Origin of the sequence: Actinoplanes sp. NPDC049598 (genome assembly GCF_040675435.1) — a bacterium.
Classification (GTDB): Bacteria; Actinomycetota; Actinomycetes; order Mycobacteriales; family Micromonosporaceae; genus Actinoplanes.
On sequence record NZ_JBFAOX010000001.1, the window covers coordinates 1 to 54,386 of the forward strand.

At 72.1% G+C, this 54,386-nt stretch carries 62 protein-coding genes (1 of these 62 running past the window's edge); 37 read left to right on the forward strand and 25 right to left on the reverse strand.

The annotated features are described in order from the left end of the window. Positions 1-231: 231 nt before the first annotated feature. Positions 232-1,083: an RNA polymerase sigma factor SigJ gene (gene sigJ, locus AB0J66_RS00005; RefSeq protein WP_364654258.1), complete on the reverse strand. Its 852-nt coding sequence runs from the start codon at positions 1,081-1,083 to the stop codon at positions 232-234. A 99-nt stretch (positions 1,084-1,182) separates the two neighbouring features. Here sigJ and AB0J66_RS00010 point away from each other — a divergent pair, with 99 nt between their 5' ends. From AB0J66_RS00010 to AB0J66_RS00020, 3 genes are read left to right on the forward strand one after another with little or no spacing between them, the layout of a single operon-like run. Next, positions 1,183-1,641 (forward strand): carboxymuconolactone decarboxylase family protein, encoded by a 459-nt coding sequence (locus AB0J66_RS00010; RefSeq protein WP_364654259.1) that lies wholly within the window; start codon positions 1,183-1,185, stop codon positions 1,639-1,641. Then, complete coding sequence (locus AB0J66_RS00015) at positions 1,634-1,993, forward strand: DUF6220 domain-containing protein (RefSeq protein ID WP_364654261.1); 360 nt, start codon at positions 1,634-1,636, stop codon at positions 1,991-1,993. Before AB0J66_RS00010 ends, AB0J66_RS00015 begins: the two co-directional genes overlap by 8 nt. 12 nt (positions 1,994-2,005) lie before the next feature. Next, positions 2,006-2,536 (forward strand): carboxymuconolactone decarboxylase family protein, encoded by a 531-nt coding sequence (locus tag AB0J66_RS00020; RefSeq protein ID WP_364654262.1) that lies wholly within the window; start codon positions 2,006-2,008, stop codon positions 2,534-2,536. Here the strand turns inward: AB0J66_RS00020 and AB0J66_RS00025 are convergent. The 6 genes from AB0J66_RS00025 to AB0J66_RS00050 form a co-directional block, all read right to left on the reverse strand. Further along, a complete protein-coding gene (locus tag AB0J66_RS00025) occupies positions 2,484-2,846 on the reverse strand; it encodes a VOC family protein (protein ID WP_364654263.1) in 363 nt (120 codons plus the stop codon). The two genes, AB0J66_RS00020 and AB0J66_RS00025, sit on opposite strands and share 53 nt — an antisense overlap. A 33-nt stretch (positions 2,847-2,879) precedes the next feature. Next, positions 2,880-4,343 carry a GGDEF domain-containing protein gene (locus AB0J66_RS00030; protein ID WP_364654264.1) on the reverse strand — a complete coding sequence of 488 codons (1,464 nt, stop codon included), beginning with the start codon at positions 4,341-4,343 and terminating at the stop codon, positions 2,880-2,882. A gap of 69 nt (positions 4,344-4,412) precedes the next feature. Further along, positions 4,413-5,579, reverse strand: a complete 1,167-nt coding sequence (locus AB0J66_RS00035) for a phosphodiester glycosidase family protein (protein WP_364654265.1) — start codon at positions 5,577-5,579, stop codon at positions 4,413-4,415. A 499-nt stretch (positions 5,580-6,078) separates the two neighbouring features. Further along, a complete protein-coding gene (locus AB0J66_RS00040) occupies positions 6,079-7,515 on the reverse strand; it encodes a SagB/ThcOx family dehydrogenase (protein ID WP_364654267.1) in 1,437 nt (478 codons plus the stop codon). 15 nt (positions 7,516-7,530) lie between these two features. Then, positions 7,531-8,001: a flavin reductase family protein gene (locus AB0J66_RS00045; protein WP_364654268.1), complete on the reverse strand. Its 471-nt coding sequence runs from the start codon at positions 7,999-8,001 to the stop codon at positions 7,531-7,533. A 67-nt stretch (positions 8,002-8,068) separates the two neighbouring features. Continuing rightward, positions 8,069-8,899, reverse strand: a complete 831-nt coding sequence (locus AB0J66_RS00050; protein ID WP_364654269.1) for a LysR family transcriptional regulator — start codon at positions 8,897-8,899, stop codon at positions 8,069-8,071. 80 nt (positions 8,900-8,979) lie between these two features. Here AB0J66_RS00050 and AB0J66_RS00055 point away from each other — a divergent pair, with 80 nt between their 5' ends. The 5 genes from AB0J66_RS00055 (at position 8,980) to AB0J66_RS00075 (ending at position 12,623) form a co-directional block, all read left to right on the forward strand. Beyond that, positions 8,980-9,705, forward strand: a complete 726-nt coding sequence (locus AB0J66_RS00055; protein WP_364654271.1) for an SDR family oxidoreductase — start codon at positions 8,980-8,982, stop codon at positions 9,703-9,705. 23 nt (positions 9,706-9,728) lie between these two features. After that, positions 9,729-10,874 carry an alcohol dehydrogenase catalytic domain-containing protein gene (locus tag AB0J66_RS00060; protein ID WP_364654273.1) on the forward strand — a complete coding sequence of 382 codons (1,146 nt, stop codon included), beginning with the start codon at positions 9,729-9,731 and terminating at the stop codon, positions 10,872-10,874. 9 nt (positions 10,875-10,883) lie between these two features. Continuing rightward, positions 10,884-11,291 (forward strand): RpiB/LacA/LacB family sugar-phosphate isomerase, encoded by a 408-nt coding sequence (locus AB0J66_RS00065; protein WP_364654274.1) that lies wholly within the window; start codon positions 10,884-10,886, stop codon positions 11,289-11,291. Between the two features lie 82 nt (positions 11,292-11,373). Beyond that, positions 11,374-12,114 carry a hypothetical protein gene (locus AB0J66_RS00070; protein WP_364654275.1) on the forward strand — a complete coding sequence of 247 codons (741 nt, stop codon included), beginning with the start codon at positions 11,374-11,376 and terminating at the stop codon, positions 12,112-12,114. Next, a complete protein-coding gene (locus AB0J66_RS00075) occupies positions 12,111-12,623 on the forward strand; it encodes a SigE family RNA polymerase sigma factor (protein ID WP_364654276.1) in 513 nt (170 codons plus the stop codon). Before AB0J66_RS00070 ends, AB0J66_RS00075 begins: the two co-directional genes overlap by 4 nt. A gap of 69 nt (positions 12,624-12,692) precedes the next feature. On the opposite strand, the gene AB0J66_RS00080 is transcribed toward AB0J66_RS00075, so the two are convergent. Beyond that, a complete protein-coding gene (locus AB0J66_RS00080; RefSeq protein ID WP_364654278.1) occupies positions 12,693-12,902 on the reverse strand; it encodes a Scr1 family TA system antitoxin-like transcriptional regulator in 210 nt (69 codons plus the stop codon). Between the two features lie 243 nt (positions 12,903-13,145). Next, entirely contained in the window at positions 13,146-13,907 is a 762-nt protein-coding gene (locus tag AB0J66_RS00085; RefSeq protein WP_364654280.1) for an alpha/beta hydrolase, read from the reverse strand. An 89-nt stretch (positions 13,908-13,996) separates the two neighbouring features. Between AB0J66_RS00085 and AB0J66_RS00090 the strand changes: the two genes are divergently transcribed. From AB0J66_RS00090 to AB0J66_RS00105, 4 genes are read left to right on the forward strand one after another with little or no spacing between them, the layout of a single operon-like run. Further along, positions 13,997-14,842 carry an acyl-CoA dehydrogenase gene (locus AB0J66_RS00090; RefSeq protein ID WP_364654281.1) on the forward strand — a complete coding sequence of 282 codons (846 nt, stop codon included), beginning with the start codon at positions 13,997-13,999 and terminating at the stop codon, positions 14,840-14,842. After that, positions 14,836-15,561 (forward strand): PIG-L family deacetylase, encoded by a 726-nt coding sequence (locus AB0J66_RS00095; RefSeq protein ID WP_364654282.1) that lies wholly within the window; start codon positions 14,836-14,838, stop codon positions 15,559-15,561. Before AB0J66_RS00090 ends, AB0J66_RS00095 begins: the two co-directional genes overlap by 7 nt. Continuing rightward, the gene (locus AB0J66_RS00100) at positions 15,558-16,163 is read left to right on the forward strand and encodes a class I SAM-dependent methyltransferase (protein ID WP_364654283.1); all 606 of its coding nucleotides are present in this window, start codon (positions 15,558-15,560) and stop codon (positions 16,161-16,163) included. The genes AB0J66_RS00095 and AB0J66_RS00100 overlap by 4 nt, the downstream gene beginning before the upstream one ends. Beyond that, the gene (locus AB0J66_RS00105; protein WP_364654284.1) at positions 16,160-16,855 is read left to right on the forward strand and encodes a glycosyltransferase; all 696 of its coding nucleotides are present in this window, start codon (positions 16,160-16,162) and stop codon (positions 16,853-16,855) included. The genes AB0J66_RS00100 and AB0J66_RS00105 overlap by 4 nt, the downstream gene beginning before the upstream one ends. Here AB0J66_RS00105 and AB0J66_RS00110 read toward each other — a convergent pair. Further along, positions 16,830-17,690: a hypothetical protein gene (locus AB0J66_RS00110; protein WP_364654286.1), complete on the reverse strand. Its 861-nt coding sequence runs from the start codon at positions 17,688-17,690 to the stop codon at positions 16,830-16,832. The genes AB0J66_RS00105 and AB0J66_RS00110 overlap by 26 nt on opposite strands. A gap of 95 nt (positions 17,691-17,785) precedes the next feature. On the opposite strand from AB0J66_RS00110, the gene AB0J66_RS00115 reads away from it, so the two are divergent. Continuing rightward, the gene (locus AB0J66_RS00115; protein ID WP_364654288.1) at positions 17,786-18,898 is read left to right on the forward strand and encodes an NAD(P)/FAD-dependent oxidoreductase; all 1,113 of its coding nucleotides are present in this window, start codon (positions 17,786-17,788) and stop codon (positions 18,896-18,898) included. Here AB0J66_RS00115 and AB0J66_RS00120 read toward each other — a convergent pair. After that, on the reverse strand, positions 18,888-19,364 hold the full coding sequence (locus AB0J66_RS00120) for a YfbM family protein (RefSeq protein ID WP_364656010.1): 477 nt from the start codon (positions 19,362-19,364) through the stop codon (positions 18,888-18,890). The two genes, AB0J66_RS00115 and AB0J66_RS00120, sit on opposite strands and share 11 nt — an antisense overlap. 59 nt (positions 19,365-19,423) lie before the next feature. Between AB0J66_RS00120 and AB0J66_RS00125 the strand changes: the two genes are divergently transcribed. Beyond that, positions 19,424-19,843 (forward strand): hypothetical protein, encoded by a 420-nt coding sequence (locus tag AB0J66_RS00125; protein ID WP_364654290.1) that lies wholly within the window; start codon positions 19,424-19,426, stop codon positions 19,841-19,843. Between the two features lie 5 nt (positions 19,844-19,848). Further along, the gene (locus AB0J66_RS00130) at positions 19,849-20,967 is read left to right on the forward strand and encodes a hypothetical protein (protein ID WP_364654291.1); all 1,119 of its coding nucleotides are present in this window, start codon (positions 19,849-19,851) and stop codon (positions 20,965-20,967) included. Positions 20,968-21,111: 144 nt separating this feature from the next. On the opposite strand, the gene AB0J66_RS00135 is transcribed toward AB0J66_RS00130, so the two are convergent. The 4 genes from AB0J66_RS00135 to AB0J66_RS00150 form a co-directional block, all read right to left on the reverse strand. Beyond that, positions 21,112-21,264 carry a hypothetical protein gene (locus AB0J66_RS00135; RefSeq protein WP_364654292.1) on the reverse strand — a complete coding sequence of 51 codons (153 nt, stop codon included), beginning with the start codon at positions 21,262-21,264 and terminating at the stop codon, positions 21,112-21,114. An 80-nt stretch (positions 21,265-21,344) separates the two neighbouring features. Beyond that, complete coding sequence (locus tag AB0J66_RS00140; protein ID WP_364654294.1) at positions 21,345-22,070, reverse strand: ABC transporter ATP-binding protein; 726 nt, start codon at positions 22,068-22,070, stop codon at positions 21,345-21,347. 55 nt (positions 22,071-22,125) lie between these two features. Further along, a complete protein-coding gene (locus tag AB0J66_RS00145) occupies positions 22,126-22,857 on the reverse strand; it encodes an ABC transporter permease (RefSeq protein WP_364654295.1) in 732 nt (243 codons plus the stop codon). Continuing rightward, positions 22,854-23,849, reverse strand: coding sequence for an ABC transporter substrate-binding protein (locus tag AB0J66_RS00150; protein WP_364654296.1), 996 nt, complete (start codon positions 23,847-23,849; stop codon positions 22,854-22,856). The genes AB0J66_RS00145 and AB0J66_RS00150 overlap by 4 nt, the downstream gene beginning before the upstream one ends. Positions 23,850-23,928: 79 nt before the next feature. On the opposite strand from AB0J66_RS00150, the gene AB0J66_RS00155 reads away from it, so the two are divergent. Both AB0J66_RS00155 and AB0J66_RS00160 read left to right on the forward strand, forming a co-directional pair. Continuing rightward, positions 23,929-24,837, forward strand: a complete 909-nt coding sequence (locus AB0J66_RS00155) for a DUF6282 family protein (RefSeq protein WP_364654298.1) — start codon at positions 23,929-23,931, stop codon at positions 24,835-24,837. A 2-nt stretch (positions 24,838-24,839) separates the two neighbouring features. Next, positions 24,840-25,412: a DinB family protein gene (locus AB0J66_RS00160; protein WP_364654299.1), complete on the forward strand. Its 573-nt coding sequence runs from the start codon at positions 24,840-24,842 to the stop codon at positions 25,410-25,412. On the opposite strand, the gene AB0J66_RS00165 is transcribed toward AB0J66_RS00160, so the two are convergent. Further along, positions 25,405-25,638: a hypothetical protein gene (locus tag AB0J66_RS00165; protein WP_364654300.1), complete on the reverse strand. Its 234-nt coding sequence runs from the start codon at positions 25,636-25,638 to the stop codon at positions 25,405-25,407. The two genes, AB0J66_RS00160 and AB0J66_RS00165, sit on opposite strands and share 8 nt — an antisense overlap. A 378-nt stretch (positions 25,639-26,016) precedes the next feature. Here AB0J66_RS00165 and AB0J66_RS00170 point away from each other — a divergent pair, with 378 nt between their 5' ends. Next, positions 26,017-27,255, forward strand: coding sequence for a hypothetical protein (locus tag AB0J66_RS00170; protein ID WP_364654302.1), 1,239 nt, complete (start codon positions 26,017-26,019; stop codon positions 27,253-27,255). Between the two features lie 30 nt (positions 27,256-27,285). Continuing rightward, entirely contained in the window at positions 27,286-27,903 is a 618-nt protein-coding gene (locus AB0J66_RS00175) for a dihydrofolate reductase family protein (protein ID WP_364654304.1), read from the forward strand. Here AB0J66_RS00175 and egtD read toward each other — a convergent pair. From egtD to AB0J66_RS00195, 4 genes are read right to left on the reverse strand one after another with little or no spacing between them, the layout of a single operon-like run. Continuing rightward, positions 27,892-28,836: an L-histidine N(alpha)-methyltransferase gene (egtD, locus tag AB0J66_RS00180; protein WP_364654306.1), complete on the reverse strand. Its 945-nt coding sequence runs from the start codon at positions 28,834-28,836 to the stop codon at positions 27,892-27,894. The genes AB0J66_RS00175 and egtD overlap by 12 nt on opposite strands. Continuing rightward, positions 28,833-29,687, reverse strand: coding sequence for an ergothioneine biosynthesis protein EgtC (locus AB0J66_RS00185; protein ID WP_364654308.1), 855 nt, complete (start codon positions 29,685-29,687; stop codon positions 28,833-28,835). The genes egtD and AB0J66_RS00185 overlap by 4 nt, the downstream gene beginning before the upstream one ends. Then, the gene (gene egtB / locus AB0J66_RS00190; protein WP_364654310.1) at positions 29,687-30,997 is read right to left on the reverse strand and encodes an ergothioneine biosynthesis protein EgtB; all 1,311 of its coding nucleotides are present in this window, start codon (positions 30,995-30,997) and stop codon (positions 29,687-29,689) included. The genes AB0J66_RS00185 and egtB overlap by 1 nt, the downstream gene beginning before the upstream one ends. Beyond that, positions 30,994-32,175 (reverse strand): glutamate-cysteine ligase family protein, encoded by a 1,182-nt coding sequence (locus AB0J66_RS00195; protein WP_364654312.1) that lies wholly within the window; start codon positions 32,173-32,175, stop codon positions 30,994-30,996. Before AB0J66_RS00195 ends, egtB begins: the two co-directional genes overlap by 4 nt. A 221-nt stretch (positions 32,176-32,396) precedes the next feature. On the opposite strand from AB0J66_RS00195, the gene AB0J66_RS00200 reads away from it, so the two are divergent. From AB0J66_RS00200 to AB0J66_RS00225, 6 genes are all read left to right on the forward strand, one after another. Then, entirely contained in the window at positions 32,397-33,659 is a 1,263-nt protein-coding gene (locus AB0J66_RS00200) for a histidinol-phosphate transaminase (protein ID WP_364654314.1), read from the forward strand. Between the two features lie 112 nt (positions 33,660-33,771). After that, on the forward strand, positions 33,772-35,325 hold the full coding sequence (locus AB0J66_RS00205) for an alkaline phosphatase D family protein (protein WP_364654316.1): 1,554 nt from the start codon (positions 33,772-33,774) through the stop codon (positions 35,323-35,325). Between the two features lie 10 nt (positions 35,326-35,335). Then, positions 35,336-36,265, forward strand: a complete 930-nt coding sequence (locus tag AB0J66_RS00210; protein WP_364654317.1) for a diacylglycerol kinase family protein — start codon at positions 35,336-35,338, stop codon at positions 36,263-36,265. A gap of 55 nt (positions 36,266-36,320) precedes the next feature. Further along, positions 36,321-36,836 carry a SigE family RNA polymerase sigma factor gene (locus AB0J66_RS00215; RefSeq protein ID WP_364656011.1) on the forward strand — a complete coding sequence of 172 codons (516 nt, stop codon included), beginning with the start codon at positions 36,321-36,323 and terminating at the stop codon, positions 36,834-36,836. Further along, positions 36,833-37,657 carry a hypothetical protein gene (locus AB0J66_RS00220; RefSeq protein ID WP_364654319.1) on the forward strand — a complete coding sequence of 275 codons (825 nt, stop codon included), beginning with the start codon at positions 36,833-36,835 and terminating at the stop codon, positions 37,655-37,657. The genes AB0J66_RS00215 and AB0J66_RS00220 overlap by 4 nt, the downstream gene beginning before the upstream one ends. Next, positions 37,654-38,712, forward strand: a complete 1,059-nt coding sequence (locus AB0J66_RS00225; protein ID WP_364654320.1) for an amidoligase family protein — start codon at positions 37,654-37,656, stop codon at positions 38,710-38,712. The genes AB0J66_RS00220 and AB0J66_RS00225 overlap by 4 nt, the downstream gene beginning before the upstream one ends. 3 nt (positions 38,713-38,715) lie before the next feature. Here AB0J66_RS00225 and AB0J66_RS00230 read toward each other — a convergent pair whose 3' ends face one another. From AB0J66_RS00230 to AB0J66_RS00245, 4 genes are all read right to left on the reverse strand, one after another. Continuing rightward, positions 38,716-40,965: a bifunctional diguanylate cyclase/phosphodiesterase gene (locus AB0J66_RS00230; protein WP_364654322.1), complete on the reverse strand. Its 2,250-nt coding sequence runs from the start codon at positions 40,963-40,965 to the stop codon at positions 38,716-38,718. A 110-nt stretch (positions 40,966-41,075) separates the two neighbouring features. Further along, positions 41,076-41,930: an LLM class flavin-dependent oxidoreductase gene (locus tag AB0J66_RS00235; RefSeq protein ID WP_364654323.1), complete on the reverse strand. Its 855-nt coding sequence runs from the start codon at positions 41,928-41,930 to the stop codon at positions 41,076-41,078. A 79-nt stretch (positions 41,931-42,009) separates the two neighbouring features. Continuing rightward, positions 42,010-42,810, reverse strand: coding sequence for a hypothetical protein (locus AB0J66_RS00240; RefSeq protein WP_364654325.1), 801 nt, complete (start codon positions 42,808-42,810; stop codon positions 42,010-42,012). Continuing rightward, positions 42,807-43,322, reverse strand: a complete 516-nt coding sequence (locus AB0J66_RS00245) for a SigE family RNA polymerase sigma factor (protein ID WP_364654327.1) — start codon at positions 43,320-43,322, stop codon at positions 42,807-42,809. The genes AB0J66_RS00240 and AB0J66_RS00245 overlap by 4 nt, the downstream gene beginning before the upstream one ends. A gap of 98 nt (positions 43,323-43,420) precedes the next feature. Between AB0J66_RS00245 and AB0J66_RS00250 the strand changes: the two genes are divergently transcribed. The 9 genes from AB0J66_RS00250 to AB0J66_RS00290 all read left to right on the forward strand — a co-directional run bounded on the left by AB0J66_RS00250 (position 43,421) and on the right by AB0J66_RS00290 (position 52,541). Further along, positions 43,421-45,100: a type II secretion system protein gene (locus tag AB0J66_RS00250; protein WP_364654328.1), complete on the forward strand. Its 1,680-nt coding sequence runs from the start codon at positions 43,421-43,423 to the stop codon at positions 45,098-45,100. Further along, complete coding sequence (locus AB0J66_RS00255; protein ID WP_364654330.1) at positions 45,097-45,783, forward strand: prepilin-type N-terminal cleavage/methylation domain-containing protein; 687 nt, start codon at positions 45,097-45,099, stop codon at positions 45,781-45,783. The genes AB0J66_RS00250 and AB0J66_RS00255 overlap by 4 nt, the downstream gene beginning before the upstream one ends. Next, entirely contained in the window at positions 45,780-47,288 is a 1,509-nt protein-coding gene (locus AB0J66_RS00260; RefSeq protein WP_364654331.1) for a ricin-type beta-trefoil lectin domain protein, read from the forward strand. Before AB0J66_RS00255 ends, AB0J66_RS00260 begins: the two co-directional genes overlap by 4 nt. Before the next feature lie 72 nt (positions 47,289-47,360). Continuing rightward, positions 47,361-48,137 carry an ABC transporter ATP-binding protein gene (locus tag AB0J66_RS00265; protein ID WP_364654333.1) on the forward strand — a complete coding sequence of 259 codons (777 nt, stop codon included), beginning with the start codon at positions 47,361-47,363 and terminating at the stop codon, positions 48,135-48,137. A gap of 42 nt (positions 48,138-48,179) precedes the next feature. Then, on the forward strand, positions 48,180-49,193 hold the full coding sequence (locus AB0J66_RS00270; protein WP_364654335.1) for an aliphatic sulfonate ABC transporter substrate-binding protein: 1,014 nt from the start codon (positions 48,180-48,182) through the stop codon (positions 49,191-49,193). Beyond that, positions 49,190-50,005: an ABC transporter permease gene (locus AB0J66_RS00275; protein ID WP_364654337.1), complete on the forward strand. Its 816-nt coding sequence runs from the start codon at positions 49,190-49,192 to the stop codon at positions 50,003-50,005. Before AB0J66_RS00270 ends, AB0J66_RS00275 begins: the two co-directional genes overlap by 4 nt. After that, positions 49,986-50,594: a class I SAM-dependent methyltransferase gene (locus AB0J66_RS00280; RefSeq protein WP_364654338.1), complete on the forward strand. Its 609-nt coding sequence runs from the start codon at positions 49,986-49,988 to the stop codon at positions 50,592-50,594. Before AB0J66_RS00275 ends, AB0J66_RS00280 begins: the two co-directional genes overlap by 20 nt. A gap of 75 nt (positions 50,595-50,669) precedes the next feature. Beyond that, positions 50,670-51,656 carry an LLM class flavin-dependent oxidoreductase gene (locus AB0J66_RS00285; protein WP_364654340.1) on the forward strand — a complete coding sequence of 329 codons (987 nt, stop codon included), beginning with the start codon at positions 50,670-50,672 and terminating at the stop codon, positions 51,654-51,656. A 210-nt stretch (positions 51,657-51,866) separates the two neighbouring features. Then, a complete protein-coding gene (locus AB0J66_RS00290) occupies positions 51,867-52,541 on the forward strand; it encodes a YceI family protein (RefSeq protein ID WP_364654341.1) in 675 nt (224 codons plus the stop codon). Here AB0J66_RS00290 and AB0J66_RS00295 read toward each other — a convergent pair. Continuing rightward, positions 52,528-53,472 carry a helix-turn-helix domain-containing protein gene (locus AB0J66_RS00295; protein ID WP_364654343.1) on the reverse strand — a complete coding sequence of 315 codons (945 nt, stop codon included), beginning with the start codon at positions 53,470-53,472 and terminating at the stop codon, positions 52,528-52,530. The genes AB0J66_RS00290 and AB0J66_RS00295 overlap by 14 nt on opposite strands. Before the next feature lie 76 nt (positions 53,473-53,548). Here AB0J66_RS00295 and AB0J66_RS00300 point away from each other — a divergent pair, with 76 nt between their 5' ends. The 3 genes from AB0J66_RS00300 to AB0J66_RS00310 form a co-directional block, all read left to right on the forward strand. Further along, entirely contained in the window at positions 53,549-53,968 is a 420-nt protein-coding gene (locus AB0J66_RS00300) for a hypothetical protein (RefSeq protein ID WP_364654345.1), read from the forward strand. Between the two features lie 50 nt (positions 53,969-54,018). Beyond that, a complete protein-coding gene (locus AB0J66_RS00305) occupies positions 54,019-54,219 on the forward strand; it encodes a DUF3817 domain-containing protein (protein ID WP_364656013.1) in 201 nt (66 codons plus the stop codon). Between the two features lie 119 nt (positions 54,220-54,338). After that, positions 54,339-54,386: the start of a GGDEF domain-containing protein gene (locus AB0J66_RS00310; RefSeq protein ID WP_364654347.1), read on the forward strand. Its footprint extends 1,437 nt past the window's final position; the window shows 48 of its 1,485 coding nt (coding positions 1-48); the start codon lies at positions 54,339-54,341; its stop codon lies beyond the right edge, outside the window.

A 54,386-nucleotide genomic window follows, 5' to 3' on the forward strand; every position in this document is an offset into this window, starting at 1 on the left:
GGCCTCGGGGTAGATCACGTGGTGGGCGCCGACCGAGCGCAGGATCCGGCCGTGCTTGGCCGAGACCGCCTTGGCATGCGCGCCCACGCGGCCCCGTCGGCCCGCCCGTACACCCACGCGGCCCCGTCGGCCCGTCGGCCCGTCCGCGTGAGCCCGTCGGCCCGTCCGCTCGGCTGCTGGGGGTCGGCCGGCAGGGTCGCGGCGGGGATTGGGTTGGGCGGGGGAGGGAGGTCAAGCGGGTGGCCACGCCTGGAGCTTCTGGGGGTTGCGGATGGCCCAGATCTGTTTGATGTGGGTGGGGGTGGTGGCGAACGCCATAACGGTGACGGTGGTGTTGGACTGTTGGATCACCAGGCCGGGGTGGCCGTTCACGGGGCGCTCCAGGATGGTGGTTCGGGGCATGACGCGGAACAGCAGCGTGGCGTACTGGGCGATCTGGGTGTGGCCGTGCAGGGGGTGCTGGGTGGAGCTGGCCTGGCCGCCGCCGTCGGCGGTGATGGTGGCTTCGGGGTCTAGGAGGGCGATCAGGGCCTCGATGTCGTGGGATTCCCAGGCCTGTTTGAAACGGCGGACCAGGAGGGTCTGGGTGGAGAGGGGCGGGGTGGCGGGTGTGGAGTCCCGGACGCGGCGGCGGGCTGAGGAGGCCAGCTTGCGGCAGGCCAGGGGGGTGCGGCCGACTATGTCGGCGATCTCGGTGAAGGGGTAGCGGAAGACGTCGTGCAGGATGAAGGCGACGCGTTCGGCGGGGGTCATGGCGTCCAGGACGACCAGGAAGGCCATGCTGACCGACTCGTCCAAGGTCACGTGGTCGGCGGGGTCGGTGGGCGTGGCGGGAGTCGGGAGGGGCTCGGGGATCCAGGCGCCGACGTAGCGTTCGCGGCGGGCGCGGGCCGAGCCGAGCAGGTCCAGGCAGATGCGGCTGGCGACCGTGGTCAGCCAGGCGGCCGGGTTGGCGATGGCGTCCTGCTGGGAGCGCGACAGGGTGTACCAGCGGGCGTACGCCTCCTGGACCACGTCCTCGGCGTCGGCCAGGGAGCCGGTCAGCCGGTAGGCGAGGTTGAGCAAGTGGCGGCGTTCGCTCATGTCGGTCATGACTACCCGACGGGACAGCGGGGCGGAATGTGAGGGCGGCACATTCCGGCGGGCTGCGTCGTCGGGGAGGGCATGCAGACAAAATCGCGGATGCCTGATCCGATGCCGATGTTCCCCGAGATGGTGCCGCTGGCCGGTGGCCTGGCCAAGCTGGCCGACAACGGGCTGATCCCGCCGGCCACGGTGCACCTGGTGCAGCTGCGCGCGGGGCAGATCGTGGGCAGCACGTACCACACCGTCCGGCAGGCGGGCCTGCTGCGCAAGGCCGGCGTCAGTGAGGAGCGCATCACCGCGGTCGCCTCGTGGCCGGATGCGCCGTACTTCAGCGACGCCGAGCGGGTGGCGCTCGAGTTGGTCGAGGCGGTCCTCACCCCGAATCCGTTCGGGGAGCGGGTCTCCGACGAGTTGTACGCCCGGGCGGCGGCCCAGTACGACGACAAGGCGCTGTGGACGCTGACCCTCGTACTGGCCCAGATCTGTTTCTTCGTGCCGGTGGCGCTGATCGCGAAGCCGATCCCGGGGGCGCCGATCGGGAAGAACTATGCGTAGGGCGTTCGCCGGGCTGGCGGCGGCGCTGCTGCTGCTGCTCATCGTCGTCGCCCAGTTCGTCTTCGCCACCACCGGCGCCTTCCGGGCGAGCTCGTACCGGCTGCACCACGCGATGGGCTACGTGATCTTCTTCGTGCCGCTCGTGATGGCGATCGTGGCCGCGGCGGGTCATCTGCCGGCGCGGCTGATCTGGCTCTGCGTGCTCGTGGTGGCGCTCGACTCGCTGCAGGTGGTGATCGCCGAGGTGGGCGGGCTGTGGACGGCCCTGCACGCGCTGAACGGCATCGCGATCCTCGGGACGGCGGCGCTGATCGTGCGCCGATCGGCGGTGGACATCGGCCGGCCGGCGTGATCGTGTGGGGCCATGCCGCACATCGATCTGCCACCGCTGCCCGGGATCGCCGGGCTGCTGGCCGCCTACCCGGACACCGCCGGAGCGCTCAACGGCCTGGCCGAGACCCTGCTCCGGGGCCCGTCGCCGCTGTCGCCGGCGCAGCGCGAGAGCATCGCCGCCTACGTCTCCCTCCGCAACGACTGCACGTTCTGCTCCGAGACGCACGGGGCGGTGGCCCGCCGCCTGGCCCAGAAGGGCGACGACGCCGTGATGCCGGAGCTGCTGGCCATCGCGGACAAGGTGCGGCTCGGCGGCCACGAGGTGACCGCCGAGGATGTCGCGCGGGCCCGCCGGGCCGGCGCCGACGACCGCATGATCCACGACACCGTGCTGATCGCGGCGGCCTTCAGCATGTTCAACCGATACGTCGACGGCCTGGCCACCATCGCCCCGGCGGAGCCGGCGCACTACGAGCGGCACGCCGGCGTCCTGGCCGAACAGGGTTACCTCACCGCGCCGGCAGCTCCTGCAGCGACCAGCGGTTCCCATCAGGATCTTTGAAGTAGACGAACGTGCCCCAGGCCTGCGGATCCACCTCGCTGCACTCGACGCCCGCCTCCACCAGGTGCTTGCGGGCGTCGGCGGCGCTGGGCACGACGATCTGGATCTCCTGGGTGCCGGGGGTCATGGCGGTGATGCCCTCACCCAGGCAGATGGAGCAGGCCGAGCCCGGCGGGGTCAGCTGGACGAAGCGCAGGCTCTCGTTGACCCGCTGGTCATGGTCGGCGTTGAAGCCGACCCGCGTGTAGAACTCTTTGGCCCGGTCGACGTCGGTCACCGGTACGGGGACGAGCTCGATTTTCCAGTCCATGCCCGACACCGTAGGCCGGGGGTACGACAAGTTTCACGCCGCCGCGGACGAGGATTCGAAGTGTTCCTGCCACACGGCCCAGCGGGTCTGCGGCCCCTGCGCCTTGGCCCGGTACATGGCCAGGTCGGCCCGGTGCACGATCACGTCGTGGGTGAGCTCGCCCGGCGCCGACACCGCGATGCCGATGCTGGCCGCGAGCGGGATCAGCTTCCCGTCGATGATGATCGGGGCCAGCGTCGAGGCGATCCGCCCCGCCACGTCGTACGCCTGCTCGGGGAAGTCGAGGCCGGGCAGGACGACGGCGAACTCGTCCCCGCCCAGCCGGCACGGCAGGCCCCAGCCGGGCACGCACTCGCGCAGCACCCGGGCGAACTCGACCAGCACCAGATCGCCCGACTTGTGCCCGAGGGTGTCGTTGATGCCCTTGAAGCTGTTCAAGTCGATCACCATGACGGCCGTGTGCTTGCCGGCGCGGGCGTCACGGTCGAGGGCGCGGTTCGACGTGGCGCGGAACGGGACGCGGTTGGCCAGCCCGGTCAGCCCGTCCGTCACCGCCCGCTCGTCGCTCTCCTGCTGCACCAGCGTCTGCCGGGCCAGCACGATCGCGCTCATCACGGCGCCGCCGAGAGCCAGCCCGCCCCACGGCCAGAGCGAGCCCTGGCGTACGGCGGCGATCAGCATCATGCCGTTGGCGACCGCGATCGCCGCGAACGGCAGGTAGCGGGCCGTCCGGAGCCGGCGTCGCGACTCGCGGCGGGCGTCGGCGGAGCCGCACTGCGCGACCGCGGCCGCGGCCAGCAGCGCGTCGGCGGTCAGCCAGCAGATGAACTGCCACGGCGAGTTGGTGTCGATCTGCCCGTGGCTGCGCAGGTAGCCGTGCACCGCGTCGCCCGCGAAGAGCACGAGCGCGCCGGCCGTGAGCAGGCGCAGCGGCCGCTGGGCGGAGCCGTGCGTACCCCGCAGCAGCACCCGGGCCACGCTGAAGAGCAGGGCCAGGTCGGCGATCGGGTAGACCGCGGCCGGGACGATGACGCTGCCGGAGAAGCCGTGCGTCTGGATGTAGCCGCCGAACGAGAAGTACCAGAGCAGCATGCTGCCGCCGACCAGCACGATCGACGCGTCCAGGGCCGCCTTCGCGCGCTCGCGGCGCGTCGTGGCCGGCAGGACGAAGAACTGCAGCGCCACGATGAGGGAGACGACGAACGCCACGTGGGTGACGTCGTCCACCACCGTCGTGCCGGCGAGCGCCAGCACCGGCGACACCACCAGCACCAGGAAGCTCAGTGCGACCGCCCGCCAGGCGGGGCCGGAAGCGCGGGCGGCTTGGACGGCGGCGACGAGGCCGATCAGCCCGAACACGCTCCGGCCGGCCTCGGCCACCCCGTCGTAGTGCTCGAGCCCGCCGAACAGCGCCCGCACCGACAGGGCGAGCGCGACCGCGTACAGCAGGGCCAGGCACAGGTACGCGGCCGGCACAGGTCGCTTCCAGTTGCTCATGGTCCCCTCACGGATCCGCCGCCACCGACCTGCCCACGATCGGTAGCGGCGGATCCGACTTGAGGAAGCTCAGCGGTCCCAGACCAGCGCGTCCCCGACCGGCCGCTGCGCCCCGCCGCTCGGGCTGTTCACGACCGCGCCGCCGGCGACCATCGTGGTCGAGCCGCCGCCGTCCAGGTTGATCGCGTCGCGCAGGCCGAGCGCCCGGGCCACCGCGGCCGTCTCGTCCATCGTCGTGCCCACGCTCGTGGTCAGCCGCCCGTCGATGGTGGCGAGCACCAGATCGCCGTGGCGGTTCGTGCCGGCGATGGTCCGCGGGTTGCGGTCGAAGAAGCTGCCGGTACCGTCCGGGACGACGATCTCACCCCGCGCCAGGAGCCGGTAACGGCCGTTCACCGCGTACGTCCCCGGCTTGATCGGAACGCGCCGGCCGGACTCGTCGGTCACCGTGTGCGAGATCCGCAGGCAGCCGTGGGCGAGCGCGGTCAGGGCGGTGGCCTGGTCACCGGTCGCCTGCAGGGAGGTCTGCCCCGTGACGAGCGCGGTTCCGCGCGTGGCGGCGACCCGGACCACGCAGCCGCGCTTGTCGAGCACGACCTCGGCGCCGTCCCCGGCCGGCGTCCGCGCCCCGAACTCGGCCGTGAACTCGGCCACCGCGGCCGACGGGTCGTTGATCTGCGCGATCGGCAGCGCGGCCTTCGAGCGGGGGTTCACCACCGTACCCGTGAAGGACAGCTTCCCGACGGCCATCTTGTTGCGGTGCGAGTCGATGACCAGATCGGCCTCGGCCACGTCGGCCGTCGGCTCGCTGAGCAGCCGGCCCCGGTAGACCCCGAGCCCGACCGGCGTGCCCGGATAGAGCTGGCTCGCCGTGAAGGTGAAGAACGACGCGTTCACCCCGGCCACGGCATCCTCGGCCGCGACCAGGTCACTCACGGTCTCGGTGCGGGCCAGGTCGGCCCCGTACGTCGCCTTGAGGTGCCCCTTCGCCCGATCCGGGTCGATGGTCAGCACGGTGACCCGCCACGGGCCCTTGGTGGTGGTGTTGATCTCGCCGGCCGGCGCCGGCTCGGTGCCCCGCACGATCCGCGTCAGCGTCACACCGCGTTCGAGCGTCTGCACTGCCCGCGTCTCGGTCAGACCCGCGTCTCCCAGCGGCAGCTTGTCAGCCGAAGCCGGATTCCCGGCCGGCACCAGCGAAGCCAGCAGCACGCCGGCAACCACGTGATGAATCATGATCGATATCGTGCGCGCCCGATCCGACATCCACCTGTCCGTGCGTTTAAGGGCAAACCCCCTGGGAGGTACGCCTTAACCCCGAACCCGCAGACCCTGGCCGAACCCGCCCGGGCGATCAGCTGAGTGCAACTTCCTCTCCTCACCGGCTTCCGGCCGGTTCAGTGGTCACTCTTGGTTTCTTTGAATCCGCCCAGCCGCCTGGCCCGGCCTGTCACGTGGCGGCACGCGCGTGACGGCCTGTCGCGCGTGGCGGCAGGGCGGCGGCAAGCGCGTGGCGGCACGTGGGCGGTGAGACGCGGCCGGTGGCACGCGCGACCCGCAACGGTGGCCGCCCGAGCGCCTGGCCGCCGAGCGCACCACCGAACTGGCCACCTGCCGGCGTCACCGAGCATCACTGGGTGGGTTACGCGACGGCGGCTGCTCGGCCGCTCCTACGCCGGCCGGGCACGTTCCGTGCCCCGGTGCTGCTGGTGGGCGCGCGCTGGCAGTGCGCGGGCTATTCGACGAAGCGGGGCATGACGCTGCGGACCTCGACGGGGGCGCCGGGGGCGCCGCCGGGGCGGGACTTGTACTCGCCGATGCCGACGCAGGTGAACAGCAGGGTCACCAGGTCGTCGGGCTCGTGCAGGAAGGCGGCGATCTCCGAGTCCAGGAACGTCATGCCGGTGGCGGTCGCGCCGGTGGCGTACGCGGCCAGGTGCAGGCGGCCCTCGACGATGCCGGAGGCCAGCTGGGCCTCGCGGTAGGAGCGGTCGTCGAGGGAGCCGGCCGGCGTGGCGGCGATGACGACGTACGCGGCCTCGGCCGCCAGGGACTGGCCGAGGCAGATGCGTTCGAGCTCGCCCGGGAGGTCGCCCGTGGTGAGGGGCGTGTCGAGGTCGGGCCAGCGGTAGAGGCCCGGGGCGAGGTCGTCGACGCCGTGGGCGACCACCCAGTGTGGGACGTCGATGCCGCGGGTGGCGGCGGCCATGGCCCACTCCAGGTCGGCCCGCGGCACGGTTTTCGTGCGGTCCATGCGCCGCTGCGAGCCCCGCTTGTTGATGACCGCGTCGATCGACGGGCCGCCGGGCCCGGCGGGGGTCTCCGGTCCGGCCGGCCAGGCGTCGCCCAGGGTGTCGCGGTCGCCGGCGTGCTGGGCCGCGGTCACGAGCGGGAACTCGGTCGGCGGGAGGTCGCCGGATGTGGCCTTGCCGGTGGGGGTGATCGCCGGGGCGGCGTCGCCGAAGGTCAGCAGGGCCACCGGGAACTCGTGGGTGCCGTCGGCGCCGACCAGTTCGGCGATCCGGGTGTCCGGGAACAGGGTGCGCAGGCGGGGCGCGAGCCCGGCGGCCGAGGACGTGGCCTCGAGCTGGGCGATCAGGGTGCCGGCGTCCCAGTAGATGTGCCGGAAGCCGCGCTCGGCGTAGCGCCAGCCGGTACGCCAGGGCACGCCGGTGACGACGAGGGTGGTGGCGTCGCCGTCGGCGGGCGGGGCGATCTGCCGCAGGGCGTGCTCGAGGGGGTCGTACCAGTGCACGCCGTCCGGCACACCGGTCACGCCGCGGGCGGAGACGTAGACCTCCAGCGGGAAGCGGGCCCCGGCCGACCCGGCGGCGCGGAACATGGAGCGGCGGCCGTTACGCTCGGCGGTCCGTACGACACCGGCTCCGAGGAAGAGGATGCGGCCCAGCTGGGCCGCATCCAACGGCTGGGCCGGCGCGGGCGCGCCGGACAGGACCGCGGTGGCGGGCAGTCCGGGGTCCGGCAGCTCGCGGGGGAGGTCGACCGTGGACAGGCCGGCCGGGTAGTCCTTGTAGAACGGGGGCAAGGTCGAAGGGTCGTTCGGGGTGAGGTCGTGCCGCACCCGCGGGTCGTCGACCGGAACGTTCCATTCACGGTCGGTGCGGTAGGACGTGAGACGGTGCAGCAGGCCGGCGCCGGAGTCGAAATCCACCCGGACAGACTGCCATCAATCCCCGGCGTGGACGAACTTCCGGTCGTGGTAGACGAGCCGGCCGCCGGCCGGGCCGAGGAGAACCTCGTGGACCGCGGCGACGACGACGGTGGAATCGCCGACCGGCAGGCGGTGCAGGGGCGTGGCCCGCAGCGAGGCCAGCGCGTGGCGCAGCGCCGGCTCACCGGTGGGCAGGAAGGTCCAGCCCTGATCCTCGGTGAACCGCGGCCCGCCGGTGGCGGCGAAGTGCCGGGCCACGTCGGCGCTGGCCGGCCCGAGCAGGTTGACCACGAAGCTCTCGGCCCGCAGGAGGGCGTCGGCCGACCGGGTGCCCATGGCCGAGAACGACAGGGCCGGCGGGTTCACCGAGACCGAGGCCACGCTGGAGGCGGTCAGCCCGACCGGCCCGTCCGGGCCGACGGCGGAGATGACCGCGACCCCGGTCGGATAGCGCCGGAAGGCCGCCTTGAACTGCTCCGCGATCACAGGGTTCCCTTTGCCGTCGTACGTCCGCCGCGAAGACGGTAAAACCTGAAGTCCGCTTGAAGTCAAGCTAGAGGCGGATCGCGGTGCGGATCAGCGTGGCCAGGGCGCGCGAGCGGCTGTGCGGGGGCCAGGCGATGACCGTGGTGACCTGCGGGGCGTCGGGGACCGGGACGACGGTCAGATCGGGCGGGAGCAGGGACCGGCACGACTCGGGCAGGACGGCCACGGCCCGGCCGAGGGTGATCAGCTGGAGCAGTTGGGTGTTGTCGCGGACCTCGGGGCCGGAACCGCCGGCGAACGGGCCGCGGTGACCGGGCCAGCGCGGCAGGGGCTGATCGTCCAGCTCGGTCATGCTCAGCGACGAGCGCCGGGCCAGCGGGTGCCCGGACGGCAGGACCAGCACCTGGCCCTCGGTCGACAGCTCCTCGGTGTCGAAGCCGACCGTCGAGTCGAACGGCAGGTGCAGCAGGGCCACGTCGGCCCGGCCGTCGCGCAGGTAGGACTCCTGCTCGGCCACGCCGCACAGCACGACGTCGATCGGCACGGAGCCCGGCTCGGCCGCGTACGCGTCCAGCAGCTTGGGCAGCAGGTCGCTCGAGGCGCCGGCCTTGGTGACCAGCACCAGGCCGGGGGTGTCGGTGTCGGCGCGCCGGGTGCGGCGCTCGGCGGCCTCCATGGCGTCCAGGGCGGCACGGCCCTCGCGCAGCAGGACCGTCCCGGCCGGGGTGAGCGCGACGGCACGGCTCGTGCGGGTGAACAGGGTGACGCCGAGCCGGCGCTCGAGCAGGCCGATGGCGCGCGAGAGCGGCGGCTGGGCGATGCCGAGCCGGTCGGCGGCGCGGCCGAAATGCAGCTCCTCGGCCACCGCGACGAAGTAGCGCAGCTCGCGGGTCTCCATGCCGCGAACGATACCCGCCGGGTATCGACGGGTATCGGATCGGTGTTGGTCGCCGGAGCGCCGGGCGACACGATCGGTGCATGAGCGAAACGAAGATTGCCCTGGTCACGGGGGCCAACAAAGGCATCGGGTACGAGATCGCGGCCGGCCTGGCCGCCCGCGGTCACACCGTCGGCGTGGGCGCACGCGACGACCAGCGACGCGACGCCGCGGTGGCGAAGCTGCGGGCGGGCGGGGGCGACGCGTTCGGCGTACCGCTGAATGTCACCGACGACGCGAGCGTGACCGCCGCCGCGGCCTTGATCGAGGCCGAGGCCGGCCGTCTGGACGTGCTCGTCAACAACGCGGCCATCACCGGCGGCTGGCAGCAGGCGCCGACCGAGACCGACATCTCGACCGTGCGCGAGGTGATCGACACGAACGTGCTCGGCGTCATCCGGGTCACCGACGCCCTGCTGCCGCTGCTGCGCCGGTCGGCGTCCCCGCGGATCGTCAACATCTCCAGCAGCGTCGGCTCGCTGACCCGGCAGGCCGGGCCGGGCGACGAGACCGGGCCGCTGTCGATGGCGTACGCCCCGTCGAAGACGTTCCTGAACGCCGTCACCATCCAGTACGCCAAGGCGCTGAAGGACACGAACATCCTGATCAACCTGGCCTGCCCCGGCTTCGTGGCCACCGACCTCAACGGGTTCCGCGGCGTCCGTACGCCCGAGCAGGGCGCGGCCACGGCGATTCGGCTGGCCACCCTGCCTGACGGCGGGCCGACCGGCGGATTCTTCGAGGACGCGGGTCTGGTGCCCTGGTGAAGTGATGCTCGACGATGGAACGCATGAGAGCGGTGGTCGCCCACGAGGGCGTGCTCGGCGTTTCCGACGTTCCGCTGCCGTCGCCCGGGCCGGGCCAGGTGCGCCTGCGCGTCACCCGGGCCGGCATCTGCGGCTCCGACCTGCACGTGCGGGCCGACCCGGACCTCAGCGCGGACGTCGCGGCCGAGGTCGGCTACCCCGACTTCATGCGGGCCGGGCAGCGGGTGGTGATGGGCCACGAGTTCACCGGCGCCGTCGACGCGTACGGCCCGGGTTGCCGGCGGCGCTGGCGCCCCGGCCGCGCCGTCGTCGCGCTGCCGCTGATCCGGCACGGCGACGGCATCCACATGATCGGCCTGTCGGCCCGGGCCCCCGGCGCGTACGCGGAGTACATGCTGGCCGCCGAGGACGCCACCATGCCCGTCCCGCCCGGGCTGCCGCCGGACCTGGCCGCGCTCACCGAGCCGCTGGCCGTGGCCGCCCACGCGGTCGCCCGGGGCGAGGTCACCGCCCGCGACGTGGCGGTGGTCGTCGGCTGCGGCCCGATCGGGCTCGCGGTCATCCTGACGCTCAAAGCCCTGGGGGTACGCCACGTGGTGGCGGGCGACTACTCGGCGGGCCGGCGGGAGCTCGCGTGGGCGTGCGGCGCCGACGTCGTGGTCGACCCGGCCGTGGAGTCACCGTGGGGCCTGCTGGGCGACGGCCCCGTCATGTCGGCGCCCGCCCTCTACGGCACCGGGCTCGACGCGCTGCACAAACTGCGCAGCGTGCCCGGCCTGCCGTGGTGGACCGCGGTGAGCACGGCCCAGCGGCTCGGTGTGGGCCCGCGCGGCGCGGTGGTCTTCGAATGCGTCGGCGTGCCCGGTGTCATCGAGGACATCATCACCCACGCGCCGTTCCGCTCCCGCGTCGTGGTGGTCGGCGTGTGCACCCAGCCGGACACGTTCCGCCCCACCCTGGCCAGCAACAAGGAGATCGACCTGCGGTTCTCCTTCTGCTACGACCCGGCCGAGTTCCGCGCCACCCTGCACCGGCTCGCCCGCCGCAGACTCGACCCGCGCCCGTTGCTCACCGGCGTCGTCGGCCTCGACGGGGTGGCCGGCGCCTTCGAGGAGCTGGGCCGGGCCGGCCGCCACGCCAAAATCCTCGTCGACCCGTGGCTGAAATAGGCTGACGTCATGCGAGTGGCCTTCGGCAGCGACGACGAGAACGACACCACGCGCGCGGTGGCTAAGGCCATCACGGACGCCGGCCACGAGCTGATCCGCCCGGCCTTCGACGACTGGCCCTCGCTGGGCCGCGCCATCGGCGAGGCGGTGGTCGAGGGCCGAGCCGACTCCGGCGTGGTCATGTGCTGGACCGGCACCGGCACCGCCATCGCCGCCAACAAGGTCCCCGGCGTCCGCGCCGCCGTCGCCTGGGACCCCTGGATCGCCCGCGGCGCCCGCCTCTGGAACGACGCCAACGTCCTCGCCTTGAGCCTGAAGCGCCTGGCTCCCGACGTAGCGGTCGAGATCCTGCGGGCCTTCCTGGCCGAGCCGACCCCCGACCCGGACGAGGCGGAGAACATCAAAGCCCTGGGCTGAGACTTGGGTCACATATGAAACAGGGTGGTCGCCTCGACCCGTGGAGACACGGAAACTGCCGGCGATCCGAGGGATGACCACCATGCGCGAAGAATTTCGAACGATCGAGTGGGCCGAGCCGCCGATCGGCGATCTCGTTGAGGGGGCGGTGGCCCGGGGCCGCCGGATGCGGACCGCGAGGCGGATCCGGGTCGGCAGCGCCGGCGTGGCCGTTCTCGTCGTGGCCGGCCTGGCCGCGATTCCCCTTGTCCGCGGCACCGAGGGATCGGCGCCGGCCGCGCCCCCGGTCGTCGCCGCGGCAGCTCCGTCCGCGGCGGCGAGCAGCTCCACACCCACTGCCCCTCGGGTCAAGGCCACGCCGGCCGGCCTGCTCGAGCTGCTGCGGCAGAACCTGCCGGAGGGCAAGACCAGCCACTACGCCGGCATCACGGAGGGCAGCGACGTATCGGTGCAGACCTTCCTCGACCGCGGCACCGGGCCCGGCATGATCCGGCTGCACGTGATGACCCGCAAGGAGTCGGCCTTCTCCGACATCGGCACCTGGATCCCGCTCGGCAACGGGACGAAGTACATGACCCATTCGGTTCCCGGCAACTGCTTGCAGGGCACCATCGTCTACGTCCATCACCCCGACGACACCCTCCTGCAGTTCGACCTGGCCACCTGCCCGGCCATCGGCGGCACGAAGATCAAGCAGCCGCTGACCGCCCGCGAGGCCGCCGAGGTGGGCGCGGACCCGCGGTGGGGCCTCAAGATCGACCCGGAGCTGAACCGGAAGGGCGCGGCCGCCTTCCCGCACCTGTCCACGGTGTTCCCCAAGTGAGCAGCGCCGACGACGACTTCGTGGAGTACGCCAGGGCCTCCGCGAGCCAGTTGCGGCGCACCGCCTACCTGCTGTGCCGCGACTGGGACCTGGCCGACGATCTGACCCAGACGACGCTGGGCCGGATGTTCGTGCGGTGGCCGCGGATCTCCCGGCGCGACAACCCGCACGCCTACGCCCGGCAGGTGCTCTCCCGCGCCTTTTTGGACCACCACCGGATCAAACGCTCGCGGGAGGTGGTGACGGCCGAGTTCGGCGATGTGCCGGGAACGAGTCAGGACGCCGATTTGCGGCTCACCCTCATCGACGCGCTCGGCCGGCTGTCACCACGCGACCGGGCCATCGTGGTGCTGCGCTACTGGGAAGACCTCAGCGTCGAGACGGTCGCCGAGATCCTCCGCCTGCCGCCCGGCACAGTCACCTCCCGAAGCGCCCGCTCCCTGGCTCAGCTACGGCGCCTGCTCGGCCAACCGGCCGGGCCGACACCCGGGAACTCGCTGTTCGCCTGACCCCTCCGGACGAGTCGGCGTGGTTGCCACCACCTACGCCCACTCCCGACCCGGGCGAGGCCGAGAACGTCAAAGTCCTGGGGTGACGCTTCCCATGAGTTCGACCGATCGCCGCTGATCGAGACAACGCTCGGTCAGCTCGGCGAAGTGCCGCTGGAACTGCGCGACCTCGGCCGCCTGCTTCACGAGATGGTGGGTGCCGCGGTACTGCTCCAGGTAGACGATGTCCAGATCGTGCGCGCCGGGGAACTCCAGGATCGCCGCGGCGGTGCCCAGCAACGGGTGTTCGCCGGCGTCGTGCGGGAGGATGCGGAGGTCGATAGCGGGGCGTCACTTGGCGGCGTGCCACTCGAACTCGCGGGAGACCTGCTCCTGGGTGAATCCGGCGGCCTCCCGGCACGTTTCAGTTCCGCCCCCAGACGGCGGCGGCGAGTCGTCGGGCCTTCTTCGACAGACACCGGACATCCCCCCGGCGCCGATCCTGCCAGCGGGTAGGCATCGAGCACCACCGTTGGATACCAGTCAGGTCGCCAGGTAGGCGAGCAGGATGTCGAGCCAGGCGGCGGGCTGTTCCAGGTGGGCGTCGTGGGCGGCGTCGGCGATGACGCGGTGGGTGACGGCGGGGCGGGTGTCGAGCATGCGGGTGAGCTCGGCGGCCGCCAAGGTGCCGTTCTGGCCGGTGACGAGCAGGGTGGGGGCGGTGATGCGGCTCCACTCGGGCCAGCGGGCTTCGGCGGTCACGGCGTCGATGGCGGCCTGCATGATGTCGGGGTCGAAGCGGGGGTGGAAGCCGTCGGGGCGCTCCTCCAGGTCGCGGAGCCAGGCCTCGGTGATCGGAGCCGGGCCCAGGAAGGCGGCGGCCGCCTCCAGCGAGGGGAACGGGGTGGGCCAGGAGGCGAACCATTCGCCCAGTTCGGCGCGGGCGCCGCCGCCCACGCCGGCCTCCAGCATCACGAGGCGGCTGACCAGCTCGGGGTGCCAGGCGGCGGTCAGCATGGCGGTGTGGCCGCCCATCGACTGGCCGACCAGGGTGACCGGGGCGCCGGGGGAGACCTCGTTGATCAGGGCGACGACATCCGAGACGTACGCCTGGCGGGAGAGGTCGTCCGGGCGGCGGGTGGATCGGCCGTGGCCGCGCTGGTCGAGGGCGACCGCGAAGTAGCCGGCGCCGGCGAGAGCGTCGGCCGTGGGGAGCATCTCCCGGGCGCTGCCGGCCAGGCCGTGCAGCAGGACGACCACGGGGTCGCCGGGGCGGCCGCGGGACAACGAGGCGAGATTGAGCACTGATTGAGTTTCCCCGGCCCGGGTACAGCGGGCTAGTGATCAACTCGCTTGACTTGCCTCTGCCGGGGCGGGGCGCCACCGCTGAACGCTTGCGTATCCTGACCGCCCTCGGCCGCGACGACCTCGTCCGGGCGCGCCTCGGCGAGGGCCACGCCGACGCCGTCGCCATCCGGGTCGAGCTCGGCGACCTCAATGAGCCCACAACCCCGCCGGGGGAGAGGTGGGGTGTCTGGGCGGCGGCGCCTTCGTCCGTACGCGCGGAGCTGACCCCCGGCGGCTGGCGTCTCACCGGCGATCGCCCGTGGTCCTCCGGCGCCGCCTGGTGCACCGACGCGCTGGTGACGGCGGCGGCCGACGACGGCATCCGGCTCTTCGCGGTGCGCAACGCCGCCCCGCACGCGCAACCGCTCGACGGCACCTGGCCGGCGGTCGGCATGGCGGGCAGCGACAGCCGGACCGTCCACTTCGACGCCGCGCCGGCCCGGCCGGTGGGCGAGCCCGGCCAGTATGTCGACCGGCCGGGCTTCTGGCACGGCGGGATCGGCGTCGCCGCCTGCTGGTTCGGCGGCGCCCTGGGTGTGGCCGACCGCCTGCTCGGGGCCGACCTCGGCCCGCACGGCCTGGCCCACCTGGGCGCGGTCGGCGTGGCCCTGGGGGCGGCCCGCGCGGTGCTGGCCGAGGCCGCGGCCGAGATCGACGCCGACCCCGCGAAGAACCAGCAGCGGCTGGCGATGCGGGTGCGCGCGACCGTCGAGGCCACCGCGACCGAGGTGCTCGAACGGGTGGGCCGGGCGCTGGGCGCGGGGCCGTTGTGCCGCGACGAGGCGCATGCGCGCCGCGTGGCCGACCTGACCGTGTACCTGCGCCAGAGCCACGCCGAGAAGGACCTCGAACAGCTCGGCGTCCTGCTGCAGGAGGACGGCAAACCGTGGTGACCGAGATAGCCGGGACCGGCACGGCCGAGGCGACCTGGCTGGGCTGGGCGGCGATGACGCGGTGGCCGGTGCTGCCGCTCGAGCCCGGGCCGCGACCGCCGCTGGTCGTCGCCCCGCACCCGGACGACGAGATCCTCGGCGTGGCCGGGCTGATGGCCACGCTGGGCGCGGTCGAGCTGGTCGCCGTGACCGACGGCGAGGCGTCACACCCGGGATCGACCGTGTACACGCCGGAGCGGCTCGCGGCCGTCCGGCGCGAGGAGACCGCCGAGGCGATGGCGCGTCTTGGGCTCGGCCACTCGGCCGTGCACCGGCTCGCCCAGCCCGACGGCCACATCGACGAGGCGAGACTGGCCGACGAGCTGGCGACGCGGCTGACAGCGGGGCAGTGGTGCCTGGCCACCTGGCGCGGCGACGGTCACCCCGACCACGAGGCCGTCGGCCGGGCCGCGGCCGAGGCCTGCGCGCGAACGGGCGCGCGGCTGCTCGAATATCCGATCTGGACCTGGCACTGGGCCGAGCCGGACGACCCGCGGGTGCCGTGGGACCGCGCCCGGCGCATCCCGCTGACCCCGGAGGCCGTGGCGGCCAAGCAGGCGGCCATCGAGGCCTTCCCCAGCCAGATCCACCCGCTCGGCCCGGACCCGGCCGACGCGGCCATCCTGCCCCCGCACATCCTCGCCCGCTTCGCGCGCTCCTTCGAGGTGGTTCTGGCATGACGACCCCGATCGCTTACTTCCAGGAGATGTACGCGGCCAGCGCCGACCCGTGGAGTTTCGAGACCCGCTGGTACGACACCCGCAAACACGCGCTCACGGCCACCGTCCCACCGGCCCGGCGCTACCGGTCGGGGTTCGAGCCCGGCTGCTCGACCGGCCGGCTCACCGCCCTGCTGGCCCAGCGGTGCGACCGCCTGCTGGCCGTCGACGCCGTGCCGGAGGCGGTGGACACAGCTGCGGCCCGGCTGGCCGGCGTGCCCGGGGTGACCGTGCGCCGCGCCGAGATCCCGGCGGAGTGGCCGGACGGCCCGTTCGATCTGGTCGTGCTCTCCGAGCTCGGCTACTACTTCGACGACGCCGACCTGGCCACGCTGATCGAGCGGGCCGTGGACTCGCTGGAGCCCGGCGGCGACCTCGTCGCGGTGCACTGGCGCTGGCCGGTCGACGAGCACGCGCGCTCCGGCGACGACGTGCACCGGGCCCTGGCCGCCGCGCCCGGCCTGACCCGGCTCTCCCGGCTGGAGGAGGCCGACTTCCTGCTCGAGGTCTTCACCAAGTCGGATCAGGCCCGGTCGGTGGCCCAGCGGGAGGGGCTCGCGTGAACCGGCTGGCGGTGATCGTGCCCGCCCACAACGAGGAGCTGCTGCTGCCGGGCTGCCTGACCGCGCTGCGGGCGTGCGAGGCCGACGTCCCGGTCGAGGTCGTCGTGGTGGCCGACGCGTGCACCGACGGCACGGCGGCGGTGGCCGCGGCGGCCGGGGCGCACGTGGTGGCGGTCGAGGCCGGGAACGTCGGCCGGGCGCGGGCCGCCGGGGCCGCGTACGCCCTGAGAGCCGGCGCCGAAGGTCTCTGGCTGGCCACCACGGACGCCGACAGCCGGGTGCCGGCGGGCTGGCTGCGATGGCAGCTCGGGCACGCCCGGGCCGGGGCCGACCTGCTGATGGGCGCCGTACGGGTGGACGACTGGCTGCGCTGGCCGGACGCGCTGCGCGCCGTCTACGAGGCCACCTACCTCGGGGCGGCGCAGGCCCACGTGCACGGGGCCAATCTCGGGTTCGGGGCCGAGGCGTACGTCCGGGCCGGGGGTTTCCCGCCCCTGAGCCACGACGAGGACCACGGGCTGATCGCCCGGTTCCGCGCGACCGGGGCGACGATCGTGACCGACGCCGGCTGCCCGGTCAGCACCAGCTCCCGCCCCGTGGCCCGCGCCCCGCACGGCTTCTCGGCCCACCTGGCCACGCTGGCCGCCGGACTGCAGCCGACGGGTCTCAGCCGTTGCGGTGGTGCCGTTTGACGAACGTGTAGCCCGGGGCCAGCTCGCCCGCGCCGATCTGGGCGTTCTCGACCGCTTCCTCGTGGGCGCTCAGCTGCTTCTCCGACGGGTGGGCGCCGGGCGGCAGGCGGCGCACGAAACCTCGCACCCAGTGGTCGCGGCGGTCGGCGCCCTCGCCCTGATCGCCGTCCTCGCCGGGGAAGTCGACCTCCTCGACGAGCGGGGCGTAGAACAGCATGTCGGCCGTCTTCTCACCCTCGGCCGGCGGGTAGGAGGGGTAGCCGGACGAGTCGACGCTGCCCTCGACCCGCGTCAGGAAACCCTCGCGGATCAGCTGATCGACCGCGTTGCGGAGCAGGAACTCGGCCTTCGCGCCGCGGCCCAGGCTCACCTTCTCCTCGGGAATGACGGCGCTTCCGTCCTCGAAGACCCGCCCCTGACGGCGGACGGCATTGAGCACCTGACCCCGGTTGGACTTGCCCGGGTCGAACTCGCGGGTGACCACCTTCGGGTCGTACTCGTGGAAGTAGTCCACCCCGTCGACCCGGACCGGCTCGTCCAGGGCCGTGGTCCGCACCACGACGACCTCCCGGGCCGCGTGCCAGGTCACCGTGACCAGCACTCCGGGCCGCACGTCGGGCGGCCAGGAGACGCCGGTGAACTCCCACTCGACATCCTGGCGCAGCGTGGACGCGAACTCGGCCCGCACGGCCGCCACCCCGCGCTGCCTGTGCTCCATCACCACGGTGACGGTGTCGCGGTCCGCCAGCTCCCGCACGCACTCCTCGGGCGCCGCGCAGACGGACCCGTCGATGTCCGCCCGCCACAGCGCGAACCGCCGCGTCGCCGTCCTCATGCTCGCCCTCCGTACGCCCTGGCCGGGTCGAAGATACCTTGCGCCGGCGGCACCCCCGGTGACGTCACGGCCGGTGGTCGAGGACACTGCTGCGCATGGCAAAGGTGACTGTGCTCGGCGCCGGGGCGGCCGGGCTGGCGGTGGCGGCTCAGCTCAAGACCCGCGGGGTGGACAGCGTCGTGCTCGAGCGGGGGCCCGGGGTGGCCACGAGCTGGCGGGGACGGTACGACCGGCTGAAGCTGCACACCGTACGGCGGCTGTCCGGCCTGCCCGGCCTGGCCATCCCCCGGGAGTACGGGCGATGGGTGCGCCGCGACGACCTCGTGCGCTACCTGGAGGCGTACAGCCGGCACTTCGACCTCGACGTGCGAACCGGGACGACCGTCGAGCGGGTCAAGCCGGGCGGCGAACGATGGTCGCTTCAGCTCGCGGACGGCGGGGAGCTGACGGCCCGCACGGTCGTGGTGGCGACCGGCTACCTGCACACACCCGTCGTGCCGGAGTGGCCGGGGCTGAGCGACTGGCGGGGGACGCTGCTGCACTCGGCGGCCTACCGCAACGCCGAGCCGTTCCGGGGCAAGCACGTGCTCGTGGTCGGGCCGGGCAACAGCGGGGCCGAGATCGCCACCGACCTGGCCGAAGGCGGCGCGGCCTCGGTGCGCCTGGCCATCCGGACGCCCCCGCACATCGTGCGCCGCTCGACCGCGGGATGGCCGGCCCAGATGAACGGGCTCGTGCTCGGCGGCCTGCCGGAGCGGGTCTTCAACACGATGGCGGCCACCATGGCCAAGATGGAGATGCCGGACCTCAGGCCGTACGGAATCGAGCGCCCGGCCGAGGGCCTGAAGACGCGCCTGCGCAAGTACCGCTACGTGCCGCTGCAGGACGTCGGCATCGTCCGCGACGTGCGGGCGGGACGGGTCCAGCCGGTGGCGGCGGTGCGAGGCTTTACCAGCGACTCGGTGCAGCTGGCCGACGGGACGAGCGTGCAGCCGGACGTGGTGGTCGCGGCCACCGGCTACGGCACCGGGTTGCGCGAGCTGTTCGACGATCCGGCGCTGTTCGACAAGACCGGCGTGCCCTTCGTCCACGGCGGGCCGGCGGCGCGGCCGGGACTGTTCTTCATCGGCTACGACGTGACGCTGGGCGGCATGCTGCGCCAGGCCGCGATCGAGTCGCGCCGGGTGGCCCGCACCGTCAAGCGATGACGAGGACGACCGCTTGGTTCGCGGCGGCGGCGGAGAGGTAGAAGTCGCGCAGCACGGTGAAGTTGGGCGCCAGGTACGACTCGAAGTCGGTGTCGTCCCAGTACTGCGGGTAGACCTCGGCCTCGGTCAGGGCGGCCGGATCCCACCGGGCCCGCAGGGCGTCGGCGGTGATCGGGCTCAGGGCGGCGGCGACGGCCTGGACCTCGGCCGGCTGAAGCAGGCGGGGCGGGCCGTAGCCGTTGTCGTCGCCGATCTCGGCGCCGCCCAGGATGGCCGAGCCCGCGCCGTCGGCGATCTCCCAGGTGGTGCCGGTCAACAGGTAGTGCAGACCGTGCCAGGACTTGTCCAGGTCGATCTCGCTGTCCGCGTCGCCGGACTCGCCGTGGATCAGCGCGTCGATCGCCTCCGGATCGTCGATGACGCCCTGCAGTCTGCCGGCCGGCACCCGGCGCCCCACGAAGATCATTCCCACGCCCTGACGGTACAGGCGGCGGGCCGGTGGCGCGCGGGCCGGATAATGGCGCGGTGAAGCTGCTTTCGGGGGAGGGCGCGGGGATCGAGCTACGACCCGTCGCGTACCAGTTCGACCGGGCGCCCGGCGACGACGAGTGGGACCGCAACTGGCTCGTCATCCGCGGCGACGTGACGGCCGGCGGTGAGGGTGGCTGGACCTTCCGCGACCCGTGCCTGACCACGTGGGAGGCCCGTTCGCTGGGGGCGTGGCTCCGGGCCGGCGGCGCGGGCGACCCGCTCGAGTTCGTCGAGCCGTGCCTCGCTTTTGAGATCATCATGCGGTCGGGAGATCAAGTACACCTGGCCGTACGCCTGTCCGCGGAGGCGGCGCCAAGAGGTGACCGTGAATTCGTGGTGCCGCTCGACGCGGCCGGGATGACTCAGGCCGCCGATGAGTGGGAGACGGCGTGCGACGCCTTTCCGGAGCGGTAGCCGCCGTGGGGCTGGTGGTCGCGGTCGCTGCTGCTCCGGCACACGCCGCGCCGGTGGCTGCTGGCGCGGTCCACGCCGCGCCGGTGGTGGCTGCCCTGGACCGCGCGGCTTCGGCTCAGGCGGCGGCGGGCGGGCAGCGGGTGTGCCGGATCGGGGATACGCGGCTCAACGAGATCTCGGGGATGGCGGCGGTCGCGGGCGGCTATGTGGTGGTCAACGACGGGGCTGATGATCCGGCGGGGCGGCGGATCTTCTTTCTGGACGGGCGCTGCAAGGTGGTTCGGACGGTGGCCTATCCGTCGCGGCCGCGGGACACCGAGGATCTGGCCGTGGGGGCGGACGGCACGGTGTGGGTGGCCGACATCGGGGACAACTCGGCCACGCGGGAGACGGTCGGGTTGTGGCGGCTGGCGCCGGGCGCGCGGGCGCCGGAGTTGCTGCGGCTGAAGTATCCGGACGGCGCCCATGATGCCGAGGCGCTGCTGGTCGGCCCGGACGGCACACCGATCATCGTGACCAAGACGCCGCTCGCGGCGGGGGCCTATGTGCCGGCAGGGGCGTTGAAGAAGACCACAGCGCTGAAGCAGGCCGGCAACGTGCGGCTGCCTCTGAGCTCGACCAGCAATCCGTTCTCGCTCGGGGGTCGGCTGGTGATCACCGGGGGAGCGGTGAGCCCGGACGGCAAGCGGGCGGTCCTGCGGACGTACGCGGACGCCTTCGAATTCGACGTCCCGGACGGCGACGTCGTCGGGGCGATCACCGGCGGCGAGCCACGAAAGACGCCGCTGCCGGACGAGCCGCAGGGAGAGTCGATCACCTACAGCCGCGACGGCAGCGCCCTGCTGACGGTCTCCGAGGGGTTGAAACCGGAGATTCTCCGCTATCCCACCACCGATCCTGATAAATCCAGCGAACCCTCGCCCTCGACTGGTGCTTCGACGGCCCCGCCCGCGACGGCCCCGGCGCCAAGCCCGGCGAGCCCATCGGCTGCGCAACCCCAGGCGGCCACCCCCGCCTCTGCGGCAAAAGCATCCGACCGCGTCCCGCTAGGAATCGTGCTCACCGGGGCGGCCCTTGCCGCAGCCGCGATCGGCATCTTGATCGGGCGGCGACGACGCCGCTGAGAAGGCTCGCGGAACTGCCGTTACGCGTAGCCGGCAGCGACCGCGGTGGTTACCCCGCGTCGGCCGCCGGCGCGGCGGTGGTGGCGTTGGTGGTGTTGCTGGGGTGGGGCGCTGATGCTGGGGGCGCCGGTCGCCGCGGTGAGGTCAGCTGCCCAGGGCGGCCATGCAGCTCGCGGCCAGGATGAGCAGGACGGCGACGATCAGTCCGGCGCGCTGCCATGGGGTCAGGCGTTCCCACAGCCGGGGCCGGGGCCGGCCCGGCCACTCGTCGGAATGGCGCGGTGTCCGGTGTGGCACCGGGCAAGTCTCCGCGCCTCCGTGATCGGCTAAATCGGCATTTCGGATGATGTCCCCTCGTCGAAAGGACCATCGACGGTCTAGTGGAGCAGCTCGTGCAGGCGGGCTGAGGTGGTGGCGACCTGCTCGAGGTGGGCGTTGTAGCCGAACGAGCGCGGGCGGGGGATGTCGATGGGGACGATCTCGCGCAGGCGGCCGGGGCGTTCGCTGAGGACGGCCACGCGGTCGGCCAGCAGGACGGCCTCCTGGATCGAGTGGGTCACGAAGACGATGGTGGTGCCCAGCTCGAGGTGGATGCGCTGCAGTTCGACGGCCAGCTCCTCGCGGGTCAGGGCGTCCAGGGCCGAGAACGGCTCGTCCATGAGCAGGACCTTCGGCTTCTGGATGAGTGCCCGGCACAGGGCGACCCGCTGCTGCATGCCGCCGGAGAGCTCGTGCGGGCGCCTGGTGCGGAACTCCGCCAGACCGGTCATCTCGAGCAGCTGCGCGGCGTCCTTCTCGGCGTTCCAGCCGAAGATCTCGGCCGGCAGGAGCACGTTCGCCTCCACCGAGCGCCAGGGCAGCAGGGCCGGCTGCTGGAAGACCATCGCCACGTCCCGGCGGGGCTCGGTCACCGGTGTCCCGTCGATGGTGATCGTGCCGCGGGTCGGCGCCAGCAGTCCGGCGATCATGCTGAGCAGGGTGGACTTGCCGCACCCGGAGCGCCCGATCAGCGTCAGGAACTCCCCGTGCTCCACGGTGAGCGTGATGTCGGCGAGCGCCTCGAGCTCCTTGAACGACCGCCCCACACCGGAAATCGTGATCATGCGGCTGCATCCCGGGACGAGCTGATCAGGCCGCCGCGCGGCCGGGCCGGAGAGTTCACGGGGCGGCGCTCCAGGGGATGACGAGGCGCTCGACCGCGGCGACCAGATAGAACAGGATGACGCCGGCCAGGGCGAGCAGGACCAGGGCGGCGAAGGCCATCGGGGTGTCGGCCGAGGCGCCGGAGCCGGTGATGACCGAGCCCAGGCCGCGGTCGGGGCTGACCACCTCGCCGATCACGGCGCCGATGATGGCCAGCGGGGTGGCCACCTTGAGGCCGACGAAGATCTGGGGCAGGGCCCACGGCAGCCGCACCTTGACGAAGGTCTGCCACCAGGACGACTTCAGCACGCGGGCCAGCCGCTGCAGCTCGGCCGGGGTCGACGACAGGCCGGCCATGGTCGCCACCACGATCGGGAAGAAGCTCACCAGCACCACCATCACGATCTTCGGGGTGTTGCCGAAGCCCATCCACACCAGCAGCAGCGGAGCCAGGGCGACCTTCGGCACGGCGTTCACGGCGGCCAGCACGGGCATCGTCATCTGCTCCACCGTGCGCGAGGCGGCCAGCGCCACCGCCACGGCCAGCCCGCCGGCCACGGCGATGCCGAAGCCGATCAGCACCCGGCCCGCCGTCACCCAGGTCTCGCCGAGCAGGAAGCCGGGCGTGTTCCCGAACGTCTTGACGACGTCGCCGGGTGACGGCACGTAGAAGGGATCGATGTCGAAGACGATCGTCGCGGCCCACCACAGCCCGATCGCGATGGCGGCGCCGAGCACACCTTTCACTTGATGAAGCTCGCGTCGACGACCTTGTCGGCGGTCAGCCCGGCCGGCATGAGCCCGTTCCTGGTCAGCTCGGCGATGCCCGCGTCCACCCGCGCGGGGTCGAACGCGCCCAGGGGGCGGCCGGGCGGCGAGACGTACGGCTTCATGGCCTCGATCTCCCCGATGGCCGCCGCCGTGGTCGCGGTGGGCTCGGCCTTGTGCAGGATGTCGGCCGCCTCAGCGGGGTGGTCGATCGTGTACTGCAGGCCCTTCATGGCCGCGCCGACGAACCGCGCGACCAGATCGCGGTCACTCGTGATCAGGCCCTCCTGGGCGATCACGGCGTTGCCGAACAGATCGGTCAGATACTTGCTGTACGGGAGCACGACCACCTGCTTCTTGGACGCCGTCTCGAGCGCCTTCTGACTGAGCAGGAACGTGCTGAGCGCGTCGACCTTGCGCTGGGCCATCAGGCTGTTGAGCGCCGTCGTCTGCGCGCCCTGGATCTTCACCTTCGACGGGTCGAGGCCGGCCAGCTTGGCGTACGCCGGGAAGAGCAGCTCGCTGACGCTGCCGGTGGCCGTCGCGACCGTGCGCCCGGCCAGGTCGGTGGGCTGGGCGATGCCGGTGTCGGCGGTCGTCATGATCGAGACGAGGGTCTGCTGGTGGACGGCGGCCACGGCCCGCCAGTCGGTGAACTTGCCGAGCCCGGCCTGGATCTCGGCCCCGGTGAAGTCGAGCGCCCCGAACTGGGCCTGACCGGATTTGATCATCGTGAGGTTCTGGACGTTGCCGGCGCCCTTCTGGATGTCGACGTCGATGCCGGCGTCGGCGAACCAGCCCTTCTCCTTGGCCACCCAGATGAACGAGTCCCGGCCGACCGCGCCGAACGCCGTCACGTACGTGACCTTGTCCTTGTCGTTGCCCTTGGCCTGCTCGTCTCCGTTGCCGCCACAGCCGCTGACGGTGATCAATACCGCGGCCAGAGCCGTCATCGCGATCCGTCTGATCATCTCGCGCACCCCGCTATAGATCTGGATCTATCGAGATGGGATCGTAGACGCGATTGTCGACGATATCCATGGGGGTCTTATGCCCGATCCGTCATCCTCGGCGCGCGAGATCGTCGCCGGGGCCTACGACACCCACGTCCACGTCGCCCCCGACGTCATGGAACGCCGGATCGACGACCTCACCCTGGCCCGCCGGTGCGCGGAGGTCGGCCTCGCCGGTTTCGTGCTCAAGTCCCACTACGTGACCACCGCCGAGCGCGCCTCCGTCGTCCGCGCGGCCGTCCCCGGCGTCGACGCCCTCGGCGCGATCACCCTGAACGGCTCGATGGGCGGCATGAACCCGGCCGCGGTGGAGATCGCCGGCCGCCTCGGCGCCCGGATCGTCTGGATGCCCACCGTCGACTCGCGCAACCAGCGCACCAGCACCGCCGGCGACCTGCCCGGGGCCAAACCGGCGATGTGGGGCGCGCTGCAGGCCGACCTGCACGCCCAGGGCATCGTGCCCGACATCGTCGAGGTGGTGGCGCCCGACGGCACCGTCCTCGACTCGGTGCGGCAGGTGCTGCGGGTGGTCGCCCGGCACGACATGGTCCTGGCCACCGGCCACCTCGCGGCCGGCGAGATCGTCGCTGTGGTGGCGGCGGCGCGCTCCGAAGGCGTACGGCAAATCGTCGTCACCCACCCGGAGTTCACCTCCCAGCGCTTGCCCGTCGAAGCCCAGATCGAGCTGGCCCGGATGGGCGCGCTGCTGGAGCGCTGCTTCACCACCCCGCACACGGGCAAGGTGGCCTGGGACGACCTGTTCGCGAACATCCGTGCCGTCGGCGTCGAGCACTCGGTGCTCTCCAGCGACCTCGGCCAGCCGTTCAACCCGCCGGTCGAGGACGGCCTCGCGCTGTTCGCCGACCGCCTGCTCGCCGCCGGTTTCACCGGCGACGAGGTACACACCATGGCCGTCACGAACTCGCGCCGCCTGGCATCCTCATGACCATGGATCCGCTGATCGCCACCCTCCACGAGTACCTGCAGACGGCCCGCGACGCGCTGCTGTGGAAACTCGACGGCCTGTCCGAGTACGACGCCCGCCGCCCGCTCGTGCCCACCGGCACCAACCTGCTCGGCCTGGTCAAGCACATGGCCGGCGTCGAGGCCGGCTACTTCGGCGAGACCTTCGGCCGCCCGTTCCCCGAGCCGCTGCCGTGGATGGACGACGACGCCGAGTGGAACGCCGACATGTGGGCCACACCCTCGGAGGCGCGCGAGGACATCATCGCCCTCTACCGCCGCGTCTGGGCCCACGGCGACGAGACCATCAAAACCCTGCCGGTCGACGCCCCCGGCCGCGTCCCGTGGTGGGGTGACGACCCCGTCACCCTGCACCAGATCCTGGTCCACGTCACCGCGGAGACCAACCGCCACGCCGGCCACGCCGACATCGTCCGCGAACTCATCGACGGCGAGGCCGGCGTCCGCCAGGGCCGCTCCAACCTCCCACCCGCCGACCGCGACTGGTGGCCGGGCTACCGGGACAGGCTGGAGAAGGCCGCCCAGACCTTCAAATAGCCGGCCGGTCCTCGGCGCCGGGCCAGACGAGCAGCACACCGGCGTGACCGGTGATGTCGATCCAGCGCTCCGCGTCGGCCGGTGGCCGCTCGACATACAGCACGGGCTGGCCGACGACCCCGCGGCCCCGCAGGACGCTTGCGTAGTCGAGGATCTGGCCGAGGGCCATGCGGAGCTGCCGGGTCTCGTTCAGCTCGGTCGCGCTCTTGACCTCGACGACGGTCATGCTCCCGGGGTCGGTGGCCCAAGCCAGGTCGTAGTTGGGTCAGCCGGTCCCGGCGAGCGTGGGTCGAGCCCTCTTCGAGTGACGAACCGGGCCAGCTGGTTCTGCAGCCGCCGATGCGCCCGCAGGCCGCGACCGAAACTGTCGGGATCCGCGGCCACGCCAGGCGCCGGCGGCGCCACGGTGATGTCCTCGTCCTGGTGGCGGTTCGGTGGCGTGGTTCAAGATCAATCGTCTGGCGGGTCGTGGGGTATGGCGGAGGTGCGCTGAATGACGCCGATTGGCGGATGGTGAACTCCTCGCGGGGAACTCACATGGGCGGGATGAGACTGGCCCGACATCGCGGGTCCATGGTGGAGCGCGATCGAGGGGGTGGTCGAGGTGCGTACGCGTGTGGTGGTGGCCGCGGCCCTGGCCGGGGTGCTGGTCGCGCCGGTGGGGGCGCAGGCGGCGGGTAAGAGGCCGAGTCTTGATACGTCGTTCAACGTGACCGGGGTCGTGATCGAGGATTTCGGGCCGGGGGACACGGTCGTCGACATGGCGGTGCAGGCGGACGGGAAGATCGTCGCGGTGGGGCCTGGTGACGGGAACTTCAACGTGCTCCGGCGGCTGGCCGACGGGTCGGGGGACGAGTCGTTCGGCAGCAGCTGGGGTGGGCGCGTGACGACCGATGTCGAGCCCAGCACGTATGGGGAGACGCCGAGGTCGCTCGCGTTGCTGCCGGATGGGCGGATCGCGGTCGGCGGAGAAGTGTCGCGCGATGGGCACAGTGTCGGGGTGGTGGTGTTCTACGCGGCGGACGGCAGTGTGCAGAGCATCATCTATCCGGATCTCGGTCCGCGGGTGGCCAGCTCGCGGGTGGTGGCGATGTCGGCCCGGCCAGGTGGCAAGCTGCTGCTCGCCCTCCATGCCGCCACCGGGGACGGCAGCGATCCGCCGGTGCTGGCCCGGCTGCTGGCCGACGGGACGCTCGACGCCACGTTCGGGGTCGGCGGGGTGGCCCGCGCCGACATCGGCGGCCGCGACTTCGATCAGCCGAGCGGGATGGCGGTCGCGCCGGACGGGCGCATTCTGGTCGGCGGTACGACCGGCTGGTGGAGCACGCTGCCCGAGCCGACGAGCGACGTCACGCTGGCCCGGTTCACGGCGAACGGGGCGCTCGACACGTCGTTCGGCACGGGTGGGCGGGTCAACCGCGACATCACCGGGCCGGACGCCATCGACGGTGGGGGAGTGCCGTCCGTGACGGCCGACGGCCGGATCCTGGTCACCGTCTGGACGCAGCAGGGCGACACCAGGCGTACGGGTCTGCTGCGCTACCTGCCGAACGGCCGGCCCGACCGCAGCTTCGACCGTGACGGCCTGACGATGACGTCGTTCGAGTCGCTCAACTCGCCGGTCACCGGTCCCGGCGGCCGCATCACGGTCACCGGGCGGTCGGGTGGGGATCTGCTGCTGGCCGAGTTCGGCGCCGACGGCCGGCTGCTCTGGACGAAGCCCACCGACGTCAACGGCGGCCTCGAGGACGGGCACGTCCTGCTGGCCCGGCCCGGCGGCAAGCTCCTGGTCGGCGGCCAGGCCGAGGGCGAGTCGTTCGCGATCTTCCGCTTCAACCGATGAGTTCCCGCCGCCGGGCGGGTCTTGAAGGGCATGCGGACGATCAAAGCAACGCTCTTCATCTCGCTCGACGGCGTCGTCGAGGCGCCCGACCAGTGGCACTTCCCGTACTTCGACGAGGCGATGGGGGCGGCGGTCGACGCCGTCGCCGGGCCCGGGAAGACGGACACGCTGCTGGTCGGGCGCGTGACGTACGACAGCTTCGCCGGCGCCTGGCCGGAGCGTGAACAGGCGGGCGGGGACGACGCGGCCTTCGCCAGGCACTTCGGCGACCTGCGCAAGATCGTCGTCTCCCGGCAGAAGCTCGAGCTGATCTGGCGCAACTCCGAGCAACTCGACGGCGACCTGGTCGAGGGCGTGACCCGGCTCAAGGAGGAGCCCGGCGGCCCCATCGCGATCAGCGGCTCGCCCAGCGTCGTCGTCCAGCTGCTCGAGGCCGGGCTGCTCGACGAGCTGCACCTGCTCGTCCACCCGATCGCGGTGCGTCACGGCGGGCGGTTGTTCCAGGAGGGCGAGCCGCGGCTGCCACTCACCCTCCTGCGGTCCGAGGTGTTCCCGACCGGCGTCCTCAACCTGGTGTACGCCCCGGCCGGCGCCCCCGCCGAGGCCGGCTACGACGACGCGAAGGCTTACCTGCCGTCAGACGGCTGACGCCAGGGACAGGCCGAACCGGCCCTCGGGGTCGGTCCACCACTGGTCGAGGCTGAAGCCGGCCTCGGCCAGCTCCTTCTCGACGCCCTCGCGGCGGAACTTGGCCGAGATCTCGGTGCGGATCTCCTCGCCGGTGCGCAGATCGACGGTGAGATCCACGGCCGGGATGGTGACCCGCATCGGCCAGCGGGCCCGCAGCCGCATCTCGATCCACTCGTCGTCGGCGTCCCACAGGGCCTGGTGGGAGAAGCCGTCGACGTCGAAGTCGGCCCCGAGCGACGCGTTGATCACCCGCAGGACGTTGCGGTTGAAGTCGGCGGTCACGCCCTGCGCGTCGTCGTAGGCGGGAACGAGCACGCGTGGGCTCTTCACCAGGTCGGTGCCGAGCAGCAGGTGCTCGCCGGGGCGGAGCACCTCGCGGATCGAGGCGAGGAACTCGGCCCGCTCGGCCGGCTCCAGGTTGCCGATCGTGCCGCCGAGGAACGCGACCAGGCGGTCCGGGCCGTCCGGCAGATGGCCGAGATGGCGGCCGAAGTCGCCGACGATGTTGTGCACGCGCAGGCCGGGGTAGTCCCGGCCGATCTGGGCGGCGGCGGCCTCGAGGGCCGAGGCGGAGATGTCCACCGGCACCAGGGTCTCCAGGTCGAGCGCGTCGATCAGGAGCCGCGTCTTGGTGGAGTAGCCCGAGCCCAGCTCGATCAAGGTCCGGGTGGCGGGCAGGTCGGCGGCGTGCGCGGCGAGGATGCTCCGCTCGGCCCGGTACGGGTAGTACTCCGGCAGTTCGGTGATCTGCTCGAAGAGTTCGCTGCCGCGCGCGTCGTAGAACCACTTCGGCGGCAGCCATTTCGCGTCGGCGGTCAGGCCGGCCACGACGTCGGCGCGCAGGGAACGCTCGATGTAGGCGTCGTCCAGGTACACGTCGGTGACGGTCACTGTTCTCCCAGCGGGGTGAGGGTGATCTCGCTCGCGGTGGCGACGAGCAGGTGACGGTCGGGCACGGGCTGCCATTCCGGGTCGTCGTCGAGCGGCTCCGAGCTGACGAGCACGGAGCCGCCGTCGTGACGTACCGCCAGGGAATGACCGACCGTGGTGGCCACGATCGTCGTGCCGTCGGTGAGCAGCAGGTTGAGCCGCGACCCGGGCGCCGCCGCCTCGACCTCGGCCACGGTGGCCATCACCGCCTCCGCCGGCCCGGTGGCCGTGCCCGGGCCGGTGGCCGTGCCCGGGCCGGTGGCCGTGCCCGGCCCGGTGGCCGTGCCCGGGCCGGTGGCGTGCCGCAGCCGGTCGCGGACGAGCGCCCACAGCAGGGCCGAGTCGGTCGGCGCTTCCAGGGTGAGCAGGTCGGTGGCGGGCAGGGTGGAGGCCAGCTTGGCCATCGAGCCGGGCCAGCCGGCGATCTTGCCATTGTGGCTGAACAGCCACGGGCCGTCACCGAACGGCGCGGCCGCGGTCTCCACGACAGGCATGCCCTCGGTCGCGCTTCGCACGGCGCCCAGCATGCCGGTCACCTCGATCGAGGCCGCCAGCGAGGGAAGAGTCAGGTCACTCCACAGTGGGGTGGCGCGGCGATACCTGATGGCGCCGGATCTGGTGGGGCCGGGTCGGGTGGGGCCGGGTCGGGTGGGGCCGGGGAACCAGCCGACGCCGAAGCCGTCGGCGTTGATGGTGCCGCCGCCGCGCATGTCGCGCGGCGCCCACGACTGACGCGACAGCGAGTGCGGCGCCTCGAAGAGGAGCCGGGCCGGCGAGATCGCCGGCCCGGCATAGGCCAGATGACGGCACATCAGGCGTCCCGCGCGGCGTCTCGGGCGAGGCGGAAGCCGCTGAAGATCTGGCGGCGGATGGGGTAGTCCCAGTTGCGGAAGGTGCCGCGGACGGCCGAGCGGTCCGTGCCGAACGAGCCGCCGCGCAGCACCTTGTAGTCGGGGCCGAAGAAGACCTCCGAATACTCCCTGTACGGGAAGGGCGTGAACCCCGGGTAGCCGTGGAAGTCGGTCGACGTCCACTCCCAGACGTCGCCGATCAGCTGGTGGACGCCGAGCGGGGACGCCCCGGCCGGGAACGCGCCCGCCGGTGCGGGCCGCAGGTGCTGCTGGCCGAGGTTGGCGTGCTCGGCCGTGGGGGACTCGTCGCCCCAGGGGTAGCGCCGCGAGCGGCCGGTGGCCGGGTCGTAGCGGGCCGCCTTCTCCCACTCGGCCTCGGTCGGCAGCCGCTTGCCGGCCCAGGCCGCGAACGCCTCGGCCTCGTAGTAGCTGACGTGCACCACCGGCTCGTCGCCGACGATCGGGGCCGTGCGGCCGAACGACGTGGCCAGCCAGCCGTCGCCGTCGCGCTGCCAGTGCTGGGGCGCGGTCAGCCCGGCCGCCTGGCGATGGGCCCACCCGGCCTCGCTCCACCAGCGCGGGTCGTCGTAGCCGCCGGCCGCGATGAAGGCCGCGTACTGCCCGTTGGTGACGGCGGCGCGGTCGATGTGGAAGGCCGGGACGTCGACGCGGTGCGCCGGCCGCTCGTTGTCCAGCGCCCACGCCTCGGTGTCCGTGCCCATGTCGAACGCGCCCCCGGGTACCAGCACCTCGCCGGTGATCTTGACAGCCGGAAGCGCCGGCGGGGGAGCGGTCAGGACGGGCGCGCCCACCCGTAGTTGATGGGTGGCGAGCATGGTCTCGTCGTGCTGCTGCTCGTGCTGCACGATCATGCCGAAGGCGAACCCGTCGACGGTCAGCCGGCGGCCCTCGAGGCGGGCCGCCTCGAGCACGTCCAGCGCCTTGTCGCGCACCTGCCCCACGTACCGCCGGGCCTCGGCCGGGGTGAGCAGCGGGAGGGCGACGCGGTCGCGGCGGGCGTGCTTGAACGCGTCGTACAGCTCGTCGATGTCGGGGCGGACGGCCTCGCGCCCGCCGACGTCGCGGACCAGCCAGAGCTCCTCCTGGCTGCCGACGTGGGCCAGGTCCCACACCAGGGGCGACATCAGCGGGGAGTGCTGGCGGATCAGATCGCCGTCGTCGACGGCCTCGGTGAGCAGGGTCGTACGGTCGCGGGCGCGGATCAGCTCGGCGGCCACGCGGTCGCGCAGCCGTTCGGTCTCGATGGTCACGTCAACGCCTCCAGGCGCCGGAAAGCGGTCTCCGGGAGTAGGGACAGGCCGTCGCCGCCGAGGCGGTGGAAGGCCCGGTCGAGCAGGGCCGCGGCCGTGCGCCGCAGCGAGGGATCGGCGACGCCCAGGCGGGCCGCCTCGGCCCACTTGCCGGCCGTGGGGGCGGCCAGGTCGAGGGTGGCGCCGGGGTCCTCCATCAGGGCGGAGATGACGGCGACCGGGACGATCCAGTCGTCGCCGGGCTGGGTGTCGAGGTAGCGCACCTCCAGGTAGCCCCGTGGCCGCACCGGCGGGAACAGCAGGCTGAGGTGGTACTCCACGTCGTCGAGCGTGGGCTGCCACGGCAGCGCGCCGAGGACCCAGTCGGCCAAAGTGAGGCCGGGCGGGGCGTCCCAGCAGCCGCCGTCACGGCGCACGCAGGTCAGCGGGGCCTCGAGCGCGTAACGCGCCCAGTCGCCGGCCGGGTCGCGTCCGTCGGCGGGCACCGGATGGGTGAGCCGCGGGTCCATCGCCCACCAGGCCGCCATGCGGGCCGAGGCCAGCCCGGTGTCGCGGCCGGCGTGCCGGCGCGAGTTGGCGAACGCGGCCACCATCGGCGGCCCGATCGCGGAGACGGCCGCGAAACGAAGCGAGTCGAGCCCGGGGTCGAGGCAGACCTGCAGGCCGGCCGTGCTGCACATCATCACCCGCCCGTCGGGGCCGCGGGTGTCGAAGGCCGTCTCCATCGCGTCGTAACGCGGGGTGCGCACCAGCCGCCGGGGCTCGCGGTAGGGATCGGCGCCGTGGGCGCCGAGCTCGAGACCCGACTCGGCCAGCAGCTGGGTGAGATAGGCCAGGTCGGTGCCGACGGCTTCGTGCAGCTCGGGCAGGGAGAGCGCGGGGGCGGAGGAGATCTCGACCTGGCCGCCGGGCTCGACGGTCACCGCGCCACCCGCGGGCAGGGGATCGGGGGGAACGGGCGACCCGAGGGTCGCCGGGGTGTGCCGGCCCAGAGCGGCGCGTAGATCTTGGGGCCGGAGCGGCGCCGAGGGCGCCACCGAGGAGTGCAGGGTCCATTCGAGCTCGGCGCCGATGGAGGTGGGCGGGCCGGTCTTGAAGCAGATGGCGCGGATGTGCGCCTCCACCTCGTCCTGGGTGCGCAGCACGGTTGCGGTGACCGTGCGCGTGCTGTCGGTCATGAGCCGACGCTACGACGAGGGTCCGACATTTTCCCGCGACGGAGCCCACATGATCTTCGGTGAACCCGGCGCGAGCTGGACAATCAGCGGACAGTGATCCGGGTCACAGAGGTGATTTAAGGCGCTTTTAAGACGGTGAGCTGCGAAAACAGAAAAGCCTGAACCCTTCGATGACGGTCTCCGTATTGCCCGGCGGCCACCAAGCACACCAAGGAGTCGTCATGGCGGGGACCGGAATCGACACCTCGATCCTGCACAAGGGGGCGCACAGCGCCTCTTATTTCGACCTCGCGCGCACCGCCGGCGAGGGCGTGGAGATCGTGGACTTCTGCATTCCCTGCAACCCGTACTTTCCGACCCCCGACATGTTCGACGAGCTCAGCCGCGACCTCAAGAACATCCTGAAGTACTACCCGAGTGATTCCACCAGCATCACCAAGAAGCTGTGCAGCGTGCTCGGGCTGCACCCCCAGACGGTGGCGATGGCCAACGGCTCGACCGAGCTGATCACCTGGATCGACCACCTGCTCATCAAGGAGAGCGTGGCCATCCCGATCCCCACCTTCGGCCGCTGGACCGACCAGCCGCTGGAGACCGGCAAACGGGTCGACATGTTCCCGCTGCAGGAGCGCGACGGCTTCCGGCTCAACCTCGACGACTACGTGCGCTTCATCCGCGACCGCGGCTCCCGGGTCGCCGTGGTCTGCAACGTCAACAACCCGGACGGCTGCTACCTGCCGCGCCGCGACGTCATCCGCTTCATGGACATGCTCGGCGACCTCGACCTGGTGGTCATCGACGAGTCGTTCATCGACTTCTCGGACATGGAGCAGTACCCGTCGGTCGGCCCGGACGCGGTGATCCGGCCCAACACGGTCGTGCTCAAGAGCCTGGGTAAGAACTTCGGCCTGCACGGCATCCGGTTCGGCTACCTGATGGCCAACCCGTCGATCGCCGGCAAGATCGGCAAGGCGCTGCCCAAGTGGAACCTCAACTCGCTGGCCGAGAAGGTCGTCTTCATGATCCAGGACCACGAGGAGGAGTACGAGGACAGCCTGCGCCTGCTCAGCCGCGACCGGCGGGCCATGGCGGGCGAGCTGGCCCGGATCCCGGGCCTCACGGTCTTCCCCTCGCAGGGCAACTTCATCCTGGTCAAGCTGCCGACCGAGTGGTCCGGGGTGGCGCTGCGCGACTACCTGGTGGCCAACCACGGCGTCTACACCCGTGAGTGCGGCAACAAGCTCGGCATGACCAGCCAGTTCATGCGCCTGGTGGTGCGACCGGCCCGCGACGTCGACCGCCTCATCGACGGGATGATGGACTACGGCCGCCAGTTCCGGGTCCGCGACACCTACCAGGAGGAGCCGCTCGACGGCCGCCGCTCGTGGTCGAGCGCCCCCATGGAGGACGCCCCGAACAACCTCATCCAGTACCCGTCGCACCGCTCCACCGAGTACACCGGCCGTCGCGCCGCCAACGCGTAGCCGCGGCGCTTTGGTCATATATACGTCACGTGCCTTTCGCCGGGTGGTGGCTCGGGTGACAGGGTGACGGTCGAGATTGGACGCGCCTGACTCGATGCCGAGGAGCCGTTTGATGCTGACCCGCCGCCATGTCCTCTCCGGTGCCGCCGCCGCGGCCGGGCTCGCGGCGCTGCCGCCGGCCTCGGCTCACGCGAGCCAGGCGGCCGACCTGTTCCCGCTCGGCGTGGCCAGCGGGGACCCCTTACCGAACGCGGTCGTCCTCTGGACCCGCCTGATCCGGGCCGGCCTGCACCAGAGGGTCGAGGTCGAGTGGCAGGTCGCGCACGACGAGCGGTTCCGGCGCGTGGTCCGCCACGGGCGTACCGTCGCCCGGCCCGAGCTGGCCCACTCGGTGCACGTCGACGCGCGGGGGCTCGACGCCGGCCGGGAGTACTTCTACCGCTTCCGGGCGCTGGGCCGGATCAGCCCGGCCGGCCGGACGAGGACGGCGGTCCAGCACAACTCGCTGCGCTTCGGCATCGTCAACTGCCAGGACTTTCAGAACGGCTACTGGCCCGCGTACCACGGCCTGGCCGCCGAGGACCTGGACGTCGTGGTCCATCTGGGTGACTACATCTACGAGTACGACCCGAGCAGCCGCTTCGCGGACCGGCGGCACACCGCACCCCGTACGCCCGGTCTGGACCAGCTCGTCACCCTCGACGACTACCGCGCCCGGCACGCGCAGTACAAGAGCGACCCGGCCCTGCAGGCCGCGCACGCGGCCTTCCCGTGGATCGTCACCTGGGACGATCATGAGACGGAGAACAACTACGCCGGGCTGATCGACGAGATCGACGACACCGGGGCCAAGCACCAGAACGTGGCCCGGTTCGCCCGCCAGCGGGCCGCCGCCTACCAGGCGTACTACGAGCACATGCCGATCCGGGCCGACCTGCGCCCGGGCAGCACCGACCTGCGCATCTTCCGCCGGTTCGACTTCGGCCGGCTGTTGCGCCTGAACGTGCTCGACACCCGGCAGTACCGCACCGACCAGCCGGGCGGCTTCCCCGGCGACTTCGGCCTGGCCGAGGCGGGCACGGCCAACACCAGCGGCACGCTCACCGGCGAGGTGCAGGAGCGCTGGCTGCGCGGCGGGCTCGACCACTCGCCGGCCCGGTGGAACGTGGTGGCCCAGCAGGTGATGATGAGCCGGATCAAGTTCCCCAACCCGACCGGGGCCCCGGTGCCGCCGATCGTGGCCAACCTCGACCAGTGGGACGGGTACGCCCCGCAGCGCACCCGCTTCCTGAAGCATCTGGCCGACGCGAAGGTGGCCAACCCGGTGATCCTGGCCGGCGACATCCACTCCACCTGGTTCAGCGAGCTGCGGGTCGACCCGGACCAGCTGGAGCAGAAGCCGGTCGCGGTCGAGTTCACCGCCACCTCGGTCAGCTCGGACTTCCCGATCGCCTTCGACGGGCCGCTCAAGGCGGTCAACCCGACCCTCAACCCGCACGTCAGGTACTTCGACGGCTCGCGGCGCGGCTACCTGCGCTGCGTGGTCAACCGCTCGGTCTGGCACACCGACGTCCGCACCGTGGAGACGATCGACGTCCCCGACGCGCCGGTCAGCACCAGCGCCTCGTACGCGGTGGAATCGGGGACTTCCGTGCTGACCCGATAGGGTCTTTTTGATGCGTACGAAAGAGCAGCTGACCGAGGCCATCCGCGCCGAGCGCCGGGCGGTGCTGGTCGTCAACGCCCACTCCCGGCGCGGCCGGCTGCTCTACGAGGGGGCCCGGTCGCGGCTCGCCGAGGCCGGGTTCACCCTGCTCAAGGCCTATCCGGTGGACCGGCCGGCCGAGCTGCCGGAGATCCTGGCCGAGGCCATCGGGCTCGGGCCGGACCTGCTGGTGGCCGGCGGCGGGGACGGGACGATCAGCACGGCGGCCCGGCTGCTGGCCCACCGCGACATGGCGCTGGGGCTGCTGCCGCTCGGGACGACCAACAACTTCGCCCGTACGGCCGGGATCCCGCTCGATCTCGACGAGTCGATCGAGGTGCTGGCCCGGGGGAAGGTCATCGACCTCGACCTGGGGCTGGCCGGGGACCAGGCGTTCACCAACCACGTCGGCGTCGGCTTGTCGGCCGAGGTGATGCTCAAGGCGCCGCCCGGGCTCAAGCGGGTGCTGGGCAAGATCGCGTACCCGCTGACCGCGCTGGGTCTGCTTCTCCGGCACCGGCCGTTGCGCATCACGGTCCGTACGGGTCAGCGCAGTCATGTCTTCGTCAGTCACCAGGTGTACGTGGCGAACGGCGGGCACCACGCGGGGCGCCCGATCACCGGGGACGCCAACGCGGACGACCGGCTGCTCATCGCGTACCCCGTCGGCGGGCCCACCCGGCTCGAGCTGCTGCGCGAGACGGCGCGGAACGCGGCGACCGGCCCGAGCCGCAGCCTGCGCGAGGAGCCGTTCCTGGCGGTGGACGAGCTGTGGCTCGAGACCGACCGGCCGGCCCGGGTCGAGGTCGACGGCGAGCCCAGCGGCCGAACCCCGCTGCGCATCGGCCTGGCCGCGAACGCCCTGCGGGTGATGGCCCCGCTGGACGCGCCGGACCGCTAGAAAAAATATTGGCGAAGGACTGCACAACTACGGCTCGGGAGACGTCTAGGTGGATGTGACCTTCGAGCAATTCGCGATGGCCCGGCTTCCCAGCCTGATGCGGTATGCGGTCGTCCTCACCGGCGACAACGATCTCGCTCAGGATGTCGTCCAGGAGGTTCTGGCCCGGGCGCAGGTCCGATGGCGCCGGATCAGCGAGGCTGATTCGCCCGAGGCGTACGTGCGGCGCATGGTGCTCAACGAGTACCTGTCGTGGCGGCGCAGCTGGGCGGTCCGGCACGTGCACTCCGTCGGCGAGCGCCTGGTCGAGATCGACGACGCCCGCAGCGCGCGCCACGACCACGCGCAGGACGTCGTCGAGGCCGACGCGCTCTGGAACCGGCTGGCCACGCTCGGGCGCAAACAGCGGGCGGTGCTCGTGCTGCGCTACTACGAGCAGCTGGACGACGACTCCATCGCCGATCTGCTCGACTGCACGCCCGCCACCGTGCGCAGTCATGCCTCGAGGGCATTGAAGACGCTCCGGCTCTCGGAGCACGTGAACCGGATCCCCGCCGAGGAGAAGTTGTGACCGAGCACCACCAGGACCAGCTGCACGAGGTCTTCGACAAGTACTCGCGGCAGACCCCCGATCCGGCCGCCGTCTACGCCCGCGTGGAGGAGCTCGCCGGCAAGTACAAGCGCCGCCGCCGGGCCGGTTACGCCGCGGGTGGCGCTGTGCTCAGCGCCGGGTTGATCGCCGGCGTCCTGAACATGCCCTCGTTCCTGCCTCAGGACCCGGCCAGCAATCTTCCGGCGGCCGCGCCGGCCGCTTCGCCCTCGGCCACGACTACCGGCAAGCCGAGCGAGGCCGACCTCCAGAAGTACTGGGACGCCTACTTCGGCGCCGGCTACGGCTACAACGACGCCCTCAAGCTCGCCAAGATCTGGAAGCTCACCTCGCAGGTCGGCGACGTCAAGGCCGAGGCCGGCCGCCGCCTGCTGCTCGGCGAGACCCTGCCGATCAAGCCCAGCCCCGACCCCGAGGTCAGCGAGCCCTCCCAGTCGGAGATCGACAAGTTCCAGAAGCAGCTCGACGCCTACTTCGGCGCCGGCTACACCTGGGACGAGGCCGAGAAGCTGGCCAAGATCTGGAAGCTGTCCGACCCGTCCGACGCCAAGGTCGAGGGCGGCAAGCGGCTGCTCGCCGGCGAGACCCTGCCGGTCAAGCCCAAGCCGGCCAACGTCGAGGCGGCCAAGCAGCAGAAGCAGATCGAGGCGTTCTTCAACAAGGGCTACGACTTCGCCGACGCCGAGAAGCTGGCCAAGCTGTGGAAGATCTCCACAGGTGACGCCAAGGCCGAGGCCGGCAAGCGGATCCTCGCCGGTCAGACGCTGCCGATCCAGCCGTGACGGCCGAGCTGCGCCGGCGCATCGGCTTCGAGATCGAGCTGATGGCGCCCCGCGGCGTCAGCCGGCGCACGCTCGCCGACGACCTGGCCGCCCGCCACGGCGGCCGGGTCCGCCCGGTCTGGCACTCCGACAGCGAGCCGTCGCTCGTGCCCGGCCTGGGCCGCTTCCTGCACCTGACCCAGGGCTTCGAGGTGACCCGGGCCGACGGCACGCCGCTGGGCACCCTGGTCGACGACATCACCCTGATGGACGGGCTGAACCCGCGCTCGCCGGCCCCGCCCGGCTGGTACCGGATCCTCAGCGACGAGCCGCGCCTGCTGCGCCTGCTCGCGCGCCAGTCCGACCCGGGCGCCCCACTCGAGACGGTGCTCGACGCGGCGGGACGGCTGTGGGGCCGCGCGCCCGAGCCGATCGCCGACGTCTACCGCCTCGACGACGAGAGCGGGGCCACCCTCGCCCTGGCCGCCCCGCAGGGCGCCGAGCGGGAACGCCCGTGCGAGATCGTCACACCCCCGCTGGCCACCGGTCACGCCGAGGCGCTGGAGGAGCTGCTCGGGCCGGCCCGCGAGCTCGGCTTCACCGTGCCCCACGAGGCCGCGGTGCACCTGCACGTGGACGGCGCGCCGTTCCGTCACGCGGCCGCGCTGGCCAACCTGATTCGGCTGTTCGCCTACTGGCGCGAGCCGCTGCGCGAGCTGCTGCAGACCAACCCGGCCTGCCGCCGTCTGGCCCCGCTGCCGGCCCCGCTGGTGGCCGCGGCGTCGGTGGCCGCCCCCGACCTCGACGAGCTGGCCAAGGCGGCGGACGAGGGCGAGCTGACCAAGTACTTCGACGTCAACCTGACCCAGCTCTTCGCCGACCAGCCGATCCGCGACACCGTCGAGATCCGCATCCTGCCCGGCATGATCTCCACCGACGAGATCGTCACCCGGGCCGCCCTGGTCGAACTGCTGCTCGACCGCTGCGAGGACCCGTCGCCGCTGCCCGTCGCCCCGGCCGGCCCCTCGGTCGAGCATTTGCTGCACTTCGCCGCCGAGGCCCTCGCGCTGCGCTAGGGCTCATCCCGCCATGGTGCCGGCCGTCGCGTTCTCGGCAGCCAGGAGCTCGGTGAGCTGGGCGGCCGGGGTGGGGCGGGCGAAGAGCCAGCCCTGGCCGCGGTCGCAGCCGAGTTCGCGCAGGAGGTCGGCGTGGGCGGTGGTCTCGACGCCCTCGGCGACGGTGGTCAGGTCGAGGGTGCGGGCCAGGTCGACGACGGCGCGGACCAGGGCGGTCTGGCGCAGGTCGGTGGGGTCGGCCGGCATGAAGGACTTGTCGATCTTCAGGGTGTCGATGGGGAGGTCGCGCAGGTAGGCCAGGGATGAGTAGCCGGTGCCGAAGTCGTCGATGGCCACCCGGACGCCGTCGGCGCGCAGGGTGTTCAGGTGGGCCAGGGCCTGGGCGCCGGAGCTGATCATCACGCCCTCGGTGATCTCCAGGGTGAGGGCGGCCGGGGGCAGGCCGCTGTCGGCCAGGGCGCGGGCCGCCTTGGTGGTGAACGTCGGGTCGGCCAGCTGGCGCGGGGAGACGTTCACGGTGACCGCGATGCCGTAGCGGGCGTGCCAGGCGGCGGCCTGGGCGCAGGCCCGGCGCAGGACGCGCTCGCCCAGCTCGACGATCAGGCCGCTGTCCTCGGCGACCGGGATGAAACGGTCGGGGCCGATCGGCGGCCGGCCGGGCGGGGTCCAGCGGGCGAGCGCCTCCACGGCCACGATGGCGCCGCTGCACAGGGCGACGATCGGCTGGTAGTGCAGGGTGATCTCGTCGTTGGCCAGTCCTTCGCGGAGGCGCTCCACCATCCGTACGCGGTCGATCTGATCCTGGCGCAAGCGGGCGTCGAAGAGCTCGGCCCGGTCCTTGCCCGCCGCCTTGGCGGCGTACAGCGCCAGATCGGCGTCGCTGAACACCTCGGCTGCATCGGTCTCCGGGTCCAGGCGGCGCACCCCGGCGCTGCCCGTGACGTGCAGGGTGTGACCGCTGACCTCGAACGGGGCGCGCAGCGCGGTCAGCACGTCGGCCGCCCGGGCGTTCACCTCGATGAGGTCGCCGGACGGCACGACCAGGGCGAACTCGTCGCCGCCGGTGCGGGCCAGCAGCTCGCCCGGGCGCAGCAGCGGCCGCAGCCGCCCGGCCACCGCGACCAGCAGCTCGTCACCGAGGGCGTGGCCGAGACGGTCGTTGACGTCCTTGAAGCCGTCGAGGTCGAGCAGGATCAGCGCGCCCGACGAGCCCAGCTCGGCCGTGAGCAGGTGCCGGTTGGGCAGGTCGGTCAGCGCGTCGTGCCACGCCAGGTGCTCCAGCGCCGACGACTGCCGCCGGGCGAGCCGGGTCGTCAGCGTCATCCGCACGACCAGCAGGACCGCGATCAGGGCCGAGAACACCACCGGCACGCCGACGTCCAGGACGTCCAGCTCGCCTTCGCGCTGGTCGCGGATCAGCGCGTACGTGGTCGTGGCCGGACCGGTGACCACCAGCAGCAGGTGCACCGTCATCAGCCGCCAGGAGCCGGCCCGGGCCGGGGTGATCAGCCGGTCGCCGGCCATCGCGGGATGCAGCGCGGCCACCGCCACCAGGGCGAAGGCCAGGCCCCAGCCGATCAGGCTGAGCGGTGCGCGGTCGGACCGCCCGGTCACCAGGGCCAGGAAGTAGTTGACGTCGGCCGCGACGAGCAGCACGGTGGCGCCGAGCACGACCAGGTACGGGCGGGACACGCGCTCCTGCAGCGCGAAGACGCGCAACGCCAGGCCGGCCAGCAGCACGTCGGCGAACGGGTAGACCACCGTCTGCATGTTCCGGGGCACGTCGGTGTCGTGCACGTACGGGTCGTACAGCAGAACCCAGGCCAGCACGGTGCCGGTGCAGACGATCACGCCGGTCTCCGTCACCCCGCCGGACAGCCCGGCCCCACGCTCGCGCAGCGGCATCAGAGCCAGCCCCGCCAGACCGAGAACGAACGTGGCGACGCGGAGCACGGCGACCGTGGCGAACGACGGCGAACCGGCCGCGACACCGCCCGCCCCCAGAGCGGCGTACGTCAGCAGGCCGAGCCCGGAACAGGCGCCGGCGGCAGCCAGCAGATGCCACGCCCGGGGCCGGTCCGGCCGGTGCCGGCGCACCCCGGTCACGATGCCGGCCGCGGCGCCCAGCGTCACCAGGCCGGTGATGACCGTGCGCCCGAACGAGTCCAGCCCCTGGGCCGCCCCGAGCAGGACGACGGCCGCGATCAGCACCCACAGCCAAGCGCGCCGGGCCGTGCCTCCAGGGACCGTCACCCGTTACATTTTCCGGCCGATCGCGGCTCAGGTCCGGATTTTCGCGGTTCTGGAGCACCCGAGGGCTCTAGTCCTCCTTGGGCTGCGCCGTCGTGAGCTGGCCGGCGGGCTCATCTCCTGATGATGCTGTCCGCGACCCACTCGGCGATGCCTGGCGGGTAGGGGGTCGGCAGGCTGAGGACGATGTGGGAGAAACCGGCCTCGATGGCGGCGTCGACCGAGTCGCGGGTGCGGGGCGTGTCGGTGGGGGAAGCGCTCAGGGTGATCGAGCGGGTGATGGTGGCCGGGTCGCGGCCCAGCTCGGTGCAGTAGCGGTCGAGCAGGGCGCTTCGGGCGGTGGCGTCGGTCAGGTCGCCGCCGGGGATGTTCCACAGGTCGGCGTGTTCGGCGGCGAGGCGCAACACCTGGGCCGAGCGGCCCGCTACGAGCACCGGCGGGGTCGGGCGCTGCACGGGTTTGGGGTTGCCGAAGGCGCCGGTGAGGTGGACGTGGTCGCCGGTGAAGTCGAAGGGCTTGTCCTCGGTCCACAGGCGGCGGATGACGGTGAGCGCCTCGGCCAGGCTCGCGACGGCGTCGGCGGTGGGGAGGAAGGGCAGGCCGTGGGCGGCGTACTCCCGGAGGGCCAGGGGGTGACCCGGCCGCGAGCCGACGCCGATCCCGAAGTCGAGGCGGCCGCCGGAGACGATGTCGACCGTGGTGGCGATCTTGGCGAGCACGGCCGGCGGGCGGAAGCGGTTGCTGGTCACCATCAGGCCCAGGCGCAGCCGCTCGGTCCGGGCGGCGAGGGCCGACAGGAGGGTCCAGCCCTCCAGGATCGGGCCGTCGGGGTCGCCGCCGATCGGCATGAGGTGGTCGAACAGCCAGGCGTGCTCGATCAGGTCGAGGGCGTCGGCCTCGCGCCAGACCCGCAGGATGCCCGCGTAGTCGTCCTGCATCTGCGGGGTCATGATTCCGAAGCTGGTCATAGCGGCTCCCGGTAAGCGGATCCTTGTTCCGCTACCGAAGATACGGAACCGAGTTCCGCTTGACAAGCGAAGGCGAGGATCAGTCTCGGGGGAAGTAGTTGCCGTAGATGTGCAGGCGTTTGTTCTCGTCGTCGACGGTGGTGTCGGCGAAGGCCTCGTACGTGTCCTGGGTGGCGTCGCGGTTCTTGATCTCGCCGTTGTAGCGGGCGGTGAAGACGTACGTACCGGCCTTGAGGGTCTCGCCCTTGGCCAGGGTGAAGCGGTAGAGGAGGGCGTTGCCGTCGCGCGTGAGGTCGGCGTTGATCTTCTCTGGGACCGGGGTCCGGATGCCGGCGGCGGTCAGGCCGCTGGCGGGCTCGACGCGCAGGGTCAGCTCGAGGGTGGTGAGATCCGTGGTGGCCTTGAGGGTGACCTGGCTGCGGCCGTCGGCGACGACCGAGCCGTCGGACCAGAGGGTGCCCTTCTCGATCTGGGTGTCGCCGGGGTGGCCACGGACCTCGGACGCCGGCGCGGAGGATGCCGGGGCGGAGGATGCCGGGGCGGAGGATGCCGGGGCGGAGGATGCCGGGGCGGCGGAGGAAGGCGGCGCCGACGAGGCGGGCGGTGGACTGCTGGGCGAAGGGCGGGCCGGCGGGGTGGTGGTGGCTGCCGGTGGGGCAGCGGGCGTCACGGGGGCGGGGCCGTGCTCGCCGGCCAGGGCCCACTGGGCGACGCCGCCCAGGCCGAGGACGGCGGTGACGGCGGCCGCGGCCCCGACCAGGCGGGTGCGGCGGGCGCGAGGCGGGGGAGCGGCGGCGATGCGGTTGAGCATGGCCGTACGGTCCGGGTGGTGATCGGCGGCGGCGCGTTGCAGCTCGGAGCGGAGGAAGTCGTCGTTCACCGGGCCACCTCCCAGCCGCCGAGCTGGTCGGGCAGGCGCAGCTCCTGGAGCAGGTCGGCCAGCTGTTTGGCCCCGCGCGAGGTCTGGCTCTTGACCGTGCCGACCGAGATGCCGAGGATGGCCGCCACCTCCTGCTCGGGCAGGTCGAAGGCGTACCGCAGCACGACGCAGGCCCGGCGCCGGTACGGGAGCCGGCGCAGCGCGCTGCGTACGTCCAGGACCGCCGGGACGTCCGGCCCCGAGCTGACCCGGGCGAAGCCGAGCAGGTCGAGACCTCGCCGGGCCCGCCCCTGCTTGCGGATCCAGTTCTTCGTCAGGTTGGCCACGATGCCCTTGGCGTACGCGGCGGGGTCGTCCGCCGCCGCGACGCGGTCCCAGTGCCGCCACACCTCGGTCAGCGCGTCGGCCGCCAGGTCGTCGGCGGCCGTGGCGTCGCCGCAGAGCAGGTAGGCCAGCCGGGACAGGGCCACGTGGTGGGCCTCGAAGAAGGCGTGGAAGGCCTGCTCACGCACGGCACAACCCTCCCACCCGTCCCGAAGAGATCAGGTGCAGGACGATATCAGGGCCCCGGACTGCTAAGCCCTGCCCGTCTGCGGCCGATTGTCGGTATATGGGAAGCGACGACGACGGCTTCTCCCTCGTGGAGGTCCTGGTCGCGCTGGCCATTCTCTCCGTCACGCTGCTGGCCAGCACCCCGTTCTTCATCAACAGCCTGCAGAACGTCAACCGGCAGAAGACCCGGCAGGGCGCCATCCAGATCGCCAACACGGCGATGGAGCAGGTGCGCGGGCTCAAGGGCAGCTCGCTGCTGACCGGGCACGGCCAGAAGGCGGGCGAGGACCAGTTCGCGGCCGCGCCCGCCGTCGTCAAGCCGTACCTGGCCACCATGCAGGTGGGGCACGACGCGGACAGCGCCGTGCTGACCACCGACGGGGCCGACGCTCCGCTCTCCACCGCGGCCCAGGTGACGACCGTGGAGGGGACCACCTACACCCGGATGGTCTACGTCGGCGCGTGTGAGGTCTACCTGACCGTCAGCAGCGGCGACTGCGTCTATCCGGGCTCGACCGGCCGGCCGGCCGACACGACCAAGATCCTCCAGTTCTTCCGGGCCGTGGTGCTGGTCAGCTGGCCCGACAACTACTGCCCGGGTGGGGCGGGCAACCCCGTCAACACCTGCCAGTACGTGGCGTCGACGCTGGTCTCGCGGGCCCCGGAGCCGAACTTCGACCTGCACCGGCCGTCGCCCACGGTGATGACCACGCTGCTCACCTTCTACAAGGGGCTGGTCGCCAGCGGTCAGCTGGAGGCCCGCGGCGGTCAGCTGCCCAACACCTGGACGGTCGGCGCGCTGCCGGCCGGCCTGTCGCTGACCCCGGCCGGGGTGATCAGCGGGACCCCGACCACGGCCGGCACGATCGTGACCACGACCACCGTGACCGACAAGCTGAGCCGCACCGACACCGAGCCGATCACCTTCACCGTCGTGCTGCCGACCACCGTGACCGCGCCCGCCAACGCGGTCAACCACATCACCGAGGCGGTCAGCCTCAAGGCGACCGCGGCCAACGGGGTCGGGCCGTACGTCTACACCGCCGCCAATCTCGCACCGGGGCTCGTCATCGACGCCACCACCGGGGCGATCACGGGCACGGCGACCACGGCCGGCACGTACGTCGCCACGATCACCGCCACCGACCAGAACGGCGTCGCGGGCTCGAGTACCTACACCCACGTGGTCTACCCCACGCTGACGCTGACCGCCGTGGCCAATCAGACGATCAACCTGAACGACAAGCTGACCCTGACCGCGGCCGGCGCGGGCGGCGACGGCGGCAAGTACACGTACAGCGCCACCGGTCTGCCGGCCGGCGTGAGCATCAACTCCAAGACCGGTGCCATCAGCGACAAGGTCGGCGTCTCGGGCCGGTTCCTGCCGACGATCACCGTCACCGACGCGACCGGTGGCACGGGCGGAACCGCGAGCCAGCAGTTCGTCCTGATCGTGAACACCGCGACCTCGCTGGTCTTCACGGCGCCGCCGCTCACCGCGCCCGACCAGACGACCGTGCGGGGCACGGCGGCGACGCTGACGCTGGCCACCAACGGCGGGCTGCTGGGCCTGAACCCGGTACTGACGATCAGCGGCCTGCCCGCCGGGCTCAGCTTCAACGCGCTGACCGGGGTCATCTCGGGAACGCCGACCACCGCCGGCGCCTCCACGGTGACCGCGACGGCCACCACCGTGACCGCCACCAGCGTGCTCACCTTTGTCTGGACGGTGACATGAAAGACGATCACAACGACGGGGGCTACAGCCTGATCGAGCTGATGGTCGCCATGGGGATCATGTCGGTGGTGCTGGTCATCGTCCTCGGCGGGCTGACCGAGGTCTACTCCGACGTCAACCGGACCGACACCCTGGCCAACGCCCGTGATCAGCTGGGCAACAGTTTCCGCCGGCTCGACAAGGAGCTGCGGTACGCCAACTGGCTGTCCACGCCCGGGCAGGTGGGCGGCGCGTGGTACCTGGAGTACGCCGTGCCGGGCACTCCGGCCATCCCGGCCACCTCCACCCGGGCCGCCAGCCCCGCCCGGCCCGCCGGCTGCCGGCAGCTCGTCTACCGGAACGGTGTGCTGACTTTGGCGAGCTGGACCCTGCCCGGCGTCACGCCGGGAACACCCACGACGATCGCCACCGACCTCGCCCTGACCGGCTCGACCCCGCCGTTCACCGTGTATCTGGCCAACTCCCTGCCCTACGCCTCGGCCAGCCCGGGCACCAGCGGCGTCGGCGCCGACTACCAGGTCGCGCACAGCCAGGTCCGGCTCCAGTTCACCGGCTCGGTGGGCCGGACCACCCTGCCGTTCGACGTGCTGTTCACGGCCCAGAACACCAACGGCGCCAACGTCTTCTCCGAGAACGGCAAGCTGACGGACAACGACTGCGGCAAGGGGAGGCCGGGATCGTGAGGGCGCCTCAGCTCCGCCGGGCGGACGAGGGCTCGCTGCCGATGGCGATGCTCGTCGTGATCATCGTGCTGTCGCTGTCGGCGGTCCTGGCGCCGATCGTGGTCCGGCAGATCAGGACCACCCAGGCCCTCGATCAGCGCAACTCCGCCCTGAGCGCGGCCCAGTCGGGCATGGACGTGATGATGGCGCGCGTCCGGGCGGCCTCCGACCCCGACACTCAGAGCGGCTATCTGGAGAACCTGCCGCCGTGCACGCTCACCGGCGACGCCGGGGTGGGCGCCGCCGGCGCTCAGCTCAAGTACAGCGTGACCCTCACCTACCAGAATCAGGACGGCGCCGACATCGCCTGCCCGGTCACCGACGTGCCCACCACCGCGAAGGTCACCTCGACCGGGTTCGCCGGGTCGGCCGAGCGGACCATGACCGCCACGTACGTCTTCTCGACCAGCAACACCAACATCCCGGGCGGGCAGATCCGGATCTCCAGCTCCAGCCTGGGCAACCAGTGCATGGACTCCGGGACGAGCAAGACCCCGACGGCCAATCAGGCGATCGTCATGGCCCCGTGCGACGGCAGCAGCCGGCAGCAGTTCGGCTACACGGCGGACCTTTACCTCAAGCTGATCAACTCGGAGTCGTCCGGGGCCGAGTCGGGCATGTGCCTGACCGCGGCCGCGAGCCACGCGGCCAAGAGCCCGCTCTACTTCATGCCGTGCCCGACCGTGCGGACCACGACCTTCCAGTGGAGCCTCGACGGCAGCTCGCAGTTCCACTCGACGAGCACCACGAGCAAGGCCGAGAGCGGCTCCTGCGTCAACGTCACGACCCCGGGCTCGACTGCCGACCGCAGCGTCACCCTCAACACCTGCACCACCAGCGCCACCAAGACCGTGTGGCGCTCGGCCACCGGGGTCGGCGCCGGCATGGCCGGGGACAACACCAACCAGCTGGTCAACTACGCCCAGTTCAGCCGGTGCCTGGACGTGACGAGCAAGTCGATGAGCGCGACTTACATGATCGCCTGGTTCTGCAAGCAGGACCCGGGCGGCGTCGTCGACTTCAACCAGCAGTGGGTGCACCCGACACCGGTCACCCCGGCCATCACCGCGACCGGGCCGATCATCGTCAACAACACGAACGCCACGAGCAACAGCAAGAACGGCAACGCGGCCAACAACTACTGCCTCAAGTCGCCCGGTGTCGTCACCGCGACGTCCTGGGTGACCGTGGTGACGTGCTCCAACACGGCGCTCCAGGCGCAGGCCAACCTGCAGTGGACCGTCTACCACGACACCGGCGACTACGGCACCAGCTACCGGATCAAGGACTTCAAGGGCTACTGCCTGCAGCCGACGGACCAGAACAGCGGGGTGGCCAACGACTTCCACAGCGACGGCACCAGCAAGGTCAAGGTGTCCGTGTGCAACACGTCGGAGCTGCAGAAGTGGAACGCGCCGGCCAACATCAGCCAGCCGACGCCGCTGACCGATCTTACCGAGAAGTAGCACCCTCTCTATTGAACAAGTAGGAATAGTGGGTAAGCTCCCGGCCATGGACGCATCGACATGTCTTGAGCCGTGAGCGCGGTTCCGCTCGCGTTCGCCGGGGTCGGCAAGTCATTCACGACCAACGGACGGCGGCGGGCCGTCCTGTCCGATGTGTCCCTTGAGGTCGGCGCCGGAGAGATCGTGGCCCTGCTCGGGCCGTCCGGCTGCGGGAAGTCGACGCTGCTGCGGCTGGCCGGCGGGCTGGATCAGCCCGGCGCAGGCGCGGTACGGGTGGGGGAGCGGGCCGTCAGCGGGATAGAACCGCGCTGTGCGGTGGTGTTCCAGGAGCCGCGGCTGCTGCCCTGGCGCACCATCGAGCGGAACGTGGCGTTCGGGCTGCCGCGCGGCGTGACCGGTGAGCCGGCGCGGCGGGAGGTCGCGCACTGGCTGGACGTGGTCGGGCTGTCCGCGTTCGCCCGGCACCGCCCCCGGCAGGTCTCGGGCGGCATGGCCCAGCGCGCCGCCCTGGCCCGAGCCCTGGCCCGCCGCCCCGGAGTGCTGCTGCTGGACGAGCCGTTCGCCGCCCTCGACGCGCTGACCCGGCTGAAGATGCAGGACCTGCTGGCCGACGTGCAGCGCGAGGCCGGCACCACGGTCCTGCTGGTCACCCACGACGTCGACGAGGCCCTGCATCTCGCCGACCGGATCGTCCTGCTCGGCGCGCCCGAGAACGGCGCCGCGGCGACCGTGCGGCTCGTTCGCGACGTGCCGGGCGGGCGGCCCCGGGACCGCGGTGATGCCGAGCTGGCGGCGTTGCGCGTGGCGCTGCTGGGTGAGCTCGGCGTGCACGCGCCTGTGCGTTTGTGAGCGATTCCCCCCCGGTACATCTGCCAAGAAGGACTGACTGACATGCGCAAGATGCGCGCGGCGATCGCCGCGGTGGCTGTGATGGTGCTGCTGGCCGGATGCGTCGACGGTGAGGACGCGGCGGGCGGCGACAGCAAGAGCGAAGGCGGCGGGCAGGGGACGACACTGCGGCTCGACTACGCGTACTACAACCCGGCGAGCCTGGTGCTGCGGGACCAGAAGTGGCTGGAGACGGAGCTGAAGGACAAGGGCGTCACGGTCATGTGGCAGCTCTCGGCCGGCAGCAACAAGGCCAACGAGGCGCTGCGCGGCGACGCGATCGACGTCGGGTCCACGGCCGGGGCGGCGGCCCTGGTGGCCCGGGCCAACGGGTCGCCGATCAAGACGATCGACGTGTTCAGCCAGCCCGAGTGGGCGGCCATCGTGGTGCCCAAGGGGTCCGCGGTGACCGACGTGGCCCAGCTCAAGGGCAAGAAGATCGCGGCCACCAAGGGCACCGACCCGTACTTCTTCCTGTTGCAGTCGCTGGAGAAGGCCGGCCTCAAGCCGAGCGACGTCACCGTGGTCAACCTGCAGCACGCCGACGGGCGGACGGCGCTCGAGCGGGGCGACGTCGACGCCTGGTCCGGCCTCGACCCGATCATGGCGCAGACCCAGCTCGACCAGGGCTCCAAACTGATCTTCCGGAACATCGACTTCAACTCGTACGGTGTCCTCAACGCGACCGAGAAGTTCCTGGCCGCGCAGCCGGAGCTCGCGCAGTCGGTAGTGAACGCCTATGAGCGGGCGCGCAAATGGATCGTTGACAACCCGGACGAGGCGGTCACGCTCTACGCCCGCGAGGCGAAGATCTCGCCCCAGGTGGCCGAGCTGGTGCTGACCGAGCGGACCAGGCTCGACATCGACCCGGTGCCCGGCGCGGCGCAGAAGGCGGTCTTCGAGAAGATCCTGCCCGTGCTGGTGGCCGACGCCAACGTCAAGAGCGAGGCGTCGGCCCGGGAGGCGATCGATGCGCTCTTCGAGCCGAAGTTCGCCACCGCGCGGAGCGCTTCGTGACACTGGCCGTCCCGAAGGTCGCTGCTCGTAAACCGCCGGCGGCGGGGAAGACGCGCCGGGTCGCGCTCGGGGCCGTGGTGCCGCTGTTGTTGCTCGCGGGATGGCAGTGGGCGGCGGCGTCCGGTGTGTACTCGGCGGCCCAGCTGCCGCCGCCGGCCGAGGTGGTGTCGGCGCTGCGGGAGCTGGTGGGCCGCGGCGAGCTCTGGCATCACATCGCGATCAGCACCCAGCGCGTCGTCATCGGCTTCGTGATCGGCTCGGCGCTCGGGCTCGCGCTGGGCGGCCTGGTCGGCCTGTCCCGGACCGCGAGCGACGCCCTCACCCCGACCATCCAGGCCGTCCGGGCCGTGCCGTCGCTGGCCTGGGTGCCGCTGCTGCTGCTCTGGCTCGGCATCGGGGAGACCCCGAAGATCGTGCTGGTCGCGATCGGCGCGTTCTTCCCCGTCTACACCACGGTCTCGGCCGCCCTGGCGCACATCGATCCGCACCTGGTGGAGGTCGGACGGGCGTACGGCCGCCGGGGTCTCGGTCTTCTCGGCTCGGTGCTCTTCCCGGCCGCGACCCCGGCGATCCTGAGCGGGCTGCGGCTGGGCCTGGCCCAGGGCTGGCTCTTCCTGGTCGCGGCCGAGCTGATCGCCTCGTCCATGGGCCTGGGCTTCCTGCTGATCGACAGCCAGAACACCGGGCGCACCGACATCATGCTGCTCGCCATCATCCTGCTGGCGGTGATCGGGAAGCTCTGCGACACGGTGCTCGGCGTCGTGGAGAGGGGGATACTGCACAATTCAGGGCGTGGCACGAGCTCTGGATGACGCGCAACCCCCGACGGCCTCGGTCTCGGTCGACCACTTCACCAACATGTACCTGGTGAAGGACGACCCCTGGGACCTGGCGACCAAATGGCACGACCGGCGCAAGTACGCGGTGACGATGGCCAGCCTGCCCCGCGAGCGGTACCGGCGCTGCTACGAGCCCGGGGCGTCGATCGGGCTGCTGACCCGGATGCTGGCCGAGCGCTGCGACGAGGTGCTCGCGGTCGACTCGGTGCCGGAGGCCGTTACCGCGGCCAAGGAGGCCCTGGCTGACCTGCCCCACGTGCGCTACGAGCGGGCCGGCCTGCCGGCCGAGCTGCCCGAGGGCACGTTCGACCTGATCGTCATCGGCGACCTGCTCTACTACCTGTCCGCCGAGGACCTCGAGCTGGTGCTCGACGGGCTCATCGAGCGGCTGGAGCCGGGCGGCGACCTCGTCTCGGTGCACTTCAGCAACCGGGCCGAGGGCGGCAACTACGACGGCTTCCAGGTGCACGCCGCGCTGGGCGCCCGCCCCGGCCTGGAGCGTCAGGTGCACCACGAGGACGAGTGGTTCCTGCTCGACGCGTACCGGCGCCGCCAAGGGTGACCGCGGGCACAGTGCCGTGGTAAAAGCCGAAGAGTAGCTTCAAGAATGAATCTACTTTTCGGGAGGAACCCCACCATGGCGCCAGCGCTGTCGCTGCTCGACCTCGCGCCCATCTCCGCCGGTCAGACCGCGCGGGACAGCTTCGAGGCGAGCGTCGAGCTCGCCCGCGCCGCGGAGGGCAGCGGCTACCGCCGGGTCTGGTACGCCGAGCACCACAACATGCCGACCATCGCCTCGTCGGCCACGAGCGTGGTGATCGGCTACGTGGCCGCGCACACGTCGACCATCCGGCTCGGGGCCGGCGGCATCATGCTGCCCAACCACTCGCCGCTGGTCATCGCCGAGCAGTTCGGCACCCTGGGCACCCTGTTCCCGGGCCGGATCGACCTCGGCCTGGGCCGGGCCCCCGGCAGCGACCAGAACACGATGCTCGCGCTGCGCCGCGACCACAACTCGGCCGACTCCTTCCCGGAGGACGTGCTGGAGCTGCAGGGCTACCTGACCGGCCACTCGCGGGTGCCCGGCGTGCAGGCGGTGCCGCGGGCGGACGAGGTCGTGCCGCTCTACATCCTCGGCTCGTCGCTGTTCGGGGCCAACCTGGCGGCTCAGCTCGGCCTGCCGTACGCGTTCGCGTCGCACTTCGCCCCGGACGCGCTGCACACCGCGGTGACCGTCTACCGCGAGAAGTTCCGCCCGTCGGCCCAGCTCGACGCCCCGTACGTGATCGCCGGCATGAACGTCTTCGCGGCCGACGACCGCGAGACGGCCGAGCAGCAGAAGGCGGTCGCCTACCGGGCCCGGACCCGCTCGATGCTGACCCGGGGCGCCCGCGGGGCCAACTTCACCGACGCCGAGATCGACGCCTTCCTGGCCTCGCCCAACGGCGCCTCGCTGGCCGCGATGACCCGCTACACCGCCACCGGCACGGCCGAGGAGGTGGCCGACCAGCTGCGCGCGTTCGCCACCTCGGTCGGCGCGGACGAGCTGATCCTGGCCCACCACGCGTCGGATCAGGCCGACCGCATTCACTCCATCGAGCTGACCGGCAAGAGTTTCCAGTAGTGGCGCTTGTCACTGTTGACTCTTTGTTTCGGTCGTTGGAACCCTGCGCTACAAAGGCGCGGCAATTGTGACCGCCGCCATTCCCAAAAGGGACCAACGCCACCTTTATCGACAGTGTCCCGGGCCACTGAGCTGCTTACTCACAGGTAATTCAAAATCGAACGTCCTAAGATCGAAGGGATTCCGACTGGCCGAGGGGTGAAGCGAAGCATGGTCGACCGACCGATCCGCGAATGGAACGGCCTGACCATTCCCGACCCGGGCGTTTATGTGCTCGACGACGCTCACAAACGGCTCGGCTTCCTGGCCCAGCATATGATGGTCAGCCCCATTCGCGGCGAGTTCGCCCGCGGCGCGGCCACGATCGTGATCGCCGAGGACCCGATGCGCTCGTCGGTCTCGGCCACCATCGAGGCGGCCAGCATCACCACCCACAACGCCGACCGGGACAAGCACCTGTCCAGCCCCGACTTCCTCGACGTGGAGAACTTCCCGACGCTCGAGTACCGCAGCACCGGCGTGCAGTGGCAGGAGAACAACGACGCCATCTTCATGTGGGCCCGGCTGCGCAGCAACCCGCTGACCCGGCGGCCGAACTCGGCCCCGCTGCCGGCCGCGGCCAGGAGCAGCGGCAAGTTCGTGGTCAACGGGCTGCTCACCATCCGCGACGTGACCCGGCCGGTCGACCTGCAGGTCGAGTACGGCGGGGCCCGCCGCGACCCGTACGGCCGGGACATCTTCGGATTCAGCGCGACCGCCCAGTTCGAGCGCGAGGACTTCGGCCTGGTCTGGAACGTGGCCCTGGAGACCGGCGGTTTCCTGGTCGGCAAGACGGTGCGCATCGAGATCGCCGGCGAGGCGTTCGCCGAGGCTACCGACTCCTGAAGGCCCGCCGGTAACTCTGCGGGCTCGTCCCCACGACCCGCTTGAAGCGGTCACGGAACGCCGTCGGCGAGCCGAAACCGACCTCGGCGCCGATCCGGTCCACCGGCCGCGCGGTCGTCTCCAGCAGATGCTGGGCCCGGCGGATCCGCGCGCGGTGCAGCCATTGCAGCGGCGTCGTCCCGGTGTGCTCCCGGAAGCGGCGGTTCAGCGTCCGCGCGCTCATCCCCGCCTTGGCCGCGATGTCGTCCAGCGTCAGATCGGCCGGGGCGTCCTCCTCGAGCCACAGCAGCAGCGGCTCCAGGGCCGACCCGCGCGGCGCCGGCGGCCGCTCCGGCACGATGAACTGGGCCTGGCCGCCCTCACGCTCCAGCGGCATCACCGACAGCCGGGCCGCGTCGGCCGCCACCGCCGACCCGAAATCGCGGCGCACCAGGTGCAGGCAGAGATCGAGGCCGGCGGCGGCCCCGGCCGAGGTCAGGAACTGGCCCGCGTCGACGTAGAGCACGCCCGGGTCGAGCCCGACGGCGGGGAACATGGCCCGGAAGGCGTCGGTGCCGGCCCAGTGGGTGGTGGCCCGCCGCCCGTCCAGCAGGCCGGTCGCGGCCAGGACGAACGCGCCGGCGCAGATGGAGGCCAGGCGGGTGCCGCGGCTCGCGGCCGTTCGCAGCGCGGTCAGGATCTCCGGCCGTACGGGTCGTGACGGGTCGGCCACCCCCGGGACGATGATCGTGTCCGCGGTGTCCAGCAGCTCCAGCCCGTACGGCGCGGTGACGGTGAACAGCCCGGCGCTGACCTGCGGCGTGGGCGCACACACCCGTACGGCATAAGGCGCCGGCCCGCCGGGGAGCCGGACCCGGGAGAAGACCTCGAGCGGGGTGGCGAGGTCGAACGGGATGACGTCGTCGAGGGCGAGAACCGCGACCTGGTGCATGGTTGGCGATTATCCGTTGCGGTGTGGCGTTTCTGCCACTGGTTGCCCGGACCGCCCGCTCATACGGTCGGTGATCGTGACAAAGCTCCTGCTCTCGCTCCACGTGCTGGCCGCCATCGTCGCCATCGGGCCGGTGACCGTGGCGGCCAGCATGTTCCCGGCGGCGCTGCGGCGCGGCGACCGCCCGCAACTCGCGACCCTGCACCGGATCTGCCGCGTCTACGCCGTGCTCGGCCTGGCCGTGCCGGTCTTCGGCCTCGCCACGGCCAGCTCGCTCGGCGTGCTCGGCGACGCCTGGCTGCTGGTGTCGATCGCGCTCACCGCCGTCGCCGCGGCCGTGCTGGGCTTCGCGATCCTGCCCGCCCAGGCGGCCGCGGTGGCCGGCACTCCGGCCCGGCCGGCCCGGCTCGGCATGGTCTCCGGCGTCTTCAACCTGCTGTGGGCGATCGTCGTGGTCCTGATGATCGTCCGCCCCGGCTCGACGACGGGGGCCTGACCGTGCTGCTGCGCGTCGCCGCCCGGGTCGAGCTGGCCTCGCTCGTGCTCATGCTGCTCAACCTGCTCACCGTGCACGCCCGGCCGGTCACCCAGCTGCTCGGCCCGCTCCACGGCTGCTCCTATCTCCTGGTCATCGGGGCCACGCTGGCCGCCACACCCCGCCTGCGGCCGCGTCTGCTGGCCGTGATCCCCGGTGTCGGCGGCCTGCTGGCCGGGCGAGCCGCGGGCCGTCCGGCGCCGCCTGGGTGACGCCGGGCTTCGCTTTGTGACGGCCGGGCCCGGCGGGATTCCTCAAGCGGCCGGGCGCGGGACCGATCGGACAACCATGCCGCGGAGTGCGGCGTCCGGCCGGCGGGAGAGGGCTGCACGTGATTCGTCGCGACCCTCTGCTGCGGGTTTTCCTCGGCTGGACGATC

Coding starts and splice junctions, on each gene's coding strand:
- sigJ (WP_364654258.1), bottom strand. CDS start 1,083: ATGAGCGAACGCCGCCACTTGCTCAACCTCGCCTACCGGCTGACCGGC.
- AB0J66_RS00010 (WP_364654259.1), top strand. CDS start 1,183: ATGCCTGATCCGATGCCGATGTTCCCCGAGATGGTGCCGCTGGCCGGT.
- AB0J66_RS00015 (WP_364654261.1), top strand. CDS start 1,634: ATGCGTAGGGCGTTCGCCGGGCTGGCGGCGGCGCTGCTGCTGCTGCTC.
- AB0J66_RS00020 (WP_364654262.1), top strand. CDS start 2,006: ATGCCGCACATCGATCTGCCACCGCTGCCCGGGATCGCCGGGCTGCTG.
- AB0J66_RS00025 (WP_364654263.1), bottom strand. CDS start 2,846: ATGGACTGGAAAATCGAGCTCGTCCCCGTACCGGTGACCGACGTCGAC.
- AB0J66_RS00030 (WP_364654264.1), bottom strand. CDS start 4,343: ATGAGCAACTGGAAGCGACCTGTGCCGGCCGCGTACCTGTGCCTGGCC.
- AB0J66_RS00035 (WP_364654265.1), bottom strand. CDS start 5,579: ATGATTCATCACGTGGTTGCCGGCGTGCTGCTGGCTTCGCTGGTGCCG.
- AB0J66_RS00050 (WP_364654269.1), bottom strand. CDS start 8,899: ATGGAGACCCGCGAGCTGCGCTACTTCGTCGCGGTGGCCGAGGAGCTG.
- AB0J66_RS00055 (WP_364654271.1), top strand. CDS start 8,980: ATGAGCGAAACGAAGATTGCCCTGGTCACGGGGGCCAACAAAGGCATC.
- AB0J66_RS00060 (WP_364654273.1), top strand. CDS start 9,729: ATGAGAGCGGTGGTCGCCCACGAGGGCGTGCTCGGCGTTTCCGACGTT.
- AB0J66_RS00065 (WP_364654274.1), top strand. CDS start 10,884: ATGCGAGTGGCCTTCGGCAGCGACGACGAGAACGACACCACGCGCGCG.
- AB0J66_RS00070 (WP_364654275.1), top strand. CDS start 11,374: ATGCGCGAAGAATTTCGAACGATCGAGTGGGCCGAGCCGCCGATCGGC.
- AB0J66_RS00100 (WP_364654283.1), top strand. CDS start 15,558: ATGACGACCCCGATCGCTTACTTCCAGGAGATGTACGCGGCCAGCGCC.
- AB0J66_RS00110 (WP_364654286.1), bottom strand. CDS start 17,690: ATGAGGACGGCGACGCGGCGGTTCGCGCTGTGGCGGGCGGACATCGAC.
- AB0J66_RS00115 (WP_364654288.1), top strand. CDS start 17,786: ATGGCAAAGGTGACTGTGCTCGGCGCCGGGGCGGCCGGGCTGGCGGTG.
- AB0J66_RS00120 (WP_364656010.1), bottom strand. CDS start 19,364: ATGATCTTCGTGGGGCGCCGGGTGCCGGCCGGCAGACTGCAGGGCGTC.
- AB0J66_RS00140 (WP_364654294.1), bottom strand. CDS start 22,070: ATGATCACGATTTCCGGTGTGGGGCGGTCGTTCAAGGAGCTCGAGGCG.
- AB0J66_RS00150 (WP_364654296.1), bottom strand. CDS start 23,849: ATGATCAGACGGATCGCGATGACGGCTCTGGCCGCGGTATTGATCACC.
- AB0J66_RS00155 (WP_364654298.1), top strand. CDS start 23,929: ATGCCCGATCCGTCATCCTCGGCGCGCGAGATCGTCGCCGGGGCCTAC.
- AB0J66_RS00160 (WP_364654299.1), top strand. CDS start 24,840: ATGGATCCGCTGATCGCCACCCTCCACGAGTACCTGCAGACGGCCCGC.
- AB0J66_RS00165 (WP_364654300.1), bottom strand. CDS start 25,638: ATGACCGTCGTCGAGGTCAAGAGCGCGACCGAGCTGAACGAGACCCGG.
- AB0J66_RS00175 (WP_364654304.1), top strand. CDS start 27,286: ATGCGGACGATCAAAGCAACGCTCTTCATCTCGCTCGACGGCGTCGTC.
- AB0J66_RS00185 (WP_364654308.1), bottom strand. CDS start 29,687: ATGTGCCGTCATCTGGCCTATGCCGGGCCGGCGATCTCGCCGGCCCGG.
- AB0J66_RS00195 (WP_364654312.1), bottom strand. CDS start 32,175: ATGACCGACAGCACGCGCACGGTCACCGCAACCGTGCTGCGCACCCAG.
- AB0J66_RS00200 (WP_364654314.1), top strand. CDS start 32,397: ATGGCGGGGACCGGAATCGACACCTCGATCCTGCACAAGGGGGCGCAC.
- AB0J66_RS00205 (WP_364654316.1), top strand. CDS start 33,772: ATGCTGACCCGCCGCCATGTCCTCTCCGGTGCCGCCGCCGCGGCCGGG.
- AB0J66_RS00210 (WP_364654317.1), top strand. CDS start 35,336: ATGCGTACGAAAGAGCAGCTGACCGAGGCCATCCGCGCCGAGCGCCGG.
- AB0J66_RS00235 (WP_364654323.1), bottom strand. CDS start 41,930: ATGACCAGCTTCGGAATCATGACCCCGCAGATGCAGGACGACTACGCG.
- AB0J66_RS00250 (WP_364654328.1), top strand. CDS start 43,421: ATGGGAAGCGACGACGACGGCTTCTCCCTCGTGGAGGTCCTGGTCGCG.
- AB0J66_RS00255 (WP_364654330.1), top strand. CDS start 45,097: ATGAAAGACGATCACAACGACGGGGGCTACAGCCTGATCGAGCTGATG.
- AB0J66_RS00270 (WP_364654335.1), top strand. CDS start 48,180: ATGCGCAAGATGCGCGCGGCGATCGCCGCGGTGGCTGTGATGGTGCTG.
- AB0J66_RS00285 (WP_364654340.1), top strand. CDS start 50,670: ATGGCGCCAGCGCTGTCGCTGCTCGACCTCGCGCCCATCTCCGCCGGT.
- AB0J66_RS00290 (WP_364654341.1), top strand. CDS start 51,867: ATGGTCGACCGACCGATCCGCGAATGGAACGGCCTGACCATTCCCGAC.
- AB0J66_RS00295 (WP_364654343.1), bottom strand. CDS start 53,472: ATGCACCAGGTCGCGGTTCTCGCCCTCGACGACGTCATCCCGTTCGAC.
- AB0J66_RS00305 (WP_364656013.1), top strand. CDS start 54,019: ATGCTGCTCAACCTGCTCACCGTGCACGCCCGGCCGGTCACCCAGCTG.